This is a genomic window from Anaeromyxobacter dehalogenans 2CP-1, from assembly GCF_000022145.1.
Taxonomy (GTDB): Bacteria; Myxococcota; Myxococcia; order Myxococcales; family Anaeromyxobacteraceae; genus Anaeromyxobacter; species Anaeromyxobacter dehalogenans.
Genome location: NC_011891.1, coordinates 1,407,819 through 1,463,647 on the forward strand (window position 1 = coordinate 1,407,819; position 55,829 = coordinate 1,463,647).

56 protein-coding genes and 1 tRNA gene (2 of these 57 cut by a window edge) are annotated in these 55,829 nt (G+C 73.1%); 34 read left to right on the plus strand and 23 right to left on the minus strand.

Annotation, left to right across the window (positions count from 1 at the left end; translation table 11 throughout):
• Positions 1-85: the start of an excinuclease ABC subunit UvrA gene (uvrA, locus tag A2CP1_RS06280; RefSeq protein ID WP_012632579.1), read on the minus strand. It extends 2,816 nt beyond the left edge of the window; only the first 85 of its 2,901 coding nucleotides appear in the window; its start codon is at positions 83-85; the stop codon falls past the left edge of the window.
• Positions 86-189: 104 nt separating this feature from the next.
• Between uvrA and A2CP1_RS06285 the strand changes: the two genes are divergently transcribed.
• Positions 190-1,194, plus strand: a complete 1,005-nt coding sequence (locus A2CP1_RS06285) for a DMT family transporter (protein ID WP_012632580.1) — start codon at positions 190-192, stop codon at positions 1,192-1,194.
• A complete protein-coding gene (locus tag A2CP1_RS06290; protein ID WP_012632581.1) occupies positions 1,191-2,123 on the plus strand; it encodes a DMT family transporter in 933 nt (310 codons plus the stop codon). The genes A2CP1_RS06285 and A2CP1_RS06290 overlap by 4 nt, the downstream gene beginning before the upstream one ends.
• On the opposite strand, the gene A2CP1_RS06295 is transcribed toward A2CP1_RS06290, so the two are convergent.
• On the minus strand, positions 2,124-4,646 hold the full coding sequence (locus A2CP1_RS06295; protein WP_012632582.1) for an ATP-binding protein: 2,523 nt from the start codon (positions 4,644-4,646) through the stop codon (positions 2,124-2,126).
• Between the two features lie 271 nt (positions 4,647-4,917).
• Between A2CP1_RS06295 and A2CP1_RS06300 the strand changes: the two genes are divergently transcribed.
• The 3 genes from A2CP1_RS06300 to cutA are packed head-to-tail and all read left to right on the plus strand — an operon-like array spanning position 4,918 to position 6,983.
• Positions 4,918-5,469 (plus strand): chalcone isomerase family protein, encoded by a 552-nt coding sequence (locus tag A2CP1_RS06300; RefSeq protein ID WP_012632583.1) that lies wholly within the window; start codon positions 4,918-4,920, stop codon positions 5,467-5,469.
• Between the two features lie 10 nt (positions 5,470-5,479).
• On the plus strand, positions 5,480-6,637 hold the full coding sequence (locus A2CP1_RS06305) for an acyl-CoA dehydrogenase family protein (protein WP_012632584.1): 1,158 nt from the start codon (positions 5,480-5,482) through the stop codon (positions 6,635-6,637).
• Between the two features lie 28 nt (positions 6,638-6,665).
• Positions 6,666-6,983, plus strand: coding sequence for a divalent-cation tolerance protein CutA (cutA, locus tag A2CP1_RS06310; protein WP_012525251.1), 318 nt, complete (start codon positions 6,666-6,668; stop codon positions 6,981-6,983).
• A 27-nt stretch (positions 6,984-7,010) separates the two neighbouring features.
• On the opposite strand, the gene A2CP1_RS06315 is transcribed toward cutA, so the two are convergent.
• A complete protein-coding gene (locus tag A2CP1_RS06315) occupies positions 7,011-7,355 on the minus strand; it encodes a hypothetical protein (protein WP_012632585.1) in 345 nt (114 codons plus the stop codon).
• 34 nt (positions 7,356-7,389) lie between these two features.
• Here A2CP1_RS06315 and A2CP1_RS06320 point away from each other — a divergent pair, with 34 nt between their 5' ends.
• Complete coding sequence (locus A2CP1_RS06320; RefSeq protein WP_012632586.1) at positions 7,390-8,955, plus strand: serine/threonine-protein kinase; 1,566 nt, start codon at positions 7,390-7,392, stop codon at positions 8,953-8,955.
• A 9-nt stretch (positions 8,956-8,964) separates the two neighbouring features.
• Here the strand turns inward: A2CP1_RS06320 and A2CP1_RS06325 are convergent, their stop codons facing one another.
• From A2CP1_RS06325 to thyX, 4 genes are all read right to left on the minus strand, one after another.
• The gene (locus A2CP1_RS06325; protein ID WP_012632587.1) at positions 8,965-10,092 is read right to left on the minus strand and encodes an HD domain-containing phosphohydrolase; all 1,128 of its coding nucleotides are present in this window, start codon (positions 10,090-10,092) and stop codon (positions 8,965-8,967) included.
• A gap of 234 nt (positions 10,093-10,326) precedes the next feature.
• Complete coding sequence (rho, locus tag A2CP1_RS06330; RefSeq protein WP_012525255.1) at positions 10,327-11,508, minus strand: transcription termination factor Rho; 1,182 nt, start codon at positions 11,506-11,508, stop codon at positions 10,327-10,329.
• A 529-nt stretch (positions 11,509-12,037) separates the two neighbouring features.
• Positions 12,038-14,542 carry a signal peptide peptidase SppA gene (sppA, locus tag A2CP1_RS06335; RefSeq protein ID WP_012632588.1) on the minus strand — a complete coding sequence of 835 codons (2,505 nt, stop codon included), beginning with the start codon at positions 14,540-14,542 and terminating at the stop codon, positions 12,038-12,040.
• 96 nt (positions 14,543-14,638) lie between these two features.
• The gene (thyX, locus tag A2CP1_RS06340) at positions 14,639-15,460 is read right to left on the minus strand and encodes an FAD-dependent thymidylate synthase (RefSeq protein WP_012525257.1); all 822 of its coding nucleotides are present in this window, start codon (positions 15,458-15,460) and stop codon (positions 14,639-14,641) included.
• Between the two features lie 86 nt (positions 15,461-15,546).
• Between thyX and A2CP1_RS06345 the strand changes: the two genes are divergently transcribed.
• Together A2CP1_RS06345 and A2CP1_RS06350 are read left to right on the plus strand one after the other, a co-directional pair.
• Positions 15,547-16,026, plus strand: coding sequence for an acyl-CoA thioesterase (locus tag A2CP1_RS06345; protein ID WP_012632589.1), 480 nt, complete (start codon positions 15,547-15,549; stop codon positions 16,024-16,026).
• Between the two features lie 95 nt (positions 16,027-16,121).
• Positions 16,122-18,185 (plus strand): M13 family metallopeptidase, encoded by a 2,064-nt coding sequence (locus tag A2CP1_RS06350; RefSeq protein WP_012632590.1) that lies wholly within the window; start codon positions 16,122-16,124, stop codon positions 18,183-18,185.
• Positions 18,186-18,189: 4 nt separating this feature from the next.
• Here the strand turns inward: A2CP1_RS06350 and A2CP1_RS06355 are convergent, their stop codons facing one another.
• The 4 genes from A2CP1_RS06355 to A2CP1_RS06370 all read right to left on the minus strand — a co-directional run bounded on the left by A2CP1_RS06355 (position 18,190) and on the right by A2CP1_RS06370 (position 22,470).
• Positions 18,190-18,675: an FHA domain-containing protein gene (locus A2CP1_RS06355; RefSeq protein ID WP_012525260.1), complete on the minus strand. Its 486-nt coding sequence runs from the start codon at positions 18,673-18,675 to the stop codon at positions 18,190-18,192.
• A 100-nt stretch (positions 18,676-18,775) separates the two neighbouring features.
• Positions 18,776-20,488, minus strand: coding sequence for an aldehyde dehydrogenase family protein (locus tag A2CP1_RS06360; protein WP_245529998.1), 1,713 nt, complete (start codon positions 20,486-20,488; stop codon positions 18,776-18,778).
• A gap of 62 nt (positions 20,489-20,550) precedes the next feature.
• Positions 20,551-21,399 (minus strand): metallophosphoesterase, encoded by an 849-nt coding sequence (locus A2CP1_RS06365; RefSeq protein ID WP_012525262.1) that lies wholly within the window; start codon positions 21,397-21,399, stop codon positions 20,551-20,553.
• 162 nt (positions 21,400-21,561) lie between these two features.
• Positions 21,562-22,470: a DUF1028 domain-containing protein gene (locus A2CP1_RS06370; protein ID WP_012632593.1), complete on the minus strand. Its 909-nt coding sequence runs from the start codon at positions 22,468-22,470 to the stop codon at positions 21,562-21,564.
• Between the two features lie 75 nt (positions 22,471-22,545).
• On the opposite strand from A2CP1_RS06370, the gene A2CP1_RS06375 reads away from it, so the two are divergent.
• Entirely contained in the window at positions 22,546-23,067 is a 522-nt protein-coding gene (locus tag A2CP1_RS06375; protein ID WP_012632594.1) for a peroxiredoxin, read from the plus strand.
• 73 nt (positions 23,068-23,140) lie between these two features.
• On the opposite strand, the gene A2CP1_RS06380 is transcribed toward A2CP1_RS06375, so the two are convergent.
• Positions 23,141-23,350: a helix-turn-helix domain-containing protein gene (locus tag A2CP1_RS06380; protein ID WP_011420204.1), complete on the minus strand. Its 210-nt coding sequence runs from the start codon at positions 23,348-23,350 to the stop codon at positions 23,141-23,143.
• 143 nt (positions 23,351-23,493) lie between these two features.
• Here A2CP1_RS06380 and A2CP1_RS23700 point away from each other — a divergent pair, with 143 nt between their 5' ends.
• Positions 23,494-23,997 carry a peroxiredoxin gene (locus A2CP1_RS23700; protein WP_245529999.1) on the plus strand — a complete coding sequence of 168 codons (504 nt, stop codon included), beginning with the start codon at positions 23,494-23,496 and terminating at the stop codon, positions 23,995-23,997.
• A 15-nt stretch (positions 23,998-24,012) separates the two neighbouring features.
• On the plus strand, positions 24,013-24,711 hold the full coding sequence (locus A2CP1_RS23705) for a selenoprotein B (protein WP_245530000.1): 699 nt from the start codon (positions 24,013-24,015) through the stop codon (positions 24,709-24,711).
• Between the two features lie 80 nt (positions 24,712-24,791).
• Here A2CP1_RS23705 and A2CP1_RS06405 read toward each other — a convergent pair whose 3' ends face one another.
• The gene (locus tag A2CP1_RS06405) at positions 24,792-26,357 is read right to left on the minus strand and encodes a hypothetical protein (protein ID WP_012632599.1); all 1,566 of its coding nucleotides are present in this window, start codon (positions 26,355-26,357) and stop codon (positions 24,792-24,794) included.
• Positions 26,358-26,527: 170 nt separating this feature from the next.
• Between A2CP1_RS06405 and A2CP1_RS06410 the strand changes: the two genes are divergently transcribed.
• The gene (locus A2CP1_RS06410; RefSeq protein WP_012632600.1) at positions 26,528-27,583 is read left to right on the plus strand and encodes a DUF4388 domain-containing protein; all 1,056 of its coding nucleotides are present in this window, start codon (positions 26,528-26,530) and stop codon (positions 27,581-27,583) included.
• Positions 27,584-27,661: 78 nt separating this feature from the next.
• Positions 27,662-28,321 carry a PAQR family membrane homeostasis protein TrhA gene (gene trhA, locus A2CP1_RS06415; protein WP_012632601.1) on the plus strand — a complete coding sequence of 220 codons (660 nt, stop codon included), beginning with the start codon at positions 27,662-27,664 and terminating at the stop codon, positions 28,319-28,321.
• 23 nt (positions 28,322-28,344) lie between these two features.
• On the opposite strand, the gene A2CP1_RS06420 is transcribed toward trhA, so the two are convergent.
• Positions 28,345-29,412 carry a GTP-binding protein gene (locus tag A2CP1_RS06420; protein ID WP_012632602.1) on the minus strand — a complete coding sequence of 356 codons (1,068 nt, stop codon included), beginning with the start codon at positions 29,410-29,412 and terminating at the stop codon, positions 28,345-28,347.
• 104 nt (positions 29,413-29,516) lie between these two features.
• Positions 29,517-30,740, minus strand: a complete 1,224-nt coding sequence (locus tag A2CP1_RS06425) for a POTRA domain-containing protein (RefSeq protein ID WP_012632603.1) — start codon at positions 30,738-30,740, stop codon at positions 29,517-29,519.
• 110 nt (positions 30,741-30,850) lie between these two features.
• On the opposite strand from A2CP1_RS06425, the gene A2CP1_RS06430 reads away from it, so the two are divergent.
• On the plus strand, positions 30,851-32,170 hold the full coding sequence (locus A2CP1_RS06430; RefSeq protein ID WP_012632604.1) for a bifunctional ornithine acetyltransferase/N-acetylglutamate synthase: 1,320 nt from the start codon (positions 30,851-30,853) through the stop codon (positions 32,168-32,170).
• A 76-nt stretch (positions 32,171-32,246) separates the two neighbouring features.
• Here the strand turns inward: A2CP1_RS06430 and A2CP1_RS06435 are convergent, their stop codons facing one another.
• Positions 32,247-33,587 (minus strand): hypothetical protein, encoded by a 1,341-nt coding sequence (locus tag A2CP1_RS06435; RefSeq protein WP_012632605.1) that lies wholly within the window; start codon positions 33,585-33,587, stop codon positions 32,247-32,249.
• A gap of 242 nt (positions 33,588-33,829) precedes the next feature.
• Here A2CP1_RS06435 and A2CP1_RS06440 point away from each other — a divergent pair, with 242 nt between their 5' ends.
• From A2CP1_RS06440 to A2CP1_RS06450, 3 genes are all read left to right on the plus strand, one after another.
• Positions 33,830-34,546, plus strand: a complete 717-nt coding sequence (locus A2CP1_RS06440; protein ID WP_012632606.1) for a hypothetical protein — start codon at positions 33,830-33,832, stop codon at positions 34,544-34,546.
• 14 nt (positions 34,547-34,560) lie between these two features.
• Positions 34,561-34,632 (plus strand) — tRNA-Cys (locus tag A2CP1_RS06445).
• A 111-nt stretch (positions 34,633-34,743) separates the two neighbouring features.
• Complete coding sequence (locus A2CP1_RS06450; RefSeq protein WP_012632607.1) at positions 34,744-35,682, plus strand: site-specific integrase; 939 nt, start codon at positions 34,744-34,746, stop codon at positions 35,680-35,682.
• A 109-nt stretch (positions 35,683-35,791) separates the two neighbouring features.
• On the opposite strand, the gene A2CP1_RS06455 is transcribed toward A2CP1_RS06450, so the two are convergent.
• Complete coding sequence (locus A2CP1_RS06455; protein ID WP_012632608.1) at positions 35,792-36,061, minus strand: hypothetical protein; 270 nt, start codon at positions 36,059-36,061, stop codon at positions 35,792-35,794.
• 214 nt (positions 36,062-36,275) lie between these two features.
• On the opposite strand from A2CP1_RS06455, the gene A2CP1_RS06460 reads away from it, so the two are divergent.
• Positions 36,276-37,712 (plus strand): SNIPE associated domain-containing protein, encoded by a 1,437-nt coding sequence (locus A2CP1_RS06460; protein ID WP_245530001.1) that lies wholly within the window; start codon positions 36,276-36,278, stop codon positions 37,710-37,712.
• Here A2CP1_RS06460 and A2CP1_RS23600 read toward each other — a convergent pair.
• The 5 genes from A2CP1_RS23600 to A2CP1_RS06485 all read right to left on the minus strand — a co-directional run bounded on the left by A2CP1_RS23600 (position 37,709) and on the right by A2CP1_RS06485 (position 40,340).
• A complete protein-coding gene (locus tag A2CP1_RS23600) occupies positions 37,709-38,155 on the minus strand; it encodes a DUF4177 domain-containing protein (protein ID WP_012632610.1) in 447 nt (148 codons plus the stop codon). The genes A2CP1_RS06460 and A2CP1_RS23600 overlap by 4 nt on opposite strands.
• A 479-nt stretch (positions 38,156-38,634) precedes the next feature.
• Positions 38,635-38,967, minus strand: coding sequence for an HNH endonuclease (locus tag A2CP1_RS06470; protein ID WP_041450456.1), 333 nt, complete (start codon positions 38,965-38,967; stop codon positions 38,635-38,637).
• A gap of 17 nt (positions 38,968-38,984) precedes the next feature.
• A complete protein-coding gene (locus A2CP1_RS06475; RefSeq protein ID WP_012632613.1) occupies positions 38,985-39,221 on the minus strand; it encodes a hypothetical protein in 237 nt (78 codons plus the stop codon).
• 502 nt (positions 39,222-39,723) lie between these two features.
• Positions 39,724-40,047, minus strand: a complete 324-nt coding sequence (locus A2CP1_RS06480; protein ID WP_012632614.1) for a hypothetical protein — start codon at positions 40,045-40,047, stop codon at positions 39,724-39,726.
• 2 nt (positions 40,048-40,049) lie between these two features.
• Complete coding sequence (locus tag A2CP1_RS06485; protein ID WP_012632615.1) at positions 40,050-40,340, minus strand: hypothetical protein; 291 nt, start codon at positions 40,338-40,340, stop codon at positions 40,050-40,052.
• Between the two features lie 96 nt (positions 40,341-40,436).
• Here A2CP1_RS06485 and A2CP1_RS06490 point away from each other — a divergent pair, with 96 nt between their 5' ends.
• A complete protein-coding gene (locus tag A2CP1_RS06490; RefSeq protein ID WP_150106325.1) occupies positions 40,437-40,796 on the plus strand; it encodes a hypothetical protein in 360 nt (119 codons plus the stop codon).
• 142 nt (positions 40,797-40,938) lie between these two features.
• Complete coding sequence (locus A2CP1_RS06495) at positions 40,939-41,184, plus strand: hypothetical protein (protein WP_012632617.1); 246 nt, start codon at positions 40,939-40,941, stop codon at positions 41,182-41,184.
• A gap of 1 nt (position 41,185) precedes the next feature.
• On the opposite strand, the gene A2CP1_RS06500 is transcribed toward A2CP1_RS06495, so the two are convergent.
• Positions 41,186-41,863, minus strand: a complete 678-nt coding sequence (locus A2CP1_RS06500) for a hypothetical protein (protein ID WP_012632618.1) — start codon at positions 41,861-41,863, stop codon at positions 41,186-41,188.
• A gap of 251 nt (positions 41,864-42,114) precedes the next feature.
• Between A2CP1_RS06500 and A2CP1_RS06505 the strand changes: the two genes are divergently transcribed.
• From A2CP1_RS06505 to A2CP1_RS06575, 14 genes are all read left to right on the plus strand, one after another.
• The gene (locus A2CP1_RS06505; protein WP_041450458.1) at positions 42,115-42,528 is read left to right on the plus strand and encodes a hypothetical protein; all 414 of its coding nucleotides are present in this window, start codon (positions 42,115-42,117) and stop codon (positions 42,526-42,528) included.
• Entirely contained in the window at positions 42,528-44,198 is a 1,671-nt protein-coding gene (locus A2CP1_RS06510) for a terminase large subunit (RefSeq protein WP_012632620.1), read from the plus strand. The genes A2CP1_RS06505 and A2CP1_RS06510 overlap by 1 nt, the downstream gene beginning before the upstream one ends.
• Before the next feature lie 47 nt (positions 44,199-44,245).
• Positions 44,246-45,559, plus strand: a complete 1,314-nt coding sequence (locus A2CP1_RS06515; RefSeq protein ID WP_012632621.1) for a phage portal protein — start codon at positions 44,246-44,248, stop codon at positions 45,557-45,559.
• Positions 45,540-46,322, plus strand: coding sequence for a head maturation protease, ClpP-related (locus A2CP1_RS22795; protein ID WP_012632622.1), 783 nt, complete (start codon positions 45,540-45,542; stop codon positions 46,320-46,322). Before A2CP1_RS06515 ends, A2CP1_RS22795 begins: the two co-directional genes overlap by 20 nt.
• 22 nt (positions 46,323-46,344) lie before the next feature.
• The gene (locus tag A2CP1_RS06525) at positions 46,345-47,655 is read left to right on the plus strand and encodes a phage major capsid protein (protein ID WP_012632623.1); all 1,311 of its coding nucleotides are present in this window, start codon (positions 46,345-46,347) and stop codon (positions 47,653-47,655) included.
• Between the two features lie 62 nt (positions 47,656-47,717).
• Positions 47,718-48,263, plus strand: coding sequence for a phage head-tail connector protein (locus A2CP1_RS06530; RefSeq protein ID WP_012632624.1), 546 nt, complete (start codon positions 47,718-47,720; stop codon positions 48,261-48,263).
• On the plus strand, positions 48,263-48,673 hold the full coding sequence (locus tag A2CP1_RS06535) for a hypothetical protein (protein WP_012632625.1): 411 nt from the start codon (positions 48,263-48,265) through the stop codon (positions 48,671-48,673). The genes A2CP1_RS06530 and A2CP1_RS06535 overlap by 1 nt, the downstream gene beginning before the upstream one ends.
• Positions 48,670-49,092, plus strand: a complete 423-nt coding sequence (locus tag A2CP1_RS06540) for a hypothetical protein (protein WP_012632626.1) — start codon at positions 48,670-48,672, stop codon at positions 49,090-49,092. The genes A2CP1_RS06535 and A2CP1_RS06540 overlap by 4 nt, the downstream gene beginning before the upstream one ends.
• A gap of 58 nt (positions 49,093-49,150) precedes the next feature.
• A complete protein-coding gene (locus tag A2CP1_RS06545; RefSeq protein ID WP_012632627.1) occupies positions 49,151-49,861 on the plus strand; it encodes a hypothetical protein in 711 nt (236 codons plus the stop codon).
• Positions 49,858-50,175 carry a hypothetical protein gene (locus A2CP1_RS06550; protein ID WP_041450459.1) on the plus strand — a complete coding sequence of 106 codons (318 nt, stop codon included), beginning with the start codon at positions 49,858-49,860 and terminating at the stop codon, positions 50,173-50,175. The genes A2CP1_RS06545 and A2CP1_RS06550 overlap by 4 nt, the downstream gene beginning before the upstream one ends.
• 201 nt (positions 50,176-50,376) lie before the next feature.
• Positions 50,377-51,795: a hypothetical protein gene (locus tag A2CP1_RS06560; protein WP_012632630.1), complete on the plus strand. Its 1,419-nt coding sequence runs from the start codon at positions 50,377-50,379 to the stop codon at positions 51,793-51,795.
• 3 nt (positions 51,796-51,798) lie between these two features.
• On the plus strand, positions 51,799-52,182 hold the full coding sequence (locus A2CP1_RS06565; RefSeq protein ID WP_012632631.1) for a DUF2460 domain-containing protein: 384 nt from the start codon (positions 51,799-51,801) through the stop codon (positions 52,180-52,182).
• A 102-nt stretch (positions 52,183-52,284) separates the two neighbouring features.
• On the plus strand, positions 52,285-53,151 hold the full coding sequence (locus A2CP1_RS06570) for a baseplate hub domain-containing protein (RefSeq protein ID WP_012632632.1): 867 nt from the start codon (positions 52,285-52,287) through the stop codon (positions 53,149-53,151).
• Positions 53,152-53,358: 207 nt separating this feature from the next.
• Positions 53,359-55,829, plus strand: partial view of a phage tail protein gene (locus A2CP1_RS06575; protein WP_041450460.1) — the 5' portion only. Its footprint extends 673 nt past the window's final position; only the first 2,471 of its 3,144 coding nucleotides appear in the window; its start codon is at positions 53,359-53,361; the stop codon falls past the right edge of the window.

The window sequence follows — 55,829 nt, forward strand, 5'->3', positions numbered from 1 at the left end:
GCTTCTTCTTGGGGATCTCGAACGTGACCGACTTCAGGTTGTGCTCGCGCGCCCCCTTGACGGAGATGAACTCGGGCTCGCTCATGAAGCGGTCTACTTAACGGAGGATTCCGACATTGGCCAGCGCCGCTGGCCGGGGGGCGGCGCGCCTTCCGCGTTTCCCGCGAAGGTGATAGCACCGACTGGCCCATGGCCCCTCCCGAGCTCCCTGCCGGCGCGCTCGCGCCGAGCGACGCGACGCCCGCCCGGGCGGCGGGAGGGGTGGCCGGCGGGCGCTCGCCCGATCGCGTGCGGCTGCGCCGGCGGGCCCGCGCGCTCCTGTTCGCCTCGGCGGTGCTGTTCGGGGCCTCGGCGGCGCTCGCCAAGCTGGCGGCGCGGCAGGGCATGTCCGGGGGGCAGGCCACGCTGGTCCGGTTCGCGATCGGGCTCGCCGCGGTGCTGGCGCTGTTCCGGGCGCGCCCCGGCACGTTCCGGCCGCACCGCAAGGACCTCCTCTTCGCGAGGGGCCTCTTCGGCGGGGTGGCGGCGCTGCTCTACTTCCTCGCCATCGAGCGCATCCCGGCGGGCGAGGCCACGCTGCTCAACAACACCTTCCCCATCTGGGCGGTGCTGCTCTCGTTGTTCGTGCTGAACGAGCGCCCCACGGTGCACCTGTGGATCGCGCTCGCGGTGGCGAGCGCGGGGGTGTGGCTGGTGCTGGGCGGCGGGAGCGTCCGCCTCGGCCTGGGCTGGGGCGAGGGGCTCGGCATCGTGTCCGGCGTGCTGGGCGGCGCGGCCGTCACCGCCATCCGCGCGCTCCGCCCCACCGACAACGCCCCGACCATCTTCTTCTCGTTCTCGGTGGGCGGCCTGCTCGTGTCGCTGCCGTTCGCGCTCCACGCCTGGCCGTCGGCGCCCGGCGCCTACCTGGCGGCGCTGGGCGTCGGGGCGGTCGCGTTCCTGGCGCAGCTCTCCATGACCGAGGCCTACGGGGCGCTCTCGGTGCCCGAGGCGGCGCTCTGGCAGCAGCTCACGCCCATCGCCAGCTACCTGTGGGCGCTCTCGCTGGGCGAGCGGCTCTCGCTCGCGACCGTGCTCGGCGTGCTGCTGGGCCTGGGCGGCATCCTCTACGGCAGCCTGCTCGGCCACGCGCCGCGCGAGGCCCGCTCGCGCGAGGCGCGGATGGCCGAGGGCCTGCCGGCGGAGGAGCCGTGACGCCCGAGCCCGCCGCCGTGCCCGCCGCCCCCGCGCGCAGCGCCGGGGCCCCGCGGCCCCAGCCGCGCTGGCTCGCGCGCCTCGAGCTGCTCGGGGCGGCGCTCTCCTTCGGGCTCATGGCGGTGCTGGCGCGGCGGCTCTCGCGCGGCGGCGCGGCGTTCTCGGCCGGCCAGCTCACCGTCATCCGGTTCGTGGTAGGCGCGGCGGTGTCGCTGGTCGCGTTCCGCGTCCGCCCCGCGCTGTACCGGCCGCACGACCTCCGCCTGCTGTGGACGCGCGGCGTGTCCGGCGGGATCGTGGTGGTGCTGTACTTCCTCGCGCTCGCGCGCATCCCGGCCGGCGAGGCCGGCATGCTCTACAACCTGTTCCCGGTCATCGCGACCGCGCTCAGCATCCGCGCGTTCGGCGAGCGCCCCACCGTGCACCTGGTGCTGGCGCTGCTGGTCGCGACCGGCGGCGTGGTGCTGGTGCTCGGGAACGGGTCGCTCGCGCTCGGGGTGGGGCTGGGCGAGGCGCTCGCGGTCGGGGCCGCGGTGTTCGCCGCGTTCTCGTCGGTCGTCATCCGCGCCATGCGGGCCACCGACAACGCGCCGACCATCTTCTTCTACTTCTGCCTGGGCGGGCTGCCGGTGGCGCTCCCGTTCGCGCTCGGCGCCTGGCCCACCGATCTCACCGCCTGGGCGCTCGCCGCGGGGATGGGGCTCGCCGCCTACGCCGCCCAGGTGCTCATGACCGAGGCGTACGGCGCGCTCTCCATCGGCGAGGCTGCGGTGTGGCTGCAGCTCACGCCGCTCGCGCAGTACGGGCTGGCGGCGCTCCTGCTCGGCGAGCGGGTGAGCGCCGCAGGCATGGCGGGGATGCTGGTGGGCGTGGCCGGGGTGGCCTACGGCACGGTGCTCGGGCATCGGCCCCGCGCGCGCGGCGCCTGATCAGGCGGTCGCGGCGTGCGCGGCCTCGTCCGGCGCGGCCGCGGGGGGCAGGGTGAAGCTCACGGTGGTGCCGGCCCCGGGCGCGCTCTCCGCCCAGATCCGGCCGCCGTGCGCCTCCACCAGCCCCCGCGCGATGGCGAGCCCCAGGCCCGAGCCGCGCCAGCGCGCGGCGCTGCCGCGCTGGAAGCGGTCGAACACGTGCGGCAGGTCCGCGTCGGGGATGCCGGGGCCGGTGTCGCGGACGCGGAAGATCACCGCGCCGTCCGCCTGCGCCTCGGCGGCGAGGCAGACCGCGCCCTCCTCGGTGGCCTTCACCGCGTTCGACGCGACGTTCCCGAGCACCTGCAGCACGCGGTCGCGATCGCACGCGACCGGCGGCAGGCCGGGCGCGGCGGACAGGCACAGGTCGAGCCCCTTCGCCCGCGCGGCCTCGCGGAGCTGGTCGGCCGCCTCGCCCAGCAGATCCGCCGGGTCGCACGGCTCCGGCCGCATCGACAGGCGGCCCTCCTCCAGCGTCTCGAGGTCGAGCAGGTCGTCGATGAGCCGGTTCATGCGGCGGCCGGCGGCGGCGAGCCGCGCGGCGGCGCGCCGGGCCTGCGCGGCCGCCTCCGGGCCGTCGGGCAGCCGGGTCAGCGCGGCGGCGCCCAGCGTCACGGCGGACAGCGGCGTGCGCAGGTCGTGCGAGACCACCTGCAGGACCTCGTCGCGGTTGCGCACCGCGCGCCGCAGCTCGGTCACGTCGAGCAGCGTGGTGACGGCGCCGACCACGCGCCCCTCGCCGTCGCGGATGGGCGCGGCGCCGTTCAGGACCACCGCCTGCGTCCCGTCGAAGCGGTCGATCTCGACCAGCTCGCCGCCGACCGCCTCGCCGGAGCGGAGCGCGCGCTGCAGCGCCCAGTCGCCGGCGGCGAGCGGCGCGCCGGAGTCGGCCCGCCGCGCGCGCTGCTCCCGGTAGAGCGCGCCCGGGCGGAGCGGCGCGCGCGAGCCCCAGATCCGCCGGGCCGCGTCGTTCGCCTGGACCACCTGCCCGCCGGCGTCGGCGATGAGCACGCCCACCGGCAGCACCCGCAGCACCGCCTCCAGCCGGCGCCGGTCGGCCTCGACCTGCTCGCGGCCGCGGACCTGCTCGGTGACCTCGGTGACCATGAGCACGAGGTCGCGGGTGCCGCCGCCGGACTCGACCGCGCGCACCGACCAGCGCCACCAGGTCGGGCCCCGGGCGAACCCGTCGTACCGGTACTCCTGCTCCTCGTGCGCGACGTCGCCGGCCGCCACCTCGCGCAGGAGCGCGACCAGGCCGGCCTCCTGCGCGCGCGGCAGGAACTCCTCCAGCCGCAGCCCCTGCACGCCCTCGCCGCGGAACGGGGCGTCGAGGAACGCGAGGTACGCCGGGTTGGCCCAGCGCGCCCGCAGCTCGGCGGGATCCAGGATCAGCACGCCGACCGGCGCCTCGGCGAAGGCCGCCTCGAACCGGCGGCGGACCGCGTCGAGGTGCCGGGCCATCTGCGCGTACGCGGCGCCCAGGCGGACCACCTCGTCCGGCCCGGTGAGCGGCTCCGGCGCCTCGCCCCGCCCCAGCGCGGCGGCGTGGCGCTCCAGCCGGCGCAGCGCGCGCGAGGTGTGCGCGCCCACGGCCCAGCTCGCGCCCAGCGCGACCAGCGCCACCAGGCCCGCGCCGAGGACGCCGATCGCCAGCTCGCGGCGCATGGGCGCGAGCATGTCCGCGCGAGGCTGCGTCGCGCGCACCGCCCACGCCAGCTCCGGCACCGGCACCGCCGCCGCGAGCCGCGCCGGGCCGCCACCCTCGGAACGCATCGGGCCGGTCGCCTCGGCGCCCGCCAGCGCCGCCCGGACCAGGTCCTGCGCCCCCGCCACCAGGCGGTCGTCCCAGGCGAGCGGGATGGCCGGGACGCGCGCCACCAGCCGCCCCGCGCGATCCACGATGCCGACGCTGCCCTCGCCCTCGCGGGCCGGCAGGACGCGCGCGGCCAGCCGCTCCGGATCGACCGCGGCCAGGAGCGCGCCCGAGAGCCGCCCCGCGCCGTCGCGCACCGCGGTCGCGACCGCCACCACCGGCGCGCCGTCGGCCGGGTTGCGCACCAGGTCCCCCACCGCCACCGCGTCGCCGGCGAGCAGGCGGCGCAGCTCGGCGCGGTCGGCGAACGACACCTCGTGCAGCCGCGCGTCGCTGGACGCGACCACCCGGCCGTCCGGCGCCACCCAGGAGAGATCGCGGACCACGCCGGAGTCCTGCACGGCCACCGAGAGCAGGTGCGCCGCGTCCTCGCCCAGGATCCGGCCGCCGTCGAGCGCGTGCCCGAGCACCGCGCTGGCGCGGGCCACCCCGTCGATCTGGGCGCGCAGCGCGGCCGCGGCGGTCCGCGCCACATCCAGGTTCGAGAGCTGTTCGGCCTCGGCGCGCGCGCGGAGCGAGCGGACCGAGACGAGCGCGCCGAGCGCGACGAACGCGAGCGAGGCGAGCCCCACCAGCAGGAACAGGCGGGAGCGGATGGTGCGCAGCATGCGGGCTGGGATTCCTCCGGCGGTGCAAACGAGGGCCGCCGGCGGTGTATTCCGACGTCGCACGGCCGCGCACGGAAGGGGACCGCGATCGCTCGCCCGCTCGCGCGGCGCCGCGAGGCCCTCGCACCGCACGCCGGCGGCCTTCTGCACAGGGAGGGGCCCGCCCGGACGGTCGGCCGGCAGCGGCCCACCCGGGGCCAGCGCCGGGCGGCTGCCTTGCCGCGCGGCGCGCGGTAGATTGGCGGGACCTCTCGATCACCAGGAGTCAAGCATGCGCAAGGCCGCCGCCGTCGCCGCCCTCCTCCTCGTCCTCCCGCTCGGCGCCGCGGCCCGCAAGGTCGCGGGCGTGGAGCTCCCGGACAGCGTGACCGTCGAGGGCAAGGAGCTCCGCCTGAACGGGGCGGGCATCCGGAAGAAGCTCTGGATCGAGGTCTACGTGGGTGCGCTCTACCTCGCGACGCCGTCCTCGGACGCGAACGCCATCCTCGCGGCGGACGAGCCGAGGCGCGTGCGCATGGTGTTCCGGCGCGACGTGGACCAGAAGTCGATCATGGGCGCGTTCCGCGACGGCTTCGAGGCGAACTCCGGGGCCGAGGCGGCGGCGCTCGTGCCGCAGCTCGACCGGATCGCGCCCGCCATCGGCGACGTCAAGAAGGGCGGCGAGATCACGGTGACCTACCTGCCGGGCACCGGGGCGGTGGTCACCGGGCCGAAGGGCACCGCCACGGTCGAGGGCAAGGCGTTCGCCGACGCGCTCTTCCGCAACTGGCTCGGCCGGAAGCCCGCCGACGACGACCTGAAGCGCCGCATGCTCGGGAAGTAGCGGAGCGACCATGGGCGCGCCGGCGGTCGCGTTCGAGCCGTTCACCGAGGACCACCAGGCGTTCCGCCGGACGGTCCGCGCGTTCGTGGACCAGGAGCTCGCGCCGCACGGGCGCGAGTGGGACGAGGCGGGGAGCTTCCCGCGCGCGCTGTTCCGCCGCTTCGGCGAGCTGGGCCTGTTCGGCATCCGGCAGCCGCCGGAGGTGGGCGGCTCGGGGCTCGACTGGTGGTACGTCGTCGCCTACGCGGAGGAGCTGGCGCGCTGCCGCAACGCCGGCCTGGCCGTCTCCATGCTGGTGCACGGGGAGATGGCCATCCCGGTGATCGGGGAGCTCGGCACCGAGGCGCAGCGCCGGGAGTTCCTGGCGCCCGCGGTCCGGGGCGAGCGGGTGGCGGCGCTCGCGATCTCCGAGCCGGACGCCGGCTCCGACGTGGCGGCCATCCGCACCACCGCGCGGCGAGACGGCGCCGACCTCGTGGTGAACGGCTCGAAGATGTGGATCACGAACGGCGCGCGGGCCGACTTCCTCACCCTGGCCGTGCGCACCGGCGAGGCCGGCCACGGCGGGCTCTCGCTGCTGCTGTTCCCCACCGACGTGAAGGGCTTCCAGGTCTCGCGCACGCTGGAGAAGGTGGGGCTGCCCTCGTCGGACACCGCGGTGCTGTTCTTCGAGGACTGCCGGGTGCCGGCGGCGAACCTGCTCGGCGAGCAGGATCAGGGCTTCTACCACGTCATGGCGAACTTCCAGGGCGAGCGGCTGGTGGCGGCCGTCCAGGCCGTCGCCGGGATGCAGCTCATGCTGGAGGACGCGATGCGCTACGGCGGCGAGCGCAGCGCGTTCGGCCGGCCGGTCGCGAAGTTCCAGGCCTGGCGGCACCGGCTCGCGGATCACCTCACCGCGGTCGAGGCGGCGCGCTGGCTCACCTACCGGGCGGCCGACCTGCTGGCGCGGGGCGAGCCGGCGGTGCGCGAGATCTCGATGGCGAAGCTGTTCGCCTGCGAGCTGGCCCAGCGGGTGGCCTACGACTGCATGCAGCTCCACGGCGGCATGGGCTACGTGCTGGAGAGCGACATCGCCCGCGCCTGGCGCGACGTGCGGGCCATGACCATCGCCGGCGGCACGTCCGAGATCATGCGCGAGCTGGTGTCGCGCGCGGCGGGGCTGTGACGCGGCGAGCGGGCGGCCGGAGGGCGGGATGACGGAGGCGCGGGTGGTGCTCGTGACCGCGCCCGACGCGGACGTCGCCGCGCGGCTGGCGCGGGCGCTCGTCGAGGAGCGGCTCGCGGCCTGCGGCAACGTCGTGCCGGCCATCCGGTCGATCTACCGGTGGGAGGGGAGCGTGCACGACGAGGGCGAGGCGCTGCTCGTGCTGAAGACCCGCGCCGCCCGCGTGGACGCGCTCCGGGCGCGCGTCCTCGAGCTGCATCCGTACCAGGTGCCGGAGGTGCTGGTGCTGCCGGTGGAGGCGGGGAGCGACGCCTACCTCGCCTGGATCGCGGCCGAGACCTCCTGACGGCGGCACCCGGTCCGCGGGGCCCGTCTACTTCTTCCGGAACAGCGCCTCGAGCGCATCGCGGGGATCCTCGGTCGCCCGGGGCGCCTCGCCGAACAGCGCGCCGAGCGCGTTGCGCGCGGCCTCGGAGCGGCCGGTGCGCCGGCGCGAGGCGCCGTCTCCGAGCTGGAACAGATCGCAGGCGTTCGAGGCGTCCTTCTCCACCACGTGGTCGGCGTGCGGCTCCCGGCACTGGTGCGCCGCCGCCTCGTCATGGTGGCGGCAGCACATGCAGGTGTGCAGATCCGCGTCGCACTCGGGGCAGGTGGACCGGCGTCCCACCGGTCCGTCGATGCGCAGCGTCGCCCCGCAGCCGTAGCAGGTGGTCGCCATCGGGGTATCATAGCCGGACCCCCGGGCCCCCTGCATGCGGAAGCCCATACCCTACGGCCGGTTCCTCCTCCTCGACCGCATCGCGGTCGGCGGCATGGCCGAGGTGTACGTCGCGATCCGCCGCGGCGAGCCGGCCGGGCGCCTGTACGCGCTGAAGCGGATCCTCCCCACGCTCGCCGAGGACGCCGAGTTCATCACGATGTTCCTCGACGAGGCGAGGCTCGTCGTCCAGCTCGACCACCCGGCCATCGTCCCCATCCACGAGCTGGGGATGCACGGCGAGGGCTACTACATCGCGATGGACTACCTGCCCGGCAAGGACCTGCGGGCGCTCCTCGACCGGCTGCGCGCGCGCGGCGAGCCGATGCCGGTGCCGCTCGCGGCCCACGTGGCGGCGCGGGTGGCCGACGCGCTCGACCACGCGCATCGCAAGCGCGACGCGCTCGGCTCGCCGCTCCGCGTGGTCCACCGCGACGTCTCGCCCGCGAACGTGCTGCTCGGCTTCGACGGCTCGGTGCGCATCATCGACTTCGGGATCGCCCAGGCGGCGCTGCGCACGCGCCGGCAGGACACGGTGCTGCGGGGCAAGTTCGGCTACATGAGCCCGGAGATGGTGCGCGGCCAGCCGGTGGACCACCGCTCCGACGTGTTCTCGCTGGGCGTGGTGCTGCACGAGATGCTCACCGGCGCGCGCTTGTTCAGCGGCAAGTCCGAGCTCTCGGTGCTGGAGCGGGTGCGCCGCGCCGAGGTGCCGCCGCCGTCGCGGGCCCGCCCCGGGCTGCCGCCCGAGCTGGACGCCATCGTGCTGCGCGCGCTGGCGCGCGACCCGGCGCAGCGCTTCGAGTGGGCGAGCGACCTGCGCGACGCGCTGCTCGCGTTCACGCACGGCGTGCCGCCCGACGAGCCGCCCGGCGATCCGCCGGCGCTGGCCCGGACCATGGCGGTCTCGTTCCCCGGCGAGCTGCGGGCGGAGCTCGACCGGCTCGAGAAGCTCCGCGCCGCGCCGGCCCCGGCGCGCGAGCCGTCGCCGCCCGAGCGCACCCAGGTGATCGCGGTCCGCCCCGACGAGCCGCCGGCGTCCGGGGGCGGCGCCGACGGCGCCGACGGCGGGCTCGCCGCGCCGCCGTTCTTCCGCCTGCCCGAGGCGCTCGCCGCGCCCGCCCCGTCCCGCCCGGCGCTCGTGTCCGGCCGCACCGCGGCCGCCGCCGGGTTCGGCGCGCTGGTGGCGGTCGCGGCCGTGCTGGCGTTCACCGGCCCGCGCCGGCCCCAGCCCCCCGGCGCGCCCGTGGCGGCGGCGCCCGTCGCGGCGGCGCCCGCGATCCCGACCGTCTCCGCGGCGCCCGCCGCGCCCCAGGGACGCACGGCCCCGGGCCGGCCCGCCACCGGGCGGATCTCGGTGCAGGCGCGGGTGGCGGCCACGCTGGTGCTGGACGGCGAGGCGCAGCGCCCGCCGCTCGGCGCGGGCGAGGTGCGCACGCTGGAGGTGACCGTGGGGCGCCACCGGGTCGAGTTCCGGACGGAGGACGGCTTCCGCGCCGGCGCGACGGTCGAGGTGCGCGCGGGCGAGACCGCGGAGCTGCTCGGCGTGGCGCTGGAGTAGCGGCGCCGCTCAGGCGCGCGCGCCGGCGAGATCCAGGTCCTCGAGGTGCGGCGGGCTCTCGGCCAGGTCGGCGGAGAGCACCGCCACCGTCTCGACGTCGAGCCGGATGCGCTCCCAGTCCTCCGGCGGCACCGCCACGAACGCGTCCACCACGCGCGGATCGAACTGCGTCCCGCGGCAGCGGACGATCTCCTCGCGCGCCTCCGCGAACGGGCGCGAGCGGCGGTAGGGCCGATCGCTGGTGATGGCGTCGAGCGTGTCCACCACGTGGAAGATGCGCGCGCCGATGACGATCTCCTCTCCGCCCAGCCCGGAGGGATACCCGCTGCCGTCCCACTTCTCCTGGTGCTGCAGGACGATCGCCGAGGCGGGCCGCAGGTAGTCCACCCGCTGCAGGAGCGCCCACCCGAGCTCCGGGTGGCGCTTCATCTCGGTCCACTCCTCGCCGGTGAGCGGCCCCGGCTTCAGCAGCACGCGGTCGCGCACGCCGATCTTGCCGATGTCGTGCAGCAGGGCGCCGTGCTCGATCACGGTGAGCGCCGGCTCCTCCATGCCGAGCTGGTGCGCCAGGCGCCGCGCGTAGAGCGAGACGCGCCGCGAGTGCCACTGGGTCTCGGCGTCCCGGTAGTCGAGCGCGGCGATGAGCCCCTCCAGCAGCGCCTGGGTGCGCTGCTGTACCATCTGCTCGAGCCGGGTGTTGATCTCCTTCAGCTGCCCGTTCTGCCGGTGCACCTCGGCGGTGAGGCGCTCGTTCTCGATGCGCAGCCGCGCCGCCTCGGCGGCCTGGCTCACCGTGGTGAGCAGCTCCTGCTGGTGCCACGGCTTCGAGATGATCCGGAAGACCTCGCCCGCGTTCACGGCCTGCAGCGCCACGCGAAAGTCCTCGGCGGCGGTGCAGAGGATGCGGACGGCGGCGGGGAAGCGGGCGCGCGCCGCCTTGAGGAAGGCGACGCCGTCCATGCTCGGCATCATGTAGTCGGAGATCACCACCACCGGGGCCTCGGCCTCGATGGCGGCGAGCGCGTCGGCCGGCCGGAGGAAGCAGCGGGTCTCGTACCCCGAAAGCTCCAGCACGCGCGCGAGCGCCTTCAGGATCAGCTCGTCGTCGTCGACGATGAAGACCCGGTCCGCGTTCATCGCGCGAGTAGAGCAGGGCGGGGCGGGCGGGGCAAGGTGCGGATCCATGGGGGCCGATTCTACCGGCCGCGATCCAGCGCCGCACGGCCCGGCGTGTGCGTGCACGGAGGGTGAGGGAGCAGGCGGGCGCGAGGACGCAGCCCCCGAACGCGGCGAAGCCGCGCCCGCGGGGACCTCGCGCAGCAGGGTGGGGCCCCCGCGGAGCTCCGCTCCGCGGGGCGGGGCGAGCCCCGTTCAGAAGCTCTGCAGGAACTCGTCGTTCGAGTCGAACTCCGAGAGCTTCTTCAGCAGCCGCTCCATGGCCTCGACCGGCTTCAGCGAGGCGAGCGCGCCGCGGAGGCGCCGCACCTTCTCGATGTCCTTCGACGAGAAGAGCTTCTCCTCCTTGCGGGTGCCGGACGCGCCGATGTCGATGGCCGGGAAGATGCGCCGCTCGGCGAGCTGCCGCGAGAGCACCACCTCCATGTTGCCGGTGCCCTTGAACTCCTCGAAGATCACCTCGTCCATGCGCGAGCCGGTGTCGATGAGCGCGGTCGCGATGATGGTGAGCGAGCCGCCCTCCTCGGCCTTGCGCGCCGAGCCGAACAGCCGCTTCGGGCGCTCCAGCGCGCGCGAGTCCACGCCGCCGGTGAGGGTGCGGCCGGAGGACTCGACCTCCTTGTTGTAGGCGCGCGACAGGCGGGTGATCGAGTCGAGCAGGACCACCACGTCCCTGCCGCCCTCGACCAGGCGCTTCGAGCGCTCCAGCACCATCTCGGCGACGTGGATGTGCTCCTCCGTCGGGCGGTCGTTGGAGGAGCCGATCACCTCGCCCTTGATGTTGCGCTTCATGTCGGTGACCTCCTCGGGACGCTCGTCCACGAGGAGCACCGTGAGGTGCACGTCCGGGCGGTTCGCGATGATGGCCTGCGCGATCCGCTGCAGCATGATGGTCTTGCCGGCCTTCGGCGGCGACGTGATGAGCCCGCGGGCGCCCAGGCCGATGGGCGAGATGAGATCGAGGACCCGCCCGATCAGCTCGTCGGAGCGGGTCTCCATCACCAGGCGCTCGGTGGGGTCGGTGGCGGTCAGGTTCTGGAAGTGCGTGCGCCGCACCACCGCCATCGGATCGGTGCCCTCCAGCGTGTCGATCCGCGAGAGCACCCGCTTCATGTTGCGGACCGTGGCGAGGCCCTTCACCAGCATGCCCGGCTGCAGGTGGGTGCGGTCGATGAGCCAGCGCGGGACCTCGACGTCGAACGGCTGGGGCAGGTAGCTTCGCTTCGCGTCGCGGAGCCAGCCGTTGCCCTTGCCCTCGAACTGCAGCACGCCCTCGACCTCCTCGGTCGCCTCGGCCTGCGCGGCCGGGGCGGGCTGGCCCTGCGGCGCGGTCCCGTTCGCGGGGGCCGGCGCACCGGGCTGCCCGCCGGCGCCCATCGGCGTGGGGCCGCCGCCCTGCGGCTGCGGCTGACCGCCGCGGCCGCGGCGTCCCCGCCGACGGCGCCGGCGCCGTCCGGCCTGACCGGGCGCGCCGCCCGGACCCGAGGGTCCGCCGTCGGGGGCGTCCGCCGAGGCGGCGGGCTGGCTCGGGCTGCTGGTGGACTGCGGGGCCCCGCCTTCACCCGGGGTCGGGGTCTGCTCATGCTCGTTCATGCTGTCGTCTGCTCCGACCGCGGGGCGTTGCTCGCCCCCCAGCGGTCTCTACGTCGCGTCTGGAACGGCGCCGTTCGCGGGCTCGGAAGGAGTCGTCGTTCCGCGAACCGCCTGCCCCAGGTCCCGTCGCTGGCGCGCCGCGCGGTCATCGCGCGGCGGCGGCTCGTCTTCGTGGTGCCAGGAGCCGGTCGACCAGGGGTCGGTCACCCCGCCGCCTCGAAACGTAGGTCGCTCGCAGAGGGGAGACAAGAGAATCCATAGCAAAAAAGATCCTGGAGCGAAAGCCCTGACCGCGCCCGGTAGGGTCCCGCGATCACGGGCCCGCCTCGGGAGCCACCCACTCCTCCGGGATCGCGAGCACCGGCCCGATCTCGGTCAGCAGCGCCAGCGCGGACAGCTCCGGGAACGCGCGAGCGAGCCCGGCGAGCGGCGGCTCGGGCGCCGCCGTGAGGGCGTGGCCGGCCACGCGGGCGAGCGCGCCGCCGCCGTCCTCCCGCCGCACCTCCACCACGTCGTCCGGCGCGAGGCCGATCCGCTCGCGCGCCAGCCGGATGGCGTCGGCGAGCGTGCCGATGCGATCCACGAGCCGCCGCTCCAGCGCCTGCTGGCCGGTCCAGACCCGACCGCCGGCGACTGCCTCGACCTCCGCCGTGGTGAGCCGCCGCCCCTCGGCCACGCGGGCCACGAACTGGCGGTAGAAGGCCCCGACCTGCTTCTCGAGGACGGCGCGCTCGGCGGGGGTCCAGGGCTTCAGCACCGAGACCAGGCGGGCGTTCTCGCCGCGCTGGTAGGCCTCGGGGTGGATCGACAGCTTCGCGAGCAGGCCGGAGAGGTCGGGCTTCGCCGCGAACACGCCGATCGAGCCGGTGAGCGTGGAGCGCTCGGCGAGGATCGCGTCGGCGCCGACCGCCACCAGGTACCCGCCGCTCGCCGCCAGGTCGCCCATCGAGGCGATCACCGGCTTGCCCTTGCGCCGCGCGCGGACCGCCTCGCGCCAGATCAGGTCGGAGGCCAGCCCATCGCCCCCGCCGGACTCGATCCGCAGCACGATGGCCCGGACCGCGGCGTCGTCGGCGGCGCGGTGGATCTCGGCGGCGATGGTCTCGGCGCCCGCCACCCCGTCCGCGCCGAGCGGGTCGGCACGGCTCCTCCCGCGGGCGATGATCCCCTCCACGCGCACCACCTGGATCACCGCGGGCCGGCCCCATCGCTGCGCGAGCCGCTCCGGCTCGGGCCGGTACGCGCCGCGCTCGAACAGCCGGCGCCCGGCGACGGCGCGCCCCCAGCGCTCGAGCTCGTCGGGCCAGGCCACCGCGTCCACGAGCCCCGCGTCCTTCGCCTCCTCGGCGGTGAAGAGCCCCTGGTCCACCAGCGCGCGCACGCGCTCGGGGGGCAGCCGCCGCGCCTCGGCGACCTGGGCCACGAAGCGCCCGAACACGTCGTCCAGGACCGCCTCGGTGGCCTCGCGCGCCTCGGGCGAGGGCGCGTCGCGCACCAGCGGCTCGGCGGCGCTCTTGTACGCGCCGGCCTTCACCACGTCGAACGCGATCCCGAGCCGCGCCAGCCCGCCGCGCAGGAAGAGCTGGGAGGTGGAGATGCCGTTCACGATGAGCGGCGCGCCGGGCGGCGCCGCGATGGCGGTGGCGCCGGTGGCGAGCCAGTACTCGCGGGTCCCGCCGCCCTCCAGGTACGCGAGCACCGGCTTGCGGGCCCGCACCGCGGCGAGCAGCGCGCGCAGCTCCTCGACCCGCCCGCCGCCCAGCGACAGGCCGCCGATGCGCACCAGCAGCGCCCCGACCTCCGGATCGTCGCGCGCCGCCTCCAGCCGCGTGACCAGCGTGGCGTAGGGATCCCGGTCGCCCACGTCGAACACGAGCACGCGCCGGCGCTGGAGCTCGCGATCCACGTCCACGGTGGGCATGACGACCGCGGGGCCGCCGGAGCGGTAGCGCTCCTCCGAGAGGCGCACGCCCCCCAGCCACCCGCCGCGCCCGCCCACGCCGGCCCCGGCGAACGTGACGCCGGAGTGCGGCGCGTTCCAGGTGAGCGACACGAGCCCGAGCGGATCGCCGGCGTCGCCGGGGAGGTCGCGCACCGGGAGCTGCACCTGGAGGCCGAGCGCCACCCCGCGCCACAGCTCGGCCGAGGCGCCGAACGCGAGGTGATCGGAGCGGAACGCGTCGCGCGCCTCGTCGTCGGCGAGCAGGTCGGCGGAGAGCGTGAGCCGGTCGTGCCAGAGCCGGGTCGCGAGCCCGAGGTCGTAGCGGACCGGCACGTCCGCGCCGCCCAGCCGGGCGTCGCGGCCCAGCATGGCGGCGCCGATCGAGAGCCACCGCGTGGGCCGCAGCGTCAGCCCGAGGTCCCAGCCGCCGGCCTGCTCGATCGCGTCGTTCCGCGAGGCGATCCAGGTCCAGGCGACGCCCAGCGAGAGCGCGCGGCCGTCGCCGAGCGTGAGCCCCAGCCGGCTGCGCCGCCAGCGCTCGCCGCCCGCGTCGAGGCCGGGCCGGAGCCACTCCACCGAGTACCCCACGCCGAGCGGGCCGAGGCGGTCGCCCGCGTACAGGCCGTCGCCCCGCGCGCCGGGCCGCAGCCCGGACTCGTGGAAGTACTGGAGCCCCAGGCCGCCGAGGAAGCCGATCGCGGCCGGGTTCGCGGACAGGTCGGCGGGCTCCTCCGCGACGGCCGCGCCGAGCGAGGGCACCCCCAGGCCCGCGGGCAGGCCCTGCACGCGGTCGGTGACGGCGGAGAGCTGGGCGTGCGCGGCGGCGGGGGCGGCGAGCGCGAGCGCCAGCGCCGCGAGGTTCACGAAGGGTTTCATGGTGGCTCCGGCGCGGATTCTACCGGAGCCGCTCGCGCGCGGGGGGCGGCGCCGCGGTCATCCGCGCGCCGGGCCCCAAGCGGACGCGGCGCGATGTCACTCCTCGTTGCCGGCGTCCTCGACGGCGCGGATGTGCTCCTCCGCCAGCGGAACCAGGTTCCCGGCGCGGTACTCGCGGAACACCTGCAGGAGCTGCTCCTTGTGCGGGCGCACCTTCCCGAGCGGGCACGCCTCCCACTCCTTCACCGGCTCGTCGCAGTACCCCATGCGCTTGTCGCCGCACTTCGGCTGCAGGTAGCCGCCGATCTCGGGGACCGCCTTCATCACCTCGCGCCGCATGAGCGCGACCATGTGGCGGATCTCCCACTGGGCCCGCCAGCACAGCCGCAGGTCGGCGATGTGCAGCAGCTCGGTGAAGTTCACCATCACCTGGAAGTTGGTGGGCGTGGCGTTCGGGAGGACGAAGCGCGCGTCCTCGGCCGGGATGCCCTTCGCGAGCGCGTCCTCGTACACGCGGGTGATCTCGCGCATGAGCCGGTCGTACTCGTCCGCCATCCCGGCGACCTTCTGCCAGGTCTTCGGCATGACGTAGTCGAGCCGCTCCTCCTTGTACTTCACGTAGCGCTGCGACTGCTGCTCGAAGCTGATGCCGATCCGGTGCCGGACGAACTGGTGCGAGAGCGCACGCGAGACGCCGGAGATGCCGAACCAGAACACCACCTGCTCGAGCGGCGAGGCGTGGCCGGTCTTGAGGCGCTCGCCGATGAAGTCGCGGATCCGGTCCGCGGAGATGGAGCCGTCGCGGATCTCGCCCCAGACCTCGCCCGGCGTCTTCGGCGTGTAGCAGGTGCGGTACGCGCCGTAGAGCTTCTGCAGCGGATCGCGGGCGTAGTCGATGAGGGTGACCTCGAGCGGCATGGATCGGCTCCGGGGAAGGGCGCGCATCTTACGACGAACCCACGACAGCGCGGGAGGGGCGCCGCGGCCCGTGCTAAGGGTGGCGCATGCCCGCTCCCAAGCCCGCCGCCGACTCGCGCGTCGAGGTCACGCACCTGGTGATGCCGTTCGACGCGAACACGCTCGGGACCGCGTTCGGCGGCACGGTCATGCAGTGGACCGACCTGACCGCGGCCATGGCCGCGATGCGCCACGCGCGCGTCCCGGTCGTGACGGCCTCCATCGATCAGCTCTCCTTCCTCGCCCCCATCCGCATCGGCCAGATGGCCATCCTGCACGGGCAGGTGAACGCGGTGTTCGGGTCCTCCATGGAGGTCGGCGTGGAGGTGCAGACCGAGGACCCGCTCACCGGCGAGCGGAAGAAGTGCTGCGACGCGTATCTGACCTTCGTGGCGCTGGGGCCGGACGGGCAGCCCACCCGGGCCCCGCCCCTGCGGACCGACACCGACGACGAGCGCCGGCGCGAGCGCGAGGCGGGAGAGCGCCGCGCCGCGCGGCTGGCGTCCCGGACGCCGCGCGCACCGTGAACACGGGGCCGCGTTTCGCTTGAGGGGCCGCGCGCGCGGGGCCATATTGCCGCGGCCGGGCGGCGTCCGCCGCCCCGCCCGCCCCGGAGGCCGACGTGCGCCGCATCCTCTCCTTCGCCGCCCTCATCGCCGTCGCCGCGTGCCGCACCGCCCCGCCGGCGCCGCCCGCGCCCGCGGCGGCCGCCCCGCTGCCGCCGCTCGACGAGGCGGCGCTCGACCGCTCCGCCGACGCCTGCCAGGACTTCTACCGGTTCGCCTGCGGCGGCTGGATCGCGCGGACCGAGATCCCCGCCGACCGCTCGGCCTGGAGCCGCGGGTTCGCCGAGCTGGACGAGCGCAACACCGCCCAGCTCCGCCGCATCCTGGAGGCCGCCGCGGCCGGGCGCGCCGACCCGGCCGACGCGTTCTCGGGGAAGGTGGGCGACTACTTCGGCTCCTGCATGGACGAGCGGGGCATCGAGGCGCGCGGCCTCGCCGACCTGAAGGCCGGGTGGGCGCGGATCGACGCGATCGCGGATCGGCCGGCGCTCGCCGCCGAGCTGGCGCGCCTGCACGGCGCCGGGATGACCGCGCCGTTCGGGCTGCTCGCCGACCAGGACGCGAAGGACGCGACGCAGGTGATCCTGATCGTGAACCAGGGCGGGCTCTCGCTTCCGGATCGCGAGTACTACCTGTCCGACGCCGGCAAGAACCCGGAGATCCGCAGGGCGTGGGCCGCCCACCTGCGGAAGATGCTCGGCCTGGCCGGGCTGCCGCCGGCGCAGGCCGAGGCGGGCGCTGCCGCGGTCGAGCAGCTCGAGACCGCGCTGGCGCGCACGCACTGGACCCGCGCCGAGCTGCGCGACCCATCGCGGATCTACAACCGCGTGGACCGCGCCGGGCTGGAGCGGCTCGCGCCGGACTTCCCCTGGGCCCGCTTCTTCGCCGAGCTGGGCCAGCCCGGGCTCGACGCGGTGAGCGTGACCACGCCGGCGTTCGTGGCCGAGGTCGGCAAGCAGTTCGCGTCGGCCCCGCTCGACGCGTGGAAGGCGTACCTGCGCTGGCGCCTGCTCGACGACATGGCCGCCTTCCGCGCGGTCCCGGCGGCGCTGGTCCAGGAGCGCTTCGCGTTCCAGAGCGCGAGCTTCTCCGGCGCGAAGGAGCTGCAGCCGCGCTGGAAGCACTGCGTGGGCGTCACCGACGAGGCGCTCGGGTTCGCGCTCGGGCAGGCGTACGTCCGGCGCCACTTCGGCGCGGAGGGGAAGGACCGCACCACGCGCCTGGTGGCCGAGATCGAGAAGGCGATGGAGGCCGACCTGGGCTCGCTCTCGTGGATGGACGCGCCCACGCGCGAGCGCGCGCGAGAGAAGCTCGCGCGCGTGGTGAACAAGGTCGGCTACCCGGACGCCTGGCGCGACTACTCCACGATGCGCGTCGACCGCGGCTCGTTCTTCGCGAACGTGCTGGCGGCGGGCCGGTTCGAGACGAACCGGCAGCTCGCCAAGATCGGCAAGCCGGTCGATCGCGGCGAGTGGCTCATGAGCCCGCCCGCCGTGAACGCCTACTACAACGCGTCGATGAACGAGATGGTGTTCCCGGCCGGCATCCTGCAGCCGCCGTTCTTCAACCGCGAGGCGCCCGAGACGGTGAACTACGGCGCCATCGGGATGGTGTTGGGGCACGAGCTGACGCACGGGTTCGACGACGAGGGGCGCCAGTACGACGCGCTCGGGAACCTGCGCGACTGGTGGACGCCGGCGGTGGGGGCCGAGTTCGACCGGCGCGCCGCGTGCCTGGAGAAGCAGTACGGCGCCTACGAGGCGCTGCCGGGCGTGCGGCTCGACGGCAAGCTCACGCTGGGCGAGAACATCGCCGACCTCGGCGGCCTGAAGCTCGCGTTCGCGGCCATGCAGGCCGCCCGGCGCGCGCAGCCGGCCGGCGATCGCGCCCTGCTCGGCTTCACCCCGGAGCAGCAGTTCTTCGTGGGCTACGCCCAGTCCTGGTGCTCGAAGTACCGGGAGCAGGAGGCGCGCCGGCGCGCGGTGGTGGACCCGCACTCGCCGCCCCGGTTCCGCGTCAACGGCCCGCTCTCCAACCTGCCGGAGTTCGCGCGCGCGTTCGCCTGCGCGGAGGGGACGCCCATGGCCCGGCCGGCGGCGGAGCGCTGCGAGATCTGGTGAGCGATCAGGCGGCGCCGCGCAGGCGCAGGAACAGGGCAGCGGCGTCGTAGAGGCTGAGCCGCGCGGCGCCCGCCTCGAGCACCACGCCCACCGGCAGCGGCACCGGCTCGCGCCCGATCCGCACGCCCGCGAGGCGCGTGCCGTTCGACGAGCCCACGTCGCCCACCCGCCAGCGGGCCTCGCCGTCGCGCACCAGCTCGAGGTGCACGCGCGACAGCGTCGGGTCGTCGATCACGATGTCGTTGCCGGCGGCCCGGCCCACCCGCAGCGGCGCGCCGTCGGCGGCCGGCTCCAGCACGATGGCGATCGGCTCCTTCGCCGTCGCGGCGAAGCGCACCTCCTCGGTGCGCAGCGTCTCGCGCCGGCGCGAGGGCGGCCGCCACGGGCCCGCCTCCCAGACCAGCCAGTCCTGCGGGTGCTCGCGCACGAACGCCCGCAGGTCGCTGTCGCGGTACTGCCGCGCGAGCCACGTGAGCAGGTAGCCTCTCAACGCTTCCCCCCGGAGACGGCCGGAGACGGCGACCGTCACCCGGAGCAAACCAGAACTCGCACCGGGTGTCGATGCGGGTCTCCCCGACCCCGTGCGGTGCTCAGCCGCGGATCCCCGCCAGCACGACGGCGGGGAGGTCGCGCCAGCGGCCGCGGGTCTCGAGGCGGACCAGGCTGCGGCCGAGCGCGTCGGTGGTCGCGTGGCTGGGGAAGTAGGGCGGCTTCGGGAACGTCCGCGCCGGGTGCCAGACGACGACCTTCTCCACGCCCTCCAGCATGACGGTGTTGTGCACGAAGCCGCGCCCGCTCTGCACGTCCTCGAGCGTCGAGCCCGGGAACGCGCCCCAGGGCGCGGTGCCGAGGCCGTAGCCGTAGCCGGCCCAGGTGTTCACCGCGACGGTGCCGTAGCGGAGCCGCCGGATGGCGCGCTGGAGCGCGGCCTCGAGCGACGGGTCGGCCAGGGTGCGAGGGTGGACGACGATGTGCGCCGCCAGCGTCCCCCAGAGCCGGTCGTTCGCGAACGCCACGGCCTGCTCCAGGAAGTCCACCGGATCCTCGGAGCCGACCGCCGTCTCGGACAGGATCGAGCAGAACGGCTCGGTGACGAAGGCCGGGTCCTCGGAGTCCGCGTCGAGCCCGGTCACGAGCGTCCACGGCAGCGCCCCCTCGCCCTGGCCCACCCTCCGCACCGCCGCGCGGCCCTCCGTGAGCGCGCGGTAGCGGTCGGCGGCGCCCGGGTACCAGGCCCGGCGCGCCGGCGAGAGCGCCATGAAGTGCTCGACCGCGGCGAGGAACGCATCGCGCCGCCGCCAGCCGCGCGGGAGCACCAGCATCTTGGCGGCGTTGCAGTTGAACGACGCGTTGTACGTCACCATGCCGGCGACGCTCTCCGCCTGGAAGCGCAGGGTGCCCGCGTCCCACGGGCCCGGCACCACCAGCACCGGCGAGACGTTGCCGAGCTCGCTCGTGATCTCCTTCGCGAGCAGCGGGGTCCCGCTGGACCGCCGCGCGTCGCGCTCGGGCCCGGGCGGCCCCCACACGATGGCGTCGTGCGTCCGGTCGGAGCCGGTGATGTGCACCTCGTCGACGCCGCGGTGGTGCGCGAGGTAGCTGCCCACCTCGGCGCCGCCGTACACGATCGCGAGCAGGCCGCGCGCGATGGCCGGGGAGAACGCGTCCTCGAGGATGGGCCCGAGGTAGGCGTTCACCGGGTTCATCTTCAGGACGCAGACCTTCCCCTCGTTGAACAGCTTCCCGGCCACGTCCACCGCCGGGATGGAGTTGATGTTCCCGGCGCCCAGCACCAGGCACACCTTGCCCTGGTGGTCGGGCGCCTTGTGGAACCGGGCGCGCGTCTCGTGCAGGCGCTCCTCGGTCATGCCCTCCACCAGGTGGGCCTCGGCGCGGACGCCGGCGAGGAGCAGCCTGTCCTGGCGCGTGAGCGGGAACACCTGCACCGAGAGGCGGCCATCGACCGTCTCCGAGAGCTTGCCCACCGGCGTGTTGCCGTTCCGCGCGAGCAGCGTCAGCGACCGCTCCAGCTGGCGCAGGATGCGGGCCGTCACGTAGGGACCGGAGAGCCACTCCTCGCCGGCCTGCGGCGCGTCGGACGGCAGCCCCTTCGCCGCGCAGGCCGCCTCCACGGCGCGGCGCGCGGTGCGCCCCACGCCCTCCAGCATGGCGCGCGCGAGCGCCGCACGCGCGGCGAGCGGGGCGGCGGCCCAGCCCGGCGCGGCCTCGCGCAGGCGGGCGACGGCCTCGTCGAGCGCTCGGGGTTCGGTCGGGGCAGGCGCGGCGGGCATCGAGGCTCCCATGCCGGCAGCCTACGCGAGATCCGGCCCCGCGCGCCCGTGCTCCGTGGGGCCCCGCGGCGCGGCTACGCCGGCTCGGCGCGGCGCAGGGTGGCGAGCGTGACCTCCGGGCTCGCGTTCACGCGCACCCGGATGCCCGACATGCCGATCCCGCGGTTCACGTACAGCTGAACGGCGCCGAGCTGGTAGCGCCCGCGCACGTACGGCTCGCGCGCGACGCTGGCGAGGAACAGCGGCGTGAGGATGGGGATGTTGATCTGGCCCCCGTGCGTGTGGCCGGAGAGGCAGACCATGGGGCGCTCCAGGTGGCGGAGCTTGTCCGCGGTGCGCGGCCCGTGCGCCAGCACCAGCGGCGCAGCGCCGGCCGGCAGCCCCTTCACGGCGCGTTGCACGTCGTCGCGGCGGGTGAGGTGGTCCCCCACGCCGACCACGTGCAGCGGCGCGCCGCGCAGCCGGATCGAGGTCCACCCGTTCTCGAGCACCTCGTAGCCGTGCCCCTTCAGCGCGCCGGCCGCGCCGTCCGGATCCACCCAGACGTCGTGGTTGCCGAGCACCGCGATGGTGGGGGCGACCAGGCCGCCGAGCAGGTCGCGCATCGCGGCGAGCTCGCGGCGGCTGTGCGAGAGGTAGTCGCCGGTCAGGACCACCAGGTCGGGCGCGAACGCGTTCGCGTCCTCGATGGCGGCGCGGACCGTGGCGGACGGCGTGCGCGGGCCGACGTGCAGGTCGGAGAGCTGCGCGATCCGCAGGCCGTCGTGGGCCGGATCGAGGCCGGGCACCTCGAACGTCACCGGATCGGTGTCCGGGAGGCGGGGCTCGGCGGCGCTCGAGGCGGCGGGCACCAGGCCGGCCGCCCCGGCCGCGCCCAGCAACGCCGCACCCTTCAGGAACTGTCGCCGTCCGAACCGATCCATCGAAGCCGCTCCTCCCGCCTTCGGCGGCTCCATGCCGCGCCGCGTGAAGGTTGGAACCTCCCGCCGCCGGAAGCGATTCCACGCCCGGGCACGTCGGCCACGTCGAGGGTCCCGCCTCGGAGCGACGCGCCGGGCCCGGCGGATCTTCAACGCCCCGCCGGATCAGCGCTTTCGGGCGGCCACCTTGCGCAGGTGCGCGAGCACCACCTCGTCGATGGTGCCGTCCTTGCGGGTGCGGCCCTCCAGGTTCTCCCAGCCCTGGAAGTCCTCCAGCGCCTGCTGGCTGGCCGCGTCCCACGCGCCGCCGCCCGGCGCGGCCGGCGCCTTCAGGAAGCCGAGCCGCAGCAGCGCGCCGCGCACCTCGCGCGCCACCTTCGCGTCGAGCGGGACCGCCCGGACCGTCTCGCCGAAGTAGAACTGGTGCACGTCGCGGTAGAGCCGGGTGAGCTCGGCGATGGGCTGCGGATGGTCGTCCACGCGCAGGTCCACCCAGACGTCGCCGGAGCCGCCGTACCCGCCGCCCGGCTTCACCACCAGCAACGCGGCGCTCTCCATGCCGCGCCGGTCGCCGCCCGCCGCCTGCCCGGCCGCGAGCGCCGCGAGGAGGCGCTCGGCGAGCGGCTTGCCGGCGTCGCGCGCCGCCTGGTAGGCGCGGGCCATCGCCTCCGGGACCGCGCGGCCGGCGAGGATGTTCCCCTGCACCGAGAAGCCCGGGCCGGTGACGTGGCTGGCGTGGTCGAAGCACCGCGCGCCGGTGTACGCGGCCGCGTCGCCCTTCGCGTCCACCAGCCCGATCTGCCGGTCGGCGGCCTGCGGGTCCGCCGCCACGAGCCGCTTCACCACCTCCTCCGCGGGCACGCCCGCGGCCAGCAGCCGCAGCGCCTCCGCGCGCCACGCCTCGTTGGCGAGCGCCTGCGTCGCGACGCCGCCGACGCCGGCGCGCGCGGCGGGGACGAGCGCGCCCACCGCCGGGAACTTGGACTGCACCGCCACGCCGATCTGGCCGGTGGCCGGATCGGCGGCGACGATGCTGAAGGTGCCGAGCGCGAGCGCGAGCAGGGGGGCGATCACCGTGACCTCCAGGGTTGACGCGCCGCCCGGCGGGGCCGAAGGTAGCGCTCCTCGGGACGCCGGGCGGGAGGGAACGTGGCGAGGATCCTCGACAGGGCGCCGGACTTCAAGCTGCCGGCGGTGCGCGGACGGGGCGCGCCGGTGGAGGTCTCGCTGTCGGCGCTCGCCGGTCGCTGGGCGGTGCTGCTGTTCTACCCGCGCGACTTCACCGCCGTCTGCCCGACGGAGGTGCTGGAGCTCTCGAAGCGCATGCCGGAGCTGCGCGCGCTCGGCGCCGAGGCGATCGGCATCTCGGTGGACGACCTCGACACGCACCGTCGGTGGATCGAGGAGAAGCTGGGCGAGGTGGCGTTCCCGCTCGCGGCCGATCCGGACCGGGTGGTGTCGCGCGCGTACGGCGCGCTGCTGGAGCGGGAGGGCGTGGCGGCGCGGGCCACGTTCGTCGTCGATCCGGAGGGGGTGGTGCAGTACGCGGCGTTCCACAACCTCAGGGTGGGCCGCTCGATCTCGGAGATCGTCCGCGTGCTCGAGGCGCTGGAGACGGGCGAGAAGGCGCCGGCCGAGTGGAGGCCGGGCGCGCCGACGCTGGGACGTTGAGGGTCGAGCGGCGGCGCCCGCGACGAGGCGGGGAGGGATGGGCCGGGGATCGGGGTGTCGGGCGGGGCCGGGTCTAGCGCCCGCCGAGCAGCGCGGCCGGCGGGACGCCGAGGGCCTTCGCCATCTTCTCGATGGTCTCGAGCGGCGGCGAGCGCTGCCCGCGCTCCAGCATCGAGACGTACGACACGGAGATCCCGACCTTGTCGGCCAGCGCCTTCTGCGAAAGGTTCTTCTTCGAGCGGAGGCGCCGCACGTTGCCGGCAAAGCGCGTCAGGAGATCCATGGCGCGAACTGTTAGCAAAGGGGTCCCACCCCAGCAGCGTCCTTTTCGGGGCTGCCCCCGGTCGTTCTCGACCCACAGTGATGGCCCCAGCGCCCCGCCGTGAACATGATCAGCCTCCGATCCCCCACGGGAAGGAGCAGCAGATGGCGAAGCCGATCTGGAAGGTCGAGGTGGGCGACGAGGCGCCCGACTTCGAGCTGATGGCGACGGGCGACACGGCCGGCAAGGGCGCGGCTCGACGCAAGGTGAAGCTCTCCGACTATCGCGGCAAGAAGAACGTGGTGCTGGCGTTCTACCCGGCCGCGTTCACCCCCGTCTGAACGGTGCAGATGCCGTCGTACGAGGAGGATCTCTCCGAGTTCGAGCGGCGCAATGCCCAGGTCCTGGGCATCTCCACCGATCAGGTGTTCACCAACGAGGCGTGGGCGAAGTCGATGGGCGGCCTGTCGTACCCGCTGCTCTCCGACCACTGGCCGCACGGGCACGTGAGCGCGACCTACGGCGTGCTGCGCGGCGACGACGGCCACCCCGAGCGCGCCATCTTCGTGATCGACCGGCAGGGCAAGGTCGCCTACGTGGACATCCACGACATCGGCGAGCAGCCGCCCACCGACAAGATCATGCAGGCGCTCGACAAGCTGAAGTAGCCGAGGAGGCCCGCCATGGCGGACGACGCCGTCCCGAAGCCGCTCGAGCTGTCCCGCTACTGCGTGCCGTTCACGCCGTTCGCCGGCAAGCTGGAGGAGGCCAGCGTCTGCCTCGTCTCCACCGCGGCGGTGCGGCTCGCCGGCGACCGTCCGTTCGACACCGGCGGCGACACCACCTGGCGGGCCATCCCAGGCGACGCGGAGGCGAAGGACCTCCGCTACGACGACACGCACTACGACCACGCCTGCGTGGACGCGGACCTGAACTGCGTGTTCCCGATCGACCGCGTCCGGGAGCTGGCGCGGGACGGGCGGGTGGGCGGGCTCACCGCCCGCCACTTCTCGCTCGGCTACAGCCAGGCGCTCCGCGAGCTGCGCGAGCGGACCATCCCGGCGCTGGTCCGCGAGATCGACCGCGAGCGGCCGGGCGCGGTGCTGCTCACCGGCGGCTGACGCCTGTGCCACCGCACGGTGGTCACCGTGCAGCGCAGCATCGAGCTGGTGGGCATCCCGACGGTGGTGATCACGGTCGAGCCGGAGGAGACGCTGCAGGCGAGGCCGCCGCGGGCGCTGTGCCCGCGCGGCTTCGTCGCCGGCCACTCGCTGGGCCGGCCCGCCGACGCCGCGCTCCAGACGTGGATCCTCACCGACGCGCTCGGCCTGCTCACCGCCGAGCCGCGCCCGGGCCAGGTGATCGTGCGCGACTACGCGTGAACGTCCATCGTGGGGACGAGCGCACCGCACGCGCGCCCGCCCCGCGCCGGCGCGGGTCGCGGCGGCATGGAGCGCGGCCGTCACGGGCCCGCGTACACCGTCACGCCGCCGGCCCCGTACTTCAGGCTGGGCCCGTGCGCGATGTACACGATGCGCGGCGACGCCCACCGGTCGAACTGGATGCTCCGCACCGGGTTCCAGGCCATCTTCGGCGCGCCCTGCGGCACCGTCCCGGAGGCCTGCCACGCGCCGTCCTTGTAGCGCCCGAAGCCGCCCCACCCGAAGCCGACCCAGATCGACCCGTCCGACGGATCGCAGGCGATGGCGCTGGCCTGGTTGCCGGTGCCGGCGGGCAGGTCGATGCGCTGCACCGAGAACGCGTTCGCCGGGTCCGTGACGGTCTTCGCCCGGTCGATGCCCACGCGCGCGATGCCCTTGCCGGCCGAGGCGACCCACAGCGTCCCGTCGCCGCAGAACGTGAGCCCGGAGACGTTGTCCCAGTACGTGTCGTCCGCCGGATCCCCGCCGAAGAACGTCGCGTGCGGCGTCACCGGCGCCATGCTGCCCCACCAGCCGTTCCAGCTCGGGCGGTTCATGGTCGCGTAGTCCGGCAGGCTCGCGGTCCGGACCTCGTTCGAGAACCAGGGCACGTTCGCCACCGGATCGAGCGCGAGGCCGGTGGACTCGCCGGTGAGGAAGCGGCCGTCGCTGCCGGTGATGGCGGGGTGCTCGTGCTCGAAGATCGCGAAGCTGTCGGCGAACGCCGCGTCGCCCTTGATGTAGTCGAGCCAGCCGCGCTGCTCCGGGTTGGCCGCCAGGATCGAGAGCACCGCGTGCGACGCGCCGAGGTAGACGTCGCCCTGCGAGAGCGGCCGGGTCGCGTCGTGGTTCACCACGATCCGGTGCACCACCCGGCCCTTGCCGCGCCGCCCGGACACCCAGGTCGAGTCGGACCAGGTCTCGCCGCAGACGGAGTTCCACGGGACCTGGGGGTAGTTGGTGTTGTCCCAGTGCTCGCAGATGACGCCCGGGGGCGAGGCGATGAACACGTGGCGCTGCAGCGTCACCCGGGTCCCGTCGAAGGCGACCACGTCGGCGCCGCCGGAGCGCCGCGCCCACTCGGCGTCGTAGTCGTAGTCCGAGCCCACGCCCCGGTAGCCCACCACCGCCGCGCCCGCGGCCGCGCCCGCCACCGAGATGATGGGGCAGGGGACGGCCGGGCTCTGCGGCGCCTCCACCGCGATCTCCGCGGGGTCGTGGCAGTTCGCGGTGAGGCCGGCCGCGGCCGGGTCGACGCGGACGAAGTCGCGGTCGTCGCGGCGCTTCACGAACAGCGCCGACCCGCCCGCCACGTACACGTTCCCGCCCTCGTCCGCCGACGCGTCGCTCACGTCGGCGGTGAGCCCCTGCGCCTCGCCGTAGAAGGTGAACCCGCCCGCCGCGGCGGGCGGATCGACCGGCGGCGGCGGGGGAGGCGGCGGAGGAGGGCAGGTGATCTGCGGACAGCCCGGCGCCACCGGGCAGCTCCCGTCGCACACCGGGGCCGGGTCCGACGCCTTCGGCTTCGACGACCCCGAACCGCACGCCGTCAAGGCGGCCAGCGCCGCGCCCGCCACCAGCCCCACCGCCAGCCAGAACCCTCGCATGCCCCGCCCTCGCTCCGCGGCCCGACGGCCGCTCGTACGCGCGCCGGGAAAGCTGGGCCGCGCCGCGAGGCGGGCCAAGCCGCGCGCCGGGGGAGGCCCCCTCTGCCGCCCGGGCCAGCGCGGGCGGCGGCGGGCTCGCCCCGCCCGGCGGGCCGTGCCAGAATCCGCCGGTGCTCCAGGGCGATCTCGCCACCTTCCCGCTTCCGGACCTCTTCCAGTGGCTCGATCAGGGCCGCCGCGCCGGCGTGCTCGAGATCGACTCCGGCGACGGCGCGCGCTTCTGGCTGGAGGTGCAGGATCGTCGCATCCGGGCGGCCGCCCGCCCGCCCGGCGAGCACGCGGGGCTCGGCACGCTCGCCGGCTGGCACCACGCCGAGCCGCCCGAGGCGCTCTGGCCGGAGGCGTGCGCCGACCGCATCGTCGACCTCTTCCTGGCGCCGCCCGGCGGCCGGTTCGCGCTGGTGGACGGCGCGGCCGGGTTCGAGGACGGCGTGCCGCTCGACCTCTCCGTCGGCCAGATGACGCTGGAGGGGCTGCGCCGGCTGGACGAGTGGCCCGACCTCGACCGCCGCTATCCGTCCGAGTCGGCGCTGCTGTGCGCCGACGGCGCCGGCGCGCCGCGCACTCCCGGGCAGCGCGCCCTGCTGGAGGCAGCCCGGCGCCGGGTGTCGATCGCCGAGGCGCGCCTCGGGCTCCACCTCTCGCGCCCCGCGGCGCTCCGGCGCGTCGAGGCGCTCCGCGAGCTCGGGCTGGCCCACGTGGAGGGCGTGGCCCCGCACGCCGACCCGGTCTCCTCGCTCATCGACAAGGCGCAGCTGCTCGTGGGCGAGCGGCAGTTCGACGAGGCCGCCATCGTGTTCAGGAGCCTGCTCGCCGCGGATCCGTCGGACCGCCGCGTGCGGGCGCTGCTGCGCGAGGCGGAGCGCGAGCAGGTGGCGGCGCTCTACGAGGAGCTGTCGCCGGTGGCGGTGCCGGTCCTGCTCGGCGGCCCCGCCTCGCTGGACTCGCCCGCGGGGCGGCGGCTCGGGAGCATCGACCGCGAGGTCGCGTCCCGGGTGAACGGCGCGTGGGACGTGGCGAGCGTCGCCCTGTCCTGCCCGCTGCGCGAGGTCGAGACCCTGAAGGCGCTGCGGAAGCTCGTCCGGCTGGGGCTGGTGGACCTGCGCGACGGGGCCCCGGCTCCCGTCCGCTCGCCGCGCCGTGTCGGCACCCCCGGTCCGGCGTAGCGTCGGTGGGGTGCGGTGCGCGGCCGTGACACGCGCATGACGCGAGCGGCCTACTCCTGTTCCGGAGGGAGACGGCTCATGGAACAGGTGATCGACCCGACGGTGCGCCCCGGGAAGCCGCTGCTGCGTGGCGTCTCGCACGAGATCGCCGCCTCCATCTCGCTGGCCGCCTGGGTGGCGGTGGCGCTCACGGCCCCGCCGGGCCGGGCCAGCGTCGCCGCCCACGTCTACGGTGCCTCGCTCTTCACGCTGTTCGCGGTGAGCGCGCTCTACCACCGGCCCATGTGGCCGCCGGGGCCGCGGCTGCTGATGCGGCGCCTCGACCACTCCGCCATCTTCCTGCTCATCGCCGGCACCTACACGCCCATGTGCCTGCTGCTCGGCGAGAAGGGCACGCTGGTGCTGGCGCTGGTGTGGACCGGCGCGGTGCTCGGGATCTTCCGCGCGGTGCTCTGGCCGCGGGCGCCGCGGTGGCTCAGCGCGGCGCTGTACGTGCTGCTCGGCTGGCTCATCCTGCCGCTCCTGCCGGCGGTGGCCCGGGCCGCCGGCACCGGCGGGCTGGTGCTGCTCGGGCTCGGCGGCCTCGTGTACAGCCTCGGCGCGGTGGTCTACGCCACCAAGCGGCCCAACCCGTTCCCGGGCGTGTTCGGCTACCACGAGGTCTTCCACGCGATGGTGGTCGCGGCGGCCGCGCTGCACTTCGCGGTGGTGCTGGGCGCGCTCCGCCGGATCGGCTGACCCGCCCGCGGCGAGCGGGTCGCTCAGATCCGCTCGAGCTTCACCATCGCGGCGACGAGCAGGTGGAGCGCGAACAGCGCCTCCGGCTCGGTGACGGCCGCGTCCGGCTTCGCCGCGATCCGGCCCAGGCGCAGGAACTCGCGCCCGTCCAGCCCGAGCAGCGTGGCGCGCGCCGCGGGCGCGGCCTCGTCCACCCGCAGCCCGGCGAGCAGCTCCGCGATCGCCTCCGCGGCGCGGCGCGCCGCCGGCCCGTAGGAGCGCTCGCGGAGGTCGTGCTCCACGTCGGCGAGCGCGGCGCCGCGCCCCGGGAACATCCGCGCGAAGGACAGGCCCAGGAGCTGGCCGCGATCCCGGTACGCCTCGGGGGCGGACGCGTCGGGACGGGGCGCGGGCGGGCGGCCGGCGGGCGCGGCGGGCGGGGCGGGCGCCTCGGCCGCGGCGGAGATCCGGGAGGCCAGCTCCGAGCCGCCGCCGGACAGGATCTGGCGCGGGGCGGCGCGGTGCGGGTGGCGCGCGTCGAGGTCCTTCACCACCCGGCGCGTGATCTCCTTCAGCGCCGCGAGCAGCCCCTCGCCGCGGCTCGCCACCGTCTCGAAGTCCGGCGCGCCGAGCAGGTTCAGCTGGCGGCGCAGCTCGGCCACCGGCAGCACGCCGGGCAGGTCGCGCTTGTTGTACTGGATGACGTGCGGGAACGCGGGCAGGTCGATCCCCATCTCCGCCAGGTTCGACTCGAGGTTCGCGAACGACTCCAGGTTCGAGTCGAGCACCGACGCCTGCGAGTCGGCCACGAACACCACGCCGTCGGCGCCGTTCAGCACCAGCTTGCGGGTGGCGTCGTAGAAGACCTGGCCGGGCACCGTGTAGAGCTGCAGGCGCAGCGTGAGCCCGCGCACCTGCTCGGACTTGAGCGGCAGGAAGTCGAAGAACAGCGTCCGGTCACCCTCGGTGGAGAGGCTGACGAGCTGGCCCCGGCTCTCCGGGCGCACGCTCGCGTGGATCTGCTGCAGGCTGGTCGTCTTCCCGGACAGGCCGGGGCCGTAATAGACGATCTTGGCCGAGATCTCGCGCGCGAGCGCGTTGACGGTGGACACGGCCGCGCATTGTATCCGGCGCCCGGGGCTTCGCGAGGGCGCGAGCCCCGGGGGGCGCGCGCTCGGTGAAGGTGGAGGTGCGCAGGAGACGCCGGGCGGCGCCCTCACATGCGGAAGCCCACCACGAAGCTCGCCATCGGCGCCGGGGCGGTGGTGGACCACGCCACGTCCAGGCCGAGCGCGGGCAGCGCGACGTCGGCGACGTGCACCCGCAGGCCCACCCCCGGGGCGACGTACCGCGTCGTGTCGCTCCGCCAGCGGACGAGGCCGGCGTCGAGCAGCGCCACGCCGGTCGCGACGCCCCAGCGCGGCCGCCAGATCGGCACCGCGTACTCCAGGGCCGCGGTGCCGGCGCGCTCCGCCCACAGCCCGCCCGTCGGGAAGCCGCGCGCGCCCGGCGCGCCGCCCAGGCGGAGCGCGTCCACCGCGGCGTCGCCCTCGACGCCCTGGGCCGCCACCGCGATCGACCAGGCGTGGCCGAGCCGGTTCGCGCCGCCCCACGTCGCGCGCGCGTCGGCCTGGCGCAGGTCGCGCCCGCCCGCGAGCGCCGCGTCGGCGTGCCGGTAGCGCAGGCGCGCGGTGACGCCCCGCTCGTAGAAGAGGTGGAAGTCGCTCGCGTCGTACGCCACCGCCGCGACCGGGCCCCGGGCGGGCCCGACGCGCGCGGGCGGCGCCCAGCCGTCCTCGGCGCTCGCGTCCGACCACACGCCGAACCAGCCGGCGCTCACGGCCAACCGCTCGGTGAGCCGGCGGCCGATGGCGGCCGTCAGGTCGGTGCGGGCGTCGCGGTAGGCGTAGACCACGTCGCCGCCGCCGTCGGTCCGCTCGCGCCGCGCGTCCTGGCGCATCGCGAACGCGTCCGCGGTCCAGCGGGTGCCGGCCACCTCCCGATCCCAGTAGCCGGCCATCCCGGCCGCGCCGCGGGTCGAGAGCGTCCCGCCGGCCATGAGCTGCTTCCCCCATCCGAACAGGTTCGACTCCACCAGCAGCAGGCCGCCGCCGGTCTCCCCGCCCGAGGAGGTGAACATGGGGATGGGCAGGAGGGTCCAGCGCTCCTGGACGTCCACCTCCAGCGCCACGCCGCCCTCGCCGTCGGGGCGCGGGGTCACCCGGACGCCCTTGAACAGCCGGAGGTTGAGCAGGCGCTGCTCGAGCGCGGCGGCGTCGCCGTCGAACCGGTCGCCCACGTCCACCTCGAGCGCCTGCCGGACATAGGCGGTGGCGGTGCGCCGGTTGCCGGTGACCGAGATCTCGCGCACCACCGCTGGCCCGCCGCCCGCGGCGAGCTGGGCGCAGAGCAGGAACCAGAGCACCGGGGGCGCGGCCATCGCGGGTTTCTAGTCGGGCGGCTCCCGGCCGTCCAGCGTCGCGCGGCGGCTCCGCGGCGGGCCGCCCCCGCGCGCAGCCGCGCTCCGCCGGGCGTGGTAAAGAGGCGCGCATGGCGTCCACCTCCCTCACGTTCGCGACCCGGGCCGAGCACCGGGCCTGGCTCGAGTCCCGGTCCGCGCTGCCGGAGGGCTTCCGCATCGGCACCTGCGCGTTCGAGTTCGTGCCGGTGGAGGTCCCGAAGCCCGGCCGCATGCGCCTCACGCTCATCGCGCTCGACCGGCCCACCCCGGCGTTCGCGGCGAAGTTCACGCGCAACGCGTTCCCGGGCGCGCCGGTGCTGGTGGGGCGCCGCCGGCTGGACGGCGCGGCGCTCGGCGCGGTGGTGATCAACAACAAGGTGGCGAACGTGTGCGCGCCGGACGGCGTCGAGGCCGCCGAGCGCGTCTGCGCCGAGGCGGCGCGGCTGCTCGGGCTCGCGCCGGAGGAGGTCCTGCCGTCCTCGACCGGCGTCATCGGATGGCGGCTGCCGGTGGACCGGATGGTGGAGGCGCTGCCCGCCGCGGCGGCGGCGCTGCAGGGCGGCTCGGCGCTGCCCGCCGCCGAGGCGATCATGACCACCGACCTGTACCCGAAGCTGCGCCGGGCCGACGTGGGCGGCGGGAGCATCGTGGGCTTCGCGAAGGGTGCCGGGATGGTCGAGCCGAACCTGGCCACCATGCTGGTCTACCTCCTCACCGATCTCGACGTGCCCCGCGACGCGCTCCGCGCCGCGCTCGACCGGGCGGTGGAGGGCAGCTTCAACCGCATCTCGGTGGACTCCGACACCAGCACGTCCGACACCGTGGTGCTGCTCTCCTCGCGCCGGCGCCCGGCGCCGCCGGCCGCCGAGTTCGCGGCGGCGCTCGCGCGCGTGTGCGGCGACCTCGCCGAGGACGTGGTCCGGAACGGCGAGGGCGTGCACCACGTGGTGCGGGTGGCGGTCCGCGGGGCGCCGTCGGACGCGGTGGCGCACCGGGTGGGCAAGGCGGTCGTGAACTCGCCGCTGCTCAAGGCCGCGGTGAACGGGAACGACCCGAACGTCGGCCGGCTGCTGTGCGCGGTGGGCAAGGTGGCCGGCGCGGCCGGCATCGCGCTCGACCCGGCGCGCGCGGTGATGCGGGTGGGCGGCGAGGTGGTGCTGGAGGGCGGCGCCATGCGGCTCGACCCGGAGAAGGAGCGGCGGCTGGTGGCGCACATGAAGGCGGCGGAGCTGTACGCGAGCGCGCCGCCCGCCGACGGCGTCTTGTTCCGGCCCCCGATCGACCACCCGCCGCACGAGCGGCGGGTGGAGATCGAGATCGACCTGGGCATGGGCGCCGGCGCCTGCGACGTGCTCGGCGGCGACCTCTCCCACGAGTACGTCACCGAGAACGCCGACTACCGGAGCTGAGCCCGTACGCGAACCGCTCGCCCCCGAGCGTGTCGAGGGCGAGCGGAGGCTCGACGGGGCCGGGCCCGAGGCCCGGTCAGCGGACGCCGACGGCCGGGCGCGGCGTGCCGTCGCGGCGGCAGCGCTCGGCGAGGCCGGGAAAGTCCTGCTCCCAGCCGCCGCAGCGGGGCGGCGGGGGCGCGGGCGTCCACGCGGTGGGGCGCCGCGCGTCGCCGGGGCCGGGCACCACCAGCGAGCCGACGAAGTCGCCCTTCTCGTAGACCCGCCGGATCTGCGCGGCGAGGCGCGCCACCTCGGCGTCGCCGATCCGGCCGGTCGCGGTCGCCTGGTAGAACTGCACCGTCACGCGCACCGGGAAGCGCGGGTCGCGCTCGACGGCGAGCCCGGCCAGCTCGGTGTACGGGCCGTCCAGCGCGCCGTGGCCCAGCACCGCCGTCTCGAGGTCCCGCTCCGGCGCGGCCATCGACTTCGCCTGCGGCGCCGGTGCGGCGGCCATGGGCGCCTGCCCGTAGGCCTCGGCGCGCCGCGGCGGCTCGCGGCGGCGGAGCGGCACCTGCACCAGCATGAGCACGTTCGCGTCGTCGCCCAGGTCGGAGGCGGCCTCGCCGTTCAGGGTGGTGCCGCGCCCGCGCACGTCGGAGAGGCGCTCGGCGATGAGCGGGGCGCGCTCGCCGCCCGCGTTGAAGAACAGCCGCTGCCCCCAGCTCGCGCCGCCCGAGACGGTGTCGCGCGCGTTGTCCACCACGGTGATCGAGGTGCCCTGGCGCGTCACCAGGATGGTGAGCACCGCGGGATCGCCCGCGGTCGACTGGTAGTTGAAGATCACCGGGTGGAACGTCGCGCGGCCCTGGCGCGGCACCGGCAGGAACGCCGCCTGCGCCGACACGAGCGCGTGCGTGTCGCGCGGCGCGAGCAGCGAGCCGCCGCGGACGGCGCCGTCGCGCGGCGAGGACAGCCAGCGCGCCGGATCGGCGAGCAGGTCGCGGAGCGTGATGACGCGCTCGCGCCCGTTCTCCCGCGCATTCCCCACCCGCAGCCAGATCCGGTCGAGCGGCACGTCGGCGGTGCGGTCGGTGAAGTTGGGGAAGCGGAGGACCGGCATGAGCGCGAGCTTGCGGGCGTCCCCGTCCTCGGACACGACCTCCAGCGTCACGTCGCTGATGTTCGGGCCGAGCGACGAGCCCTGCCAGCGGCCGGTGTCCTCCCAGGTGACGTTCACGAGGTCGAGGCCGTGCGCCTGCGCGGCGCGCCGGGCGTCGGGATCCGAGACCATCCCTGCGACGCGCTGGACCACGGCCGGATAGGGCTCGGGGCGCGGGTCGCCGCGCCGCGCCGAGGCGGCGGCCGGCGGGAGCAGGAGCGCGAGGGCGGTCCCGAGTGCGAGGAGGCGGAAGGGCAGGGCGCGGCGTCGGGTCATGGCGTTCCTCCGGGTGGTTCGCAGGGGTGAACGCACCTTCCTCGGGATGGATCTGCGAGCGCCCGTCCGGGCCGCGGACGGCGGCGGTCGCCGGGCGGACCGGGCGGAGCACGCCGCCGGCGGTTTCCCCGGAGACGAAGGGCGGTTGCGCACGGCGCGGTCGGCACCGGGGCTGCACCGGCGCCGGGCATGTCCACGAACGAGAACGTCCTCCGGGGCGCGGCCGGCGCGCGGAGCGGCCGGTGATCGCCGCCGCGGAGCGAGGGCGCGCCGAGGCGCGGGAGGCGGCGGGACGGCGCGACGCGCGCGCCGCCGGTCAGCGGTTCGACGAGGCGCTGCAGCGCGCGAGGCGGGCCGACGAGCGCGGTCGGGCCGGCGCCGCGCAGGCGGTGCGGGCGGAGCGCGGGCGCGCGGACGCGGCGCGCGCGAGCGCGGGGGAGTCGGACGGAGACGAGCCGGGCGCCGGAGGAACGGCCCGCGCACCGTCGCCCGCGGCCAGCGCCGCGACCGACCGCGCGCACCGGGCCGGCGCCGGGGCGTTCGCGGACGCCGCCCCCCAGGCGCCGACGGCCGCGCCCACGCTTCCCGGCGCGTCCGCGTCCGCGCCCGCCCCCGCCGACGTCGCCGCCCTCCGGTCCGCCGTGCGCGCGCTGCCCGCCGCCATCGAGGTGGCGCAGCAGGCCGACGGGTCGGCGCTCACGCTCGCGTTCGGCTCCGCGCTCGGCGTGGACCTGCGCGCCGGCGCCGGAGGCATCGAGCTCACCCTCCGCCCCGCCGCCGCGCTCGCGCGCGCCGCACAGGCCGAGCTCCCCGGCCTCACCGCCGCGCTCCGCGCCCGCGGCCTGCGGGTCGCCCGCGCCGAGGTCCGCGCCCGCCCGGACGCCCGGGCTCCGGCCCGGGACGACGCCGCCGGGACGCCGTTCGCCGCCCGCGTTGACGGCGCAACGGGCCTCCTATAAAAGGCTGACCCTACGGCACCGTCGCCAAGTGGTAAGGCCCGGGTCTGCAAAACCCGTATTCGGCGGTTCGAATCCGCCCGGTGCCTCTCAATAGTATCAAGGCCTTACGCCCGTACCGTGTACCTCCGGACATTTGCCGGTTACCGGTAACGGCGACCCCCTCCTTAGGGGTAGTCGCCTTACCAGGAGACCGACAAATGGCTTGGGAGAGATGGAGCGGTGGCAGGATCTGGGTATCGGAGAAGACCGGCAGGCGGACCTTCTACGGGGAGGTCAACGGCCGGATGGTCTCCACCCACAGAGAGAACGAGCAGGATGCGCTGATCGCCCTGCTCAGGATGAACACGGGCGGCGGCTCCGGACCGCAGCCTCCCCTCAACGACATCTGGGTCGAGGAGTACCTCGCCGACTGCGGCCGGCGGGGCATCGACCCACAGTCGATCAACACGAAGCGCCGGCACCTCGCCGAGTGGAACCGGCGCATCGGCCCGCAGCGGATCACGCTCCCCGTCCTGAACAAGGCCGTGAAGAGGCTCGGCGGCGCCCGGAACAAGGTCGCCACGATCAAGGCATACTTCACCTGGCTCAGGCAGCAGGGGCGGGTGCGGCGGCAGGACGACCCGACGCTCGACCTGGCGAAACCCTCGGCCCCACCGTGCGAGTGGGACCGGCTCGTCCCCATCGACCACCACCGGAAGGTCGTGGCCGAGCTTGAGCCGCGCTGGGGGGACCTGCTCGTCGTGTTGTCGGGCACGGGCTGGCACCTGTCGGAGCTGCTCCGGTTCGCCCGGTCCGGATCGATCGACGGCAACGTGCTCGTCTGCCCACGGCACAAGAGCGGGGAGCCGCACCGCACGATGGTCTCGGACGCCGTTCTCGGCGCCGCCCAGCGGTCACGGGAGCGTGGGGGCTTCAGCCCGTCGCTGCTCTACCGGACCGTGGCCGCCACCTGCGACAGGCTGTGCATCCCGAGGTTCGGGGTCGGCGGATACCGGCACACCGTGGCCACGAACGCGGTCAGGAGCGGGGCATCGCCTGAGGAGGTGGCCCACTTCCTCGGCCACAAGGGCAGCTACATGGTGAAGGCGATCTACGCCAAGGTCGCCGTGCCGAAGAAGATCCCGACGCTCCAGTGACGGCGCTCCAGGGCCGCTGAAGGAAGTGGCGGGGCTGGCTGGCACCTCGCCATCGAAGCACCACTCCCGCGTGATCAGACCTACGAGGCGTTCACTTATGTGAACGCCCTCAGGTTTTTTTGAGCAGCATGATGCCAAGTGACATCACGGCGTCTTTTTTTTGGGAGCGTGCGCGGGCGGAGTGTTGCGGCCGTCCCGTTGGCACGGAACTTTCGCCGGCGATCGCCGCACGCAGGTTTTTTTTCGAGAGCTGCCGGCAGATGGCGATGACTCCCGCCACCATGAGCGCGAACTCGCCGAGCTCCCGGACGTTCGTGATCCCGAGCAGATCGCAGGCGCCCCTGGCCGTCGCGAAGATCTGTTGGGCCGGGATTGTCACAGCCTGGCAGCCTAGCAGCGTCCCCTGACACTGCGGCTCATCGGCCCTCGATGTCACACATCGCCCCGCCTGGCGCCATCGCCGTGTGGCGTCAGAGTCACGCAGGCATGTGACTTGGCGCGTACATCACCGAGAGCGAAGGTCCAGTGCCGGTTGCCCACCGTGAGCGATGCCGGCCGCGTGTCCGCCCTGAGCGTACGCTCGGGCAGGACGCGTGACGGCCGTCCGGGAGGGAGTGCTCATGTCGGTGCTGGACCTGTTCCTCGTCGCCGCGCTTTCGCTCGTCTCGGGGCTCGCCGTGTACGCCCTCCTGAGGCTCAGGGAGATGCGGGCGAGGTACGCCCCCATCCTGGATGTCGACGGTGAGGTCGAGCGGACGAAGCGCGAGCTGACGAGGCTGGCCAAGGACAGGGAGGCATTCGAAGCCGCCGAGGCGAAGCGGCGGACGGACCTGGCCACCCAGTACGCCGAGGCGAAGGCGCTCTACGATCACCTCCGGTCCGAGGTGGCACTCCTCGAGGAGAACATCGAGGACATGTCGTTCGGCCTCTATCGGCCGCACTACTCCTTCACCACGTCGGACCAGTTCAAGGGGAAGTTGAACGACGTCTACGACCAGAAGAAGGGGATGATCCGCGCAGGGACCGCCGCGCGCTGTCCCGTGGAGTGGACGGTCAACAACAGCAAGCGCGAGGGCGCGCGCATGACCAAGCAGAACATCAAGGTCATGCTGCGGGCGTTCAACGGCGAGGTGGACGCCGCGGTCGCGAAGGTCACGTGGAACAACGTGACCCGCATGGAGGAACGGATCAAGCGGGCCTTCGAGGCCATCAACGCCTCGGGCACCTCTAGCCAGATCACCATCTCGCCCGAGTACCGGGACCTGGCGCTCGCGGAGCTGCGCCTCACCCACGAGCTCGAGGTCAAGCTGCACGACGAGAAGGAGGAGCAGCGCCAGATCCGCGAGAGGATCCGGGAGGAGGAGCGCGCACAGCGCGAGTTTGAGAAAGCCAAGGCAGATGCCGAGGCGGAGGAGGCCCGCTACCAGAAGGCCCTTGAGAAGGCACGGGCCGACGTGGAGAAGGCGAAGGGCGCCGAACTCGACAAGGTGAACGCGAAGGTCGGCGAACTGGAGGCGCGGCTGGCTGAGGCCCACGCGAAGCTGCAGAAGGCCACCTCGATGGCGCAGCTCACGAAGAGCGGGAACGTGTACGTCATCTCGAACATCGGGTCCTTCGGGTCGGAGACGATGTTCAAGATCGGCATGACCCGGCGGTTGGATCCGATGGAGCGGATCTACGAACTGGGCGACGCATCGGTGCCCTTCGACTTCGATGTCCACGCGATGATCTACTCGGAGAACGCGCCTGGGCTCGAGAACGCCTTCCACCGGGAGTTCGCCGAGAAGCGGGTGAACCTCGTCAACATGAGGAAGGAGTACTTCAACGTGACGCTGGGCGAGATCGAGGCCTTCGCGAAGTCGCAGGGCGTCGAGGTGCAGTTCACGAAGCTGGCCGAGGCGCGCGAGTACCGGGAGACGTTGGCCGTGCGCGATGCCAAGAAGAACGGTCAAGCGGTGACCACGGCGCCGGCGGAAGGCGCCCCGCTGCCCGAGTCCCTGTTCACCGAGGTGGCCGAGCGCCTCGGCTAGCTCTCGATCGTCCGCTCCATGAAGACGATGATCTCCTGGCGCATGCCGCCGCCCAGCGAGCCGAACCACGTCCCGACGTCGGCCGACGTGATCCCGACGACGCGCCACCCCTCCGCAGCGTAGAAGTTCACCGCCTCCTCCAGCCGCTCGGGGCTGAACTTCCCCATGAACCACCGGTCACGCTGCGTCATTACCTTGTACTCGTGGGTCCCGCGCCTCGGGGCGGCCTTTACCTCGGGGACGACCCCGCCGGCCGGGACGAACCTCTCGTCCCTCCACCAGACCTCCTTGCCGGTGGCGTCGGCCTGGGCCTGATACTTCCGTCGCTCCTCCTCCTTCTCCGTCTCGCGCCGCTCAGCCTCGGTCGGCGGCTCGCAGCGCGGCCCCGGCGTGCCGTCGGCGCCCATGTAGTGCCAAGCCCCGTCCCAGAAGACCTTCCTCATGCCCTGACCTCCTCACACTTCCGCTCCGGATCCTCGAGGAGCATCCAGAACGGGAACAGGTCCCAACCCTTCGACCGCGATTCGTCAAGGAGGGCCAGGACGGCCCCCTCGATGTGGTCTGTGTCAGCCCCTTCGTCCGTGCGCCCATCCACCATTGGTAAATTATACCACCTCACCCACCGTGTTGTTTAACCCCGGGGGCCGGGTCCCTTCCTCGCGGACCGGCGACTCCGGTGGTCCGCCAGCGCCTGAGGCAGGTGAGGTCACAGACGGCACGGCCGAAGACCCGCATACCGCAACCCAGGCACCACCGCGGCTCGCCTGGCGGGGACCGTGGCTGCTGGTCCTCGGTCAGCGGGGGAAGCGGCCTGGTCCCGCGGTGGAGCGAGTGCGGCACCCGATGGCCCGGGCGCGCCCTCACACCGTCGACCGTCCTCACGATGCCGCCCCTCCCCGGGAGCGTGATCCGACCGCCCACGTCACGCCGCCCTCCTGCTGTTCCGCCGGCGCCCGCGGTTGATCCCGCTGGGCAGCGACCGCAGGTTGGACCGCCGGTTGTCGAGGCTGTCGAAGTTGATGTGGTCAACGTCGTGGCCCGCCTGCGCCTCACAGAGGAGGCCGTGCACCTTCACCGTCCGCCCGCCGACCTTCACACCGAGGTATGGCGTGGTGAGGCAGTTCCCGGTGATGTGCAGCCGGTCGAGCGGCAGTCTCTCGGCGGCGTCGCGATCGAGCCTCGCGGTGAAGTTCCCGTGCTTGTTCCTGATGTGGACGACGATCGTGTCACCGTCGAACACGATCGTCCGCTCCACGCTCCTTCGTCCGGACATCACCGCGTGCCCCCGTGCTGCCTGGCCTCGATGCGGTCGAGCGTGGCGTTGGTCCGGGCCAGTGACTCCCTGACCTCGGCCATCAGGACCTCGAGGCGCTCCTTGATGGTCCGACGCCGGACGGTCCGCTCCCGTCGGCAGTCGTCGCAGTAACGTCGGTGCATGCCGACGGGCTGCTCGCGTTCGTAGGTGAACGTCTCGCCGCAGGTCCTGCAGATGCTGGTGAATGTGAACATCGGTGTGGCCTCCTGGAGTACGTAGGGCGGGCCACAACAAATCGACCGAGGAGCGGCGATTTCTTTTTGCGGGTCGCTTTTGAGACCGGGCGACTACCTAGGACAGCGGAGTAACCGCCGAAGCCGAGTCGGGTGGGACCCAGGATCGTCGATAGGGCCACCGCGGTGAAACGACGCCGGGAGTCGAAGGCTCCCCGTGGACACTGGATCGAAACAGCAGACCGTGGGCAAGCGACGCATGCTGGCCCCGCCGAGAGCTGGTCCGAGTAGATCGCAGTGGTCGCGCCGCCGGGCGGTGAGCCGGCAGATCAACTTCGAGGGGCACCGGGGCTTCTACCCTCTTCACCCGGTGACGGCCTGAGCCGTGGTCCGTGGGACCCGCTCTTCCGAACTTCGGAAGAGGGGGCCTGGGCGGAGGATGCTGGATGGTGCAGGGCAGGGAGCGGGACCACCGAGGGGGAGCCGACGGCTGGAGGAAGAACGTCGGCTCCCCCAGACTTTCTCAGCCGCCCTCGACCGTCACCCGCATCCCGTCCGGCGTGTCCAGGGCGTCGGTGTCCACCGCGGTCCCCGCGATCAGCTCGACCAGCCGCACCTTGGGCACGTACCGCCTCCCCTTCAGCCTGAACGCGGACTCGGCACGGTCGGGGTCACGCCGCCACCAGCCCCGCAGCACGGCGGCCCGGCTCGCCTCGTACACCTCCCGCAGCTGCGCCTGCCGGCCGGTGAACATCGGGTCCCTCCTCGCCTCCTCGTAGAGCGCGTCCCAGTAGTCCAGCGCGTACCGGACGTCGCGCGGGATGATCAGCCTCCTCCGCGTGCCCACGACTACGTCGGCCCCCGGTCCGCCACGCAGGCCCGCTCCTCGGCGTACTGCCAGCCCGTGAGGATCCGGTCGACGGTCAGCGACGCCGGCCACACGAGGACGTTCGTCATGCCGCAGGCCGGGCACGTGATCCTGAGGACGACCGGGATGTTCCCGGGGAGCGCGTGGTGGCCCTCGTCCAGGATCCCATCGAACAGCTCCTCGGTGACCGCGTTCACCTCGGGGCGGCACGCGCACAGCTCGAGGCGCGCGATCCGCCCGTCCTTCTCGACCTTCCTGACCCTGTCGCTCATCACGTTCTCCATCGGCGTCGCCGGGTTGGTCCAGCGTGGCGACGTGCGGAGATCATCGTCATCCCGGGGTTCACCCTCCGTGGTATGAACGGTGGCATGAACGGTGACAAAAACGGATCGCGTAGGATCGTCCGGATGGCGCCGCCCTGTCCGAACTGCGGATGCACCCGTCAGCGCAGGGAGCTGAGGTCGTACCGGCCGGACGCGATCGATCCGAGGCTGCGTGGCGTCGAGCCGGACGCCCGCGGGTTCATCACGCGGTGCCCCGCCTGCGGGGCCCAGGGGCTGGTGGATACGAAGGAGTGCAAGGCCTGCGGCGACACCTTCGAGTACGTCGTCTCCGCCTGGAACTGCCGTCCACGCCGGTTCTGCGAGGACCCCGACTGCCGCCGCGAGCGCCACCGGGTCACGATGCAGAGGTGGCGTGTCGACCAGGCTCGTCGAAACGGGAGGTAGCCGGCCCGTTCCCAGCTCAGCCGCTACCTATCGGATGCGACCGTGCCTCGCCCCGAACTGCCCCGCCCTCGTCCGTCCACCCGAGAACCGCTGCCCACGGCACCGTGCCGAGGCCGACGCCCGGTGGACCCGGACCGTCGAGATGCGGCGGGCCGAGCAGGGATGGCGGGCCTTCTACCGGACCGATGCGTGGCGCCGCCGCCGGACCGAGCAGCTGGCCCATGAGCCGACGTGCCGGTCATGCGGGACGGACCGCCAGCTCCAGGCGGCGCACGTCGGCGTGACGCCCAAGGAGTGGGAGGCGTTCATCACGGCCCCGCTCCAGACGCTGTGCATCCGGTGCCACGCCCGGAGCCGCGCCGCCGAGAACTGGAGGGGCGGGGGGTGAGCTACCCGTGGCCTGCGGGCCGCGTCGCCTCGGCGTAGAACTCCTCGGCGGAGATCGAGTGCTCGATGCCGCCGTGCTTCCCGAACAGGTGGAACTGCCACTTCCGGCCGAGCGTCTCCGGCGACATGTGCCAGTGGCCGTTGAAGAAGCGGCAGAAGTAGCGGCGGCCGATCTTGATCGGCGAGCGTTCGTAGTCGGCGGCCCGCTCCGGTTCGAGGACATCTTCGTCGCATGCCGATCGGGCGACCATCACCAGGTAGGCAGTCTCGAGCTCGGTCTCCCGCTTGACGGCCCGACCCTCATGACGGACGGGCTCAAGGCGGTACACGAGGCCCCAGGGCTGAGCCTCCGTAGCCAGGCCCGGGAAGGACACCTCGTAGTGCCCCTCGTGCTCCAGGAACCTGATGAACCGGTCCATCAGTTCCCGCTCCTCGTCGATCTGGGCGCGTCTCAGGATGATGCCCTCGACCCTCCTCCCGAAGTGAAGCGCCAGGAGCAGGAAGACCACACCGCCGAGGATCTCGGCGATCAGGTTACCCCTCATTCCCACGAGCGGTTCTTCGTGGAACCAGACGAAGGCGATCGACCCGATGAGGAGCACCACGGCCGCGATCAGCGACCAGGACCGCCGCGCCGCCCAGAGCCTCACGTCCAGGTACAGCCGCCTCCAGAGTCGCATCTCGGCATCATGCACCGTCAGTCCGACACGGCAGCCACGGGGTGCGGGCGACGATCGGAGTGACCCGGGCCGCAGGCCATGGGGAACCAAGGCCTGGGCCGTCTGGGAGGATCGGCGGGCAGCGTGGTGATTCGAGGGGGCATCCAGCGGCCCATCCAAAATGACGGCGACCGGATTCTGGACCCCGCGCTAGGTCGGGCGTCGGCGCTTACACTTCGAGTCAAGAACAGGACCGACCGCCTACCTACTCGGTGCCGGCACGTCGGGTTCCCACCGAGATCAAGCGCAGGACCGGGACGGTCAACGTCACCCGCGAGGGCAGGCGGCCGCCGGAGCCCGCCGTCGCCTGGGTCCCGATGCCGGATCCGCCCGACGGCTCAGACGACGACAGCAGTCGTGTCTGGTCCGACCTGAAGACCGTGGTCGATGCGCTCGGCGCCGCCGCCCAGAGCGACGTCCCCGCCTTCAGGAACCTGGTCCGCCTCCAGCTGCTCCTCACGCAGGCCTATGCCGCCATCCCCGTCGACGCCGACCTGGTGCTCCGCATCCAGGCCCGGGTCGACAGGCTCATGGCCGAGTTCGGCCTCACCCCAGCCAGCCGCACGAGGCTGGCCGCGCTGAAGACCCCCGAGGCGACCTCGGCGCTCGCGAGGCTCTTCAACTGATGTCGGCGCCGAGGCGCAGGAACTGGGTCCGGCTCGCCGAGCGGTACGCGCAGGACGTGGTCGATGGGACCGTCCCCGCGTGCCCCGAGGTGCTCCAGGCGTGCCGCCGGTTCCAGCGCGACCTCACGAACCCCGAGTTCAGGCTCGACCGCGATGCAGCCAGTCGAGCGTGCACCTTCGTGAACCTCTTCCTCGAGGTCCTCCCGTGGGAGGCCTTCCTCATCGTCAACGTCTTCGGCTTTCGCCGGAGGGACACCGGGCACCGTCGCTTTACGTTCGTCAACGTCTGGATCGGCAAGGGGAACGGGAAGTCGGCTTTGGCAGCGGCCCTCGGCCTCTACCTCGCGTTCATGGACGGGGAGCAGGACGCCGAGGTGCTCACCTACGCCTTCAGTCGGGAGAACACGCGGCACGTCTGGGAGACGGCCAAGCAGATGCTCCGCAGGAAGCAGGGCACCGAGCTGGACGTGGCCAAGGAGTACGAGATCGAGCTGAACGCGGTGACGCTGTACCAGGCCCGGACCAACTCGGTCTTCAAGGCCAACAGCTCCAACCCCGACGCCCAGCACGGCAGCCGGCCGTCGGCGCTGATCATCGACGAGCTGCACACGGTCCGCGATGAGCTGTGGGACACGCTCAAGGGCGCGATCGTCAAGCGCGCGAACAGCCTCATGCTGACGCTCTCGACGGGCGGCTTCGACATCTCGTCCAAGGGCTTCAAGGTCTACGAGTACGACCGGAACATCCTGGCCGGCGTCGAGCAGGACGACGACACGTTCGTCCTCATCTACACGGCGCCGACCGACGATATCTCCGACGAGGCCAACTGGCGGAAGGCCAACCCGTCGCTCGAGGCCGGGATCATCGACATCAGGAAGTTCCGGGCCACCGCCCGACAGGCCCTCAGCGTGCCCGGTCAGCGGGGCCAGTTCCTCGCCCTGCACATGAACCGCTGGACGGGGGCCGCCGAGGGCTTCATCGACGTGGCCCGATGGGATGCGCTGCCCAGGACCACGGTGCAGGACTGCATCGATCGCGGGCTTCCGTGCGTGGTCGGCATGGACCCGGCCGACACGAACGACATCTTCGGGGTGGCGATCGTGTTCTTCGAGGAGCCGGCGCCGATGCAGCGCCGTTACCACGTCTTCTTCCAGAACCACCTCTCAGAGAGCGGCGTGCAGAGGCACCCGCGCTCCTCCCTGCTCCGGGACTGGGCCGCGGCCGGCCACCTCACGATCCACCCCGGCCACAGCCTCAGGATCGAGGAGGTCGTCCACCCGCTGGTCGACCTCTGGCGGACTCTCCCCCAGGCCGAGTTCATCTGGGACCCGAAGTTCGCCAAGGCCGGCGTCGACAGCCTGCTACGGATGGAGGGCGTCCCCGAGGAGCAGTCGGTCCAGCAGCCGATGACGCCCGCCGAGATGACCGTCCCGCTGCGGGAGATGGGCGCCGCTGTGAACGAGGGCCGCCTGCTCCACGACGGGAACCCGTGCGTCTCCTGGCAGGTCGGCAACCTCCTCGTGGAGAGCCGCGGGGCGATCCTCAAGCCGGTGAAGCAGTCGGACACGGCCAAGATCGACGCGCCGATGGCCCTGGTGACGGCGTTGAAGCGGGCCTCGGTGATCCCAGTCGGCCACGACGACGGCCCCTTCCTGGCGACCTGGGCCTGATCGTCACGCGATCCGGTCACTTTCGTCGGTGACCGCCTATCTACCCTGTGAAGAAGGCCCCCCGTGCACGCTCGGCCAGGTCGAGGCGCAGTGGCTCCCGCTCCGCCCCGCGATCGAACCGCCTCTACGTCGGACCCCACGACGTCTTCCTGCGGGGCCACGACCTCGCCCTCGCCAACCGGACCCTCGGTGTCCCGCTCGACATCAAGGAGCCGACGCTGGAGCAGGCGAAGTCGGTCTCCACCGTCTGGGCATGCATCCGTTTCATCGCCGAGAACCTCGCCTCCGAGCCGCTCCGGGTCGTCCGCTGGGATGCCGCTGGCCGCAAGGAGATCCTGGATGACCACGCCCTGGTCCGGTTGCTGAACGAGCGGGCCAACCCCTGGACGCCGGCGGCCACCCTCCGTGAGGCCCAGGTCGACCAGGCCCTCACCCACGGTAACGGCTTCTGGCAGATCGTCAGGTCGCAGTCGGGCCGGATCGTCGAGCTCCGCATGCTCCGGTCCGAGTGGATGGCGTACCGCGACCTCGCCGACGGCTCCCGCGTCTACGTCTACAGGCCCGGAGCCGACGAGGTGGTCCTCGCGCCCGCCGACGTCGTTCACATCTACGGTCCATCCGAGGACGGCCTGTGGGGCGTCGGCATCATGAGGCGGGCCTGGCGGGCCATCGTCAACGCGTACACCGCCGAGACGTACACCCTGATGCTCTACGCACAGGGCGTGAACGTCGGCGGGATCATCACCCCAGCCCGCAAGCTCGACACGGACGAGAGAGAGGCGTTCGTCCGCTCGCTCCGAGCCCGGAGCCAGGGCACGGAGAACAGCCACTCCTGGCTGCTGCTGCCGCCGGGCGCCGAGGCGAAGGAGTGGAGCCCGCCCGACGCCGAGAGGATGCAGATGGTCGAGGCGCAGAACTTTCTCGTCCAGGAGCTGGCCCGCTACTTCCGTGTGCCGCTGCACATCGTCCAGGTCGTCGCGGCGAGCCAGGGCTGGGGCAAGAACCTCTCCGAGCTGAACACCAGCGTCGTCAGGAACCTGCTCTATCCGTGGAAGGTCCGCATCGAGCAGGAGATGACGGCGAAGCTGCTCTCCCCACAGGAGATCGAGCAGGGCACGTACGTTGAGCTGGACCTCGCCCGCCTCGAACGCGGCGACGGCAAGTCGTTGGTCGACCAGCTGGCCGTCGAACTGGACCGCGGGGTCATCACCGTCAACGAGTGGCGCGAGGCGACCGGCCGCAACGACATCGGCCCGGCCGGTGACGTGCACCAGGTCCGCGCCGCGCCGACCTCTCCGCCCGCCGCTGGCGACAGGGCCGACGGACCGGAGGAGGAGACCGATGAAGATCAACCGGAGTGACCTGAGCGCTGCCTTCCCGTGGATGGCCGATCCCCGGGTCGCGGCTCGGCTGTCGACGCTGTCCAGGGTCGACGCCAGGGTCGACAAGAAGGCCGAGGTCGTGGACGTCTACCTCTACGACGTCATCGTGACGCCCGAAATCGAGGCGCTGTTCGGCGTCGGCATCTCCGCCCAGGGCTTCCGCGAGCAGCTCAAGCAGGCCGACGGCGCCCGCCGAGTGAACGTACACATCAACTCCCCGGGCGGCGACGTTGACCAGGGGAAGGCGATGCTCAGCGGCCTCCGGTCGCTGCGCGCGGGTGAGAAGGTGGCCGTGGTCGAGGGCCTGGCGGCCTCCGCCGCGACGGTCGTGGCCATGGGCGCCGACCGCGTCGTGATGGAGCCCGAGGCCGTCTTCATGATCCACGAGGCGAGCGGCGGGATGTGGGGCTCGGCCGCCGACCACGAGAAGTTTGCCGAGATCCTCCGGATGGACAACGCGGCCGTCCGTGCCCTTTACGCCAAGAAGACGGGCCTCGACGACGGCCGAATCGCGGAGCTGATGGCCGCCCAGGAGCCGGGCGGCACCGTCCCGGGCACGTACATGGACGCGGCCCGTGCCAGGGAGCTCGGCTTCGCGGATGAGGTCCTCGCCCCACCGACCAAGGAGGCCGCCGCGGCGTTCAGGGCGACCGCCTCCGTCGCCACCCCGAACCAGATCGCCGTGAAGCTGGCCTTCGCCCGCTCACGGCAGCAGCACCCGCCGGCGGACCGCCGCGGCTAACCACAAGCAAGGAGCAGGAAGCATGGACATCATCGCAACGCTCCGCAGCCGCCAGAACGAGATCGAGGCGCGCCTGTCGGAGTTCACAAAGCAGCTCACGGAGGGGACCGTCCTCTCCGACGAGCAGCTCAAGGAGGTCGACGACCTCAAGGCGGAGTTCGACCGCAACGCGGCCCAGGTCCGCGCGGCCGACATCGCGGCCAACGTGCAGGTCCAAGCCGCGGCGCCGACCTACAAGGTCAGCGTGGCCTCCGCCGGACAGGCCCCGGCGTTCGTCCGGGGCGCCAAGGCCTTCAAGGGCCTCGGTGACATGGCCATGGCGATCTTCCGCCAGCGGACCAATACGGCCTCGCCGGCCGAGGTCCAGCGCCTCGCCGACGAGCACGGTCGAAAGCTCGAGTCGTGGAGGCGGGAGAACGCGCTCGACGGCGGCATCAACATCGGCACCGACTCCCAGGGCGGCTACGCCGTCCCCGGCGAGTATGACACCACCGTCGATCGCCTCGTCCTGAACGACCAGTCGCTCCTGCCGCTCTGCCGGCAGCGGCCGATGAGCCAGGACGTGGCCAAGGTGCCCACGAACGACGTCTACCCGTGGGCGGTCTACTCCGGCACGGATGGCCCGGCCGTCGTGTCCGAGGGCGGGACGTACACCTCGGCATCGATCGTCCTCGGCCAGGCGACCCTGACGCTGTCCAAGGTCGGTCACATCGTGCCCTTCACCCTGGAGGCCGCGAAGTTCGGGGCCGTCACGGCGGCGGACCTCATGGACGGCGCGCAGCTGGCCCTGACCTACAAGGTCAACCAGACCATCGTGGCGGGCCTCACCGGCGCGGCCGGGGCCCACGTCGTCCCCTCCGGCTCCACGGCCTCCGGCTCGTTCACCTACGACGACAGCGTGGCGATGTACAACCGCCTCCCGTCGGAGTGGATCGGCCCCTCGACCCGCTGGGTCATCAACCCGGACATGCGCGAGAAGTTCCAGAAGTTTGCGCTCTCCGGCACCCAGGGCTTCGTCCCCGTCTACCTCCCGGCCAACGCGCAGCTCGCGCCGTTCGGCTCCGTGCTCCACGGGATCCCCGTCCAGCCGTTCTTCGGCATGCGCCCCATCGGCACGCAGGGTGACGTCCTCCTCTGCGACTTCAGCAAGGTCTGGGCGGGCACCGCCGGGCCGGTCCTCCTGGACTACGACGCCTACGCCGGCTTCGAGAACGGCAAGGGCGCGTTCCGCTGGACCTACTTCCTCGGCGTCACGCCTCGCCTCACGACCAAGCCGCAGCCGCCCAACGGCCAGGCGCTCTCCGCATACGTCGTCAAGGCGTCCCGCAGCTGATCCGCTGGTGGCCTGAACGGGAGCGGCTCCCCGGAGCCACTCCTCCTTGAGGCAACTAGACCATGGCGACGCTCGCTTCACTGACCGACCTGAAGGGCTACCTCGGCATCACGGCCGCGGCCGAGGATGCCCTGCTGTCCCGGCTGCTGACCGGCTCCTCGGACTTCCTCGAGAAGGCGACCGGCCGCACGTTCGCGGCCGAGGGCCACACCGGCACCTTCGACGGGGACGACTCCCGACTGCTCTTCCCCACGCACACGCCGATCCTGTCGGTGACCTCGCTCACCGTGGACGGCCGGACCATCACGGAGCGCGGGTCGTGGGACGCCGAGGGGTTCGTGGTGCGACCGTACTACCTCGAACTGTCTTCCGGCCTGTGCTTCACCCGTGGACTGGCGAACGTTGGCCTCCAGTACTCGGCCGGCTTCGAGACCGTGCCCGGTGACGTGCAGCAGGCCGTCATCACCCTCTCGGCGCTGGCATACAAGGAGCGCACCCGGGTCGGCGTCCTGAGCAACACCGTCCAGGGCGAGGCCTTCAGCTACCAGACCCTCACGCTGCCGCAGTCGGTGCAGTCGGTGGTCGACGCGTGGAGGGTGCTCCTCTGATGGCGGGCAGGGTCACCGTCAACGGAGGGTGGATCGATGCGGAGCGGCACCTCCTCCGCGTCCCGTCCGAGCTCGTCGCGCAGACCAAGGAGTTGGTCGGCACCGAGATGCGGGCGGCAGCCGGCGACATGCTCGCCAACGTCACCGGCGGTGTGCTCAAGACGGTGAGCGGCAGCCTCGCGGCATCCGTGAAGGGGACCGCCCGCGTCCGGCAGGGCTACACCGTCAGCGGACGCGCCGGCAGCCGGTACTTCATCGGTCGATTCTGGGATGACGGCTTCACCCGCCACGGACGCCGCTACCGGCGTCCCTGGGCCGAGCCGGTCGTCAACGCCCGGGCCCAGGCCATCGCCGACAACATCGAGCGGCTGATCGACCGCGTCTACACGGATGGGGGCTACGGCCGGTGACGAACTCGCACGAGCAGATCTTCGCGGCCGTGTTTGCCCGCCTCTCGGGCGCGCTGACCGGGGCCGTGACTTCGGGGCGCCGGGTGAGGAGCTGGGAGGAGGTCGGCCCCGAGGCGCAGCCGGCGTTCTTCCTCGAGCAGCTCGGCGCGACGCTGGAGAACGCTCCGCCCGGCCCGAGCCGCCAGACGGTGCGCGCCAGCGCCCTGTTCTACGTCCACTCGGACACGGCGGACGGGCCGATGCCGCTGTTGAACTCGCTGGTCGCGATCGCGACCGGCAGCCTCGTTGAGGCGAGGGGGATCCCTACGACGCTCGGCGGGCTCGTGGCGTCTGCCCGGCCGACCGACATCACGTACGGCGGCGGCAACCTCGGGGCCCAGGGCATCGCCGCAATCACGATCGAGATGAGGACGGCCTGACCCGGAACGGGCCGACACCGCTAGTTAAGACGCCAACGACGGCAAGGAGACACGACACATGGCTTCGATCACATACGGCTCGGGCAAGCTGTTCTTCAAGAACCCGACCACCTCCCAGGTCTACCAGGTGATGGAGATGACCGACGTGGAGCTGAGCTACGAGGGCTCCACGAAGGAGTACTACGGCTCGCGGCAGTTCCCGATCCTGAGCGTGACCGGACAGAAGAAGGTCAGCGGGAAGGCGGGGACGGCATTCATCGACGGCCGGCTGCTTTCGGTCATCCTGAGCGGAACGACCACGGCCGGCCGTGAGGTGCTGAACGAGGTCAGCGCCACCGGCTCCTCGGCGACGGTCTCGCCGACGGGGACTTCCTTCGCCGCCGACTACGGCGTCGTGGACGCGGCCCGGAACCCGATGAACATCACGTCCTCGGCCCCGGCCGTCGGCGCGTACGCCGTGAACACCGGGTCCGGCATGTACACGTTCAACGCCGCGGAACCCGACACGAAGACGATCACCTACGCCTACAACACGGGCTCCGGCTCAACCTTCACGATGAAGAACGCGCTCCAGGGCGTGCAGACTGGGTTCACCCTCTTCCTGCAGCAGCGCGGATCCGACGGCGAGCTGTTCGGCGTGAAGCTGAACTCGGTCGTCATCCCCGGGCTGTCGTTCGCGTTCAAGGCAGAGGACTTCTCGGTCACGAACCTCGACTTCGTGGCGCAGGTCGATGCGGCGGGCGACCTCGGTAAGGCCTTCACGGAGTGACCGCGATGCTCGATGCCGTGATGATCGGCGGTCGCGAGCTGCGGCCCGCGCCCCTGACGTTGAGGGGGATCCATGCGCTGATGAAGGCGGGCCACGTCTCCAAGCTGCCCGGGTACGCGGAGCTGCCCGATCACGAGCAGCTCGTGCTGATGGTCGGGTTCGTGGCGGCCGCGCTCGGCGTCGAGGAGTCATGGCTCTGGGACAACGTCGGCGTCGCCGACTTCGATGCGCTCCGACGCCTATTCGAGGGCGTACTGCTGGCGAGCAGGCTGGTGGGGGAGAAGCCCGAACCGGGGGAAGCGGTGAGCCGCTGACCGAGGACGGGTTGGCGGCGCTGATCGTGATGCTCATGGCCGACCTCCATTTCACGTGGGACCGGGCGTGGGAGTTGACCTGGCCGGACGTGCTCCTCATCGACCAGGGCAATCGGTACCGGAGCAGGGCGACGGAGCGGGCTCCTAGGGCGGACAAGAGGAGTCACGCAGAGTTTATGAAGTTCATCGGGGGCTGAGCACATGGCGAAGCAGATCGGCCTCGGCGTCGTCATCGACTTCGCCGACGCGAAGCGTGGCCTGGAGCAGGTCAGGGGCGGGATGGAGAAGGCCCGGTCCTCCGCCCAGACCTTCGGAAACGCGCTCGGCTCGCTCAGCTCGGAGCTAGGCTCGGCCGGCCGTGCGTTCGGCGGGCTCGCGTCGATGCTGGCGGCCGGGTCGCTGGCAGGTGCGGCGTCGGCGGCCTTCATGACCATCATCGGTTACCTGAAGGACGTCCAGAGGGAGACGGCCGAGACCGCCAAGGCGTTCGATGAGAAGCTGAAGGGGAGCCTCGAAAAGCTCACGGGCTACGTCGATGTGGCCCGTGCCGCGCGGCAGGAAGCCCAGGGGATGGACCCGAAGCTGATCGAGTTCGGGAGGGAGCTGGTCGCCGTCCAGCAGAAGATGCAGGCGATCAGGAAGCTCGCCGGCGAGAAGCAGGGCGGCAACCTGTTCCCCGAGCAGTTCCGCGAGATGGAGGAGCTCCGGAAGCAGTACGACCGGGTCATCGAGACCCGCCGTCAGTACGTGCAGGAGACCGCGGCGGGAGCCTCGGCCAAGGCGGCCACGAAGGCCGCCCAGGACGCCCGGCGGGCCGGCCAGGACGCCACGAGGGATGCCGCGCGGCAGGAGGAGGAACGCGCCCGGCAGGGACAGGCCGCGCTCGATGCCCGGGCCCGCTCCTACGAGAGAGCGCAGAAGCAGCGCCTGGACGATGCCAGGCGGCAGGCGCTCGCCGAGGCGGAGGCGATGACGGGCTACGAGGAGGATGGTGCCCGGGCCCCCGAGTACCAAGACCTCAAGTCCAAGGACTTCGCCGCCGACCAGCGGAGGTACAACGACGAACTGACGCGGAGCGTCGCCCTGAGCCAGCAGTGGGGCTCGACGCTCGGTGACGTGTTCGGCCAGCTCGTGGCGGGCCAGATGAACGCCGCCCAGGCGGTCGCCGCGGTCGGGCAGCAGATCATCCAGACGGTCACCCAGACGGCGATCGCGTCGATCACCGCGGACGCCTCCCGAGCCGCGGCCGGAGCCGCCGCGTCGCAGGCGGGCATCCCAGTGGTCGGTCCGGCGCTGGCGGTCTCGGCCATGGGCGCGATGCTGGCCGCCGTCCTCGGCCTGCTCGGTAACATCGGTGCGAGGGCCAAGGGCGGACCCGTCTTCTCACGGTCCCCGTACGTCGTCGGCGAGCGCGGCCCCGAGCTGTTCGTCCCGAGCATGGGCGGGACCATCGTGCCGAACGGAGCGCTCGCCGCAGCCGGCGCCGGTGCTGGGCCCTCGGTCGTCAACAACTACGTCATCCAAGCCATGGACACGCGGTCGTTCTACTCGGCCCTCAAGAGCAACGACGGCCAGCTGATCCGGGTGCTGAACGAGGCGGCCAAGGACGGGAGGTTCTGATCGATGTCCAACGACGTGTTCCCCGACCTGCCGGGCCTGGACGTTGAGGTCGATCGGACGACGCTCTACCGGACCAGCACCTACGAGACAGTCGGAGGCCGTGAGCAGCGGGCCGCCTGGTGGTCGTCGCCGAGGTACCGGTACCGGCTCCGCTGGAACCTCCTCCGCGCCGACGTCGCGGCACCGGCCCCGTGGGCGGCGTACAGCGAGGCGGCCGCAGTCCAGCGGTTCTTCGACGTCCACCTCGGCGCCTGGGACTCGTTCCTGATGGTCGATCCGTACTCGGCCGCCCAGGTCCGCGTCCGCTTCGTCGAGGACAGCCTGCGGTTCACCCGGGAGGTCCCCGGAGTCTGGGCGGCGCAGGCCGAGGTCATCTCGGTGAAGTGACTCGGTCACCCGAGATGACCTCGGAGTGACCCGGAACCGCAGGCCGCAGCTACCTATTACGTGCACGCTCCGTCACATCGGAGCCCATCGGAGGAGCCCAGGATGAAGTCCATCGGTGTCGAGCTGCAGCCGGTCCTCTACGGTGCGGACGTCCACCTCATGGCGGAGCTGTTCACGTTCGAGTTCAGGGAGGGGACGCAGCGCTGGACCTCGGCGGACACTGACGTCGTCTCCGGCTCCGCCACCTGGTCCTGCTCAGGACCGATCATCACGAAGGGGAAGTCGAGGACACAGTCCGGCCTGCAGGTGGACACGCTCGACGTGACCCTGGTCCCGGGCACCGGGGCGCTCGGCGGAACGCCGATGCTCCAGGCGGCGCTCCAGGGCTCATTCGATGACGTCCGGATCCTCGTGCAGCGGGCCTTCTTCTCCGGCAGCTGGGGATCCCTGGCCGGCATGGTCACCGACTTCGACGGGCGGGTCGTCAACGTGGAGCCCGCGTCCACCCGGATCGAGCTGACCGTGAAGTCCCTGATGGCCTCGATGTCCCGGGCCTTCCCTCCCCGGGCCAACCAGGCCCAGTGTCCGTACATCCTCGGCGACGGCCGGTGCGGTGTGAGCATGTACCCGCACACCTTCGGTCTGGCGGCCTCGTCTGGCTCGACCACGACGGTGGTCCGGGTCGGCTCATCGACCTTCCCCGTGGATGACCTCAAGATCGGAACGCTCTCGGTGGTCTCGGGCCCGATGAGCGGGAGCGTCAGGACCATCGTCAGGAACTCCCAGGTGGCCACCGGCATCACGGCCGTCGAGGTCACCCCGGCACTGCCGCAGGTCCCGGTCTCGGGCACATCCCTGGTGCTCAGTCGTGGCTGCGACCACACCCGGGTCAAGTGCCACTACACCTTCTCAAACATCGCCCGTTTCGGCGGCTTCCCGGACGCCCCGAGCACGGACGCAGGACGCTGACGCATGGCAACGAGGTTCGATCCAGACAGACCGTCGGTCCCGGGAATCGATGAGCCGAGGGAACAGTGGCCGGGTCCCCGGCCGCCGGCGCCTCCGCAGACCAAGCTCGGCGATCCGATCCCGAAGGTCTATGGCTCTGCTCGGGTGACGGGGCGGGCGGTCGTCGCCAACTCACGGACGGCCGGGACGCTCCAACCATCCGGCCAGGTGCCGACGCTCTACAGCGGCAACTACAGGGGCCAGACGCTCGCCATGGTCTGGGCCATCTGCGAGGCCCCGGTGGTCGGCGTCAGCCACGCCTACCGCGACGGCGACTACGCCCAGCTCTTCCACCTCGTGGCAGAGGAGGGCTGGTACGAGGTCATCACGGGGAGCGTCGCCCCGACGTGCAGCTTCGCCCCGTACGCCTCCGGACCCGGCCAGACGTTCGTCGGCACGGTCCAGTTCCGGTCAAACATGTTCGGCACGCCGGAGGGGAAGATCCCGAACGTCGAGTTCGTGGTCATCGGCGCGCTCAGCCACCCGGCCGACGTCCTGGTGGACATCCTGCTCTCGGGTTCCAGCCTCACGGCCGTCCAGATCGAGACCGGGTCGTACCGGGCCTACTGCGATGCCATGGGGTTCACGCGGGTGGACCGGGGCATCGATGACGCGACCACCGCAGCCGACCTCGTGGACGAGCTGCTTCGGGACACCGACAGCACGATCGTGTGGTCGAACGGTCGGCTGAGGGTCATCCCGAACGGCACCTTCGCCACGGGCTCGTATGTCCCGCCGACGAGCAGCGTCAGCATCGACCAGGATGAGCTGCTGTGGATCGATGGCGAGGATCCCGTGACCGTGGTCCGGGTGCCCGATGACGAGGTCTTCAACGAGTACCCGATCAGCATCCAGAACGGCGATGCCAACGGCTCGACGGACACCTACTCGCTACCCGACGCCGGGCACCAGGCCATCCATGGCCAGCTCCGGGCGCCGACGGTCACGAGCGGCTGGATCAAGCGGCCGGCCCATGCCCTGACGCTCAGCGGCCTCATGGCGCAGCGGTCGATCACGCGACGCAACAGGTACCGGTTCCGCCTCGGGCCGCGGTGGGCGGCCCTCGAGCCCGGCGACCTCGTCGGACTGTCGGAGCCGACCTTCGGCCTGGTGGACCGGACGGTCCGGATCACATCGATCGAGGAGGACGAGGACGGGAGCCTGAAGTTCGAGGCCATGGAGTGGCCGCACGTTGCCGCGGTCGATGTCACCCCGCAGCCCCACGACGGCTTCGATGACGGGCTGGTCAGGCTCTACGCCCCGTTGGTCGTGGAGAACGTCTCCGTCACGGCGAGCGCGGCCCTCAGCACCGGGACAGTGGCCCTCGGCAGCGCCTCGGTCGCACACGCCTCGGCGAGCCAGGCGTTCACGACGGCCTCATGGGCGCTGGCCACCGGCACCGTCGCCCTCAGCAGCGCGACGGTCGCGTTCAACACGGCCTCGATCGCCCTGACCTCGGCCTCCCGTGCCCAGGCGACCGCCTCCAACGCGCTCGCCACCGGCTCGGCGGCGCTCACCAGCGCCTCCCTCGCGTTCACCACCGCCTCGTGGGCCCTGGGGACCGGCACCGTGGCCCTGAACAGCGCCTCCCAGGCCCATGCGACGGCCAGCCAGGCATTCACCTCGGCATCCGCGGCGCTTTCCGGCCTCGCCGGGAAGGTCAGCACTGACCTCGGCAACCTGCCGCCGGGCACGATCACCGGCATCCACGTGGCGTCGGGGACGCTGAGCGGGACGCACGTCGCGGCCGCGACGATCCAAGGCACCCACATCTCGGGCTCGACCATCACCGGTGAGAACATCGTGGCCGGTACCATCAGCGGGACGCACGTCGCCTTCAGCACGCTGACGGGCCAGCACGTCCAGGCTGCCAGCATCAGCGGGAGCGACATCGCGGCAGCTACCATCTCCGGGTCCAACATCGCCGCCGGAACCATCCTGGGTACCCACATCTCCGGCGCGACCATCACCGGCGGGCACATCCAGGCCGGCACGATCTCGGGCACGCACATCGCGGCGGCAACCATCAGCGGCACGGACATCGCCGCCGGTACGATCTCGGGCAGCCACGTCGCGGTCGGCACCTTGACCGGCGATCACATCAGGGCGGGCACCGTCTCCGGGACGGAGATCGCGGCCGGGACGCTCACGGCCAGCCACCTCGCCGCGAACATCATCAGGACGAGCAACTACCTGGAGGCGACCGGGACGCTCTACCCGGCCGGAACGACCGGGGCCTACGCGAAGTCCGGGTCGATGATTTTCAACAACTCCAGCACCCCGATGCGCATCGCCGCGGGTGGTGCCTACGTCGGTCAGTGGCTGCTGGACGAGGTGGCGGTGCGGTCGGTCAACGCGATCGACTTCGATCCGACCAAGGCCGCCTCGTTCTACCGCGGGGAGAGCCGCGCCGCGCCGGTCATCTACGATGCGACGAACGGGGACCGGCTCACGGTCTACCAGCGGGGCGGGCTCTGGGACGGCACCGTGCTCCACAACCAGGCCACGTGGGACTTCGTGCTCCAGCCGAAATCGGGCTCGGACGGATTCGACGGCCTCCGATACCTCGAGGTCACGGTCTACAACAGCGCCCCCAACAACATGGGCACCGTCTACGTGCCCATCCCGGACCGGAAGTA

Coding starts and splice junctions, on each gene's coding strand:
- A2CP1_RS06535 (WP_012632625.1), top strand. CDS start 48,263: ATGGCGGGCAGGGTCACCGTCAACGGAGGGTGGATCGATGCGGAGCGG.
- A2CP1_RS06545 (WP_012632627.1), top strand. CDS start 49,151: ATGGCTTCGATCACATACGGCTCGGGCAAGCTGTTCTTCAAGAACCCG.
- A2CP1_RS06510 (WP_012632620.1), top strand. CDS start 42,528: ATGTCGGCGCCGAGGCGCAGGAACTGGGTCCGGCTCGCCGAGCGGTAC.
- A2CP1_RS06405 (WP_012632599.1), bottom strand. CDS start 26,357: ATGCGAGGGTTCTGGCTGGCGGTGGGGCTGGTGGCGGGCGCGGCGCTG.
- A2CP1_RS06425 (WP_012632603.1), bottom strand. CDS start 30,740: ATGGCCGCGCCCCCGGTGCTCTGGTTCCTGCTCTGCGCCCAGCTCGCC.
- sppA (WP_012632588.1), bottom strand. CDS start 14,542: ATGAAACCCTTCGTGAACCTCGCGGCGCTGGCGCTCGCGCTCGCCGCC.
- A2CP1_RS06345 (WP_012632589.1), top strand. CDS start 15,547: ATGCCCGCTCCCAAGCCCGCCGCCGACTCGCGCGTCGAGGTCACGCAC.
- A2CP1_RS06365 (WP_012525262.1), bottom strand. CDS start 21,399: ATGGATCGGTTCGGACGGCGACAGTTCCTGAAGGGTGCGGCGTTGCTG.
- A2CP1_RS06360 (WP_245529998.1), bottom strand. CDS start 20,488: ATGGGAGCCTCGATGCCCGCCGCGCCTGCCCCGACCGAACCCCGAGCG.
- A2CP1_RS06315 (WP_012632585.1), bottom strand. CDS start 7,355: ATGGCGACCACCTGCTACGGCTGCGGGGCGACGCTGCGCATCGACGGA.
- A2CP1_RS06475 (WP_012632613.1), bottom strand. CDS start 39,221: ATGTTCACATTCACCAGCATCTGCAGGACCTGCGGCGAGACGTTCACC.
- A2CP1_RS06560 (WP_012632630.1), top strand. CDS start 50,377: ATGGCGAAGCAGATCGGCCTCGGCGTCGTCATCGACTTCGCCGACGCG.
- A2CP1_RS06490 (WP_150106325.1), top strand. CDS start 40,437: ATGAACGGTGACAAAAACGGATCGCGTAGGATCGTCCGGATGGCGCCG.
- A2CP1_RS06530 (WP_012632624.1), top strand. CDS start 47,718: ATGGCGACGCTCGCTTCACTGACCGACCTGAAGGGCTACCTCGGCATC.
- A2CP1_RS06320 (WP_012632586.1), top strand. CDS start 7,390: ATGCGGAAGCCCATACCCTACGGCCGGTTCCTCCTCCTCGACCGCATC.
- A2CP1_RS06305 (WP_012632584.1), top strand. CDS start 5,480: ATGGGCGCGCCGGCGGTCGCGTTCGAGCCGTTCACCGAGGACCACCAG.
- A2CP1_RS06435 (WP_012632605.1), bottom strand. CDS start 33,587: ATGACCCGACGCCGCGCCCTGCCCTTCCGCCTCCTCGCACTCGGGACC.
- cutA (WP_012525251.1), top strand. CDS start 6,666: ATGACGGAGGCGCGGGTGGTGCTCGTGACCGCGCCCGACGCGGACGTC.
- A2CP1_RS06500 (WP_012632618.1), bottom strand. CDS start 41,863: ATGCGACTCTGGAGGCGGCTGTACCTGGACGTGAGGCTCTGGGCGGCG.
- A2CP1_RS06430 (WP_012632604.1), top strand. CDS start 30,851: ATGGCGTCCACCTCCCTCACGTTCGCGACCCGGGCCGAGCACCGGGCC.
- A2CP1_RS06325 (WP_012632587.1), bottom strand. CDS start 10,092: ATGAACGCGGACCGGGTCTTCATCGTCGACGACGACGAGCTGATCCTG.
- A2CP1_RS06485 (WP_012632615.1), bottom strand. CDS start 40,340: ATGAGCGACAGGGTCAGGAAGGTCGAGAAGGACGGGCGGATCGCGCGC.
- A2CP1_RS06570 (WP_012632632.1), top strand. CDS start 52,285: ATGAAGTCCATCGGTGTCGAGCTGCAGCCGGTCCTCTACGGTGCGGAC.
- thyX (WP_012525257.1), bottom strand. CDS start 15,460: ATGCCGCTCGAGGTCACCCTCATCGACTACGCCCGCGATCCGCTGCAG.
- A2CP1_RS06525 (WP_012632623.1), top strand. CDS start 46,345: ATGGACATCATCGCAACGCTCCGCAGCCGCCAGAACGAGATCGAGGCG.
- A2CP1_RS23600 (WP_012632610.1), bottom strand. CDS start 38,155: ATGAGGAAGGTCTTCTGGGACGGGGCTTGGCACTACATGGGCGCCGAC.
- rho (WP_012525255.1), bottom strand. CDS start 11,508: ATGGGCGCCGGCGGGCAGCCCGGTGCGCCGGCCCCCGCGAACGGGACC.
- A2CP1_RS06285 (WP_012632580.1), top strand. CDS start 190: ATGGCCCCTCCCGAGCTCCCTGCCGGCGCGCTCGCGCCGAGCGACGCG.
- A2CP1_RS06295 (WP_012632582.1), bottom strand. CDS start 4,646: ATGCTGCGCACCATCCGCTCCCGCCTGTTCCTGCTGGTGGGGCTCGCC.
- A2CP1_RS22795 (WP_012632622.1), top strand. CDS start 45,540: ATGAAGATCAACCGGAGTGACCTGAGCGCTGCCTTCCCGTGGATGGCC.
- trhA (WP_012632601.1), top strand. CDS start 27,662: ATGGAACAGGTGATCGACCCGACGGTGCGCCCCGGGAAGCCGCTGCTG.
- A2CP1_RS06380 (WP_011420204.1), bottom strand. CDS start 23,350: ATGGATCTCCTGACGCGCTTTGCCGGCAACGTGCGGCGCCTCCGCTCG.
- A2CP1_RS06450 (WP_012632607.1), top strand. CDS start 34,744: ATGGCTTGGGAGAGATGGAGCGGTGGCAGGATCTGGGTATCGGAGAAG.
- A2CP1_RS06565 (WP_012632631.1), top strand. CDS start 51,799: ATGTCCAACGACGTGTTCCCCGACCTGCCGGGCCTGGACGTTGAGGTC.
- A2CP1_RS06495 (WP_012632617.1), top strand. CDS start 40,939: ATGCGGCGGGCCGAGCAGGGATGGCGGGCCTTCTACCGGACCGATGCG.
- A2CP1_RS06300 (WP_012632583.1), top strand. CDS start 4,918: ATGCGCAAGGCCGCCGCCGTCGCCGCCCTCCTCCTCGTCCTCCCGCTC.